Here is a 55,964-nt window from a genome sequence, read left to right as displayed (position 1 = left end):
GATTCCTGCCAACTCCAAGACGGCACGAACCGGGCCGCCAGCTGCAACTCCCGAACCGGCAAGAGCTGGTTTCATCAGGATGCGTCCGCCACTGAATTGTCCGATAACTTCATGAGGGATTGTTGTGCCAACCATTGGTACTTCAATGATGTTCTTTTTAGCATTTTCGATTGCTTTGCGAATTGCTTCAGGTACTTCTTGTGCTTTACCCGTTCCGAATCCAACGTGACCGTTCTTATCACCAACAACTACTACTGCTGCAAAGCGCAGACGGCGTCCGCCTTTTACAACTTTAGATACGCGGTTGATAGCAACAACACGATCTTCTAACTCGAAATGTTTTGCATCTAAATTAGCCATGAATGGTGTTCCTCCCTTTCCTAAAATTCTAGTCCATTTTCACGAGCTGCTTCTGCCAGAGCCGCAACGCGTCCATGGTAAAGGTATCCACCACGGTCAAAGACTACTTGTTTAATACCTTTTTCGACAGCTTTTACGGCAACTGCTGCACCAACAGCTGACGCTTGTTCTTCTTTTGTTCCACCTGAAATGTCTTTATCTAAGGTAGAGGCACTTGCTAGCGTCACACCCGCTACGTCATCAATGATTTGAGCGTAGATGTTTTTATTAGAACGGAAAACGTTCAAGCGTGGGCACTCAGCAGTACCAGAGATTTTGCTGCGTACGCGCTGATGTCTTTTCTTGCGTACTTTATTTTTATCTGGTTTTGAAATCACAATTGTCACCTCTTATTTTTTAATTACTTACCTGTTTTACCTTCTTTACGTCTGACGTATTCACCAACATAGCGAATACCTTTTCCTTTATATGGCTCAGGAGGACGTACGCCGCGGATATTAGCCGCAAATTCGCCGACAACTTCTTTGTTGCTGCCTTTGACAATGATTTGTGTGTTTGATGGCACTTCAACAGTGATTCCTTCTGGTGTAGCGAATTCCACTGGGTGAGAATAGCCGACGTTCAACACAAGTTTTGCGCCTTGCAATTGTGCACGGTAACCGACACCAATCAATTCCAATGCCTTTTCAAAGCCTTCACTGACTCCGACAACCATGTTGTTGAGATTGGCACGCATTGTTCCGTGTAATGCGCGGTTTTCTTTTTCATCATTCGGACGAGCTAATGTCACTTCTGATTCAGAAATGTTCAACGTGATATTTGGTGAAAAAGCACGCGTTAACTCTCCTTTAGGTCCTTTTACAGTTATGTCATTTCCGTTTTGCGACACAGTCACACCTGCCGGAATAACAACTGGTTTATTTCCAATACGACTCACTCTGAGACACCTCCTTGTTAATCTTTTTTCTTACCAAACGTAAGCCAATACTTCGCCGCCGATATTGCGTTCTCTTGCTTCTTTATCTGTGACGACACCTTCTGAAGTGGATAGGATAGCAATTCCCAATCCGTTCAACACTTTCGGTACTTCATCAGCCTTCACATAAGCACGCAAACCAGGCTTTGAGATACGTTTCAAGTTAGTAATAACGCGCTCGTCGTTTTTACCGTATTTCAAAAATACTCGAATGACGCCTTGCTTGTCATCCTCAATGTATTCTACATCGCGTACGAATCCTTCACGTTGCAGGATTTTTGCGATATCAAGTTTGATTTTCGATGCAGGTACTTCCAAAGATTCGTGCTTCACGATGTTCGCGTTACGAATACGAGTTAGGAAATCTGCAATAGGATCTGTCATGACCATTGAGCTGTTTACCTCCTTCTTGCGAGTTTACTTTTTACCAGCTTGCTTTCTTCACGCCGGGAATTTGTCCTTTATAGGCAAGTTCGCGGAAGCAAATACGGCAAAGTTTAAATTTACGATAAACTGAATGTGGACGTCCACAGCGTTCGCAACGTGTGTAAGCTTGAGTTGAAAACTTTGCGGGACGTTTGTTTTTAGCAATCATTGATTTTTTAGCCACGTAGTTCGCCTCCTTTTTTTATTTTTGGAATGGCATGCCAAGTTGCGCCAGCAACTCACGTGCTTCTTCGTCTGTATTAGCCGTAGTAACAATCACAATATCCATTCCACGTACTTTATCGACCAAGTCATAATCAACCTCAGGGAAGATTAATTGTTCTTTAATACCTAAAGTGTAATTTCCGCGTCCGTCGAATGACTTTTTGCTGACGCCATGGAAGTCACGTACACGAGGTAAAGAGACAGAAACTAGTTTGTCTAAAAATTCGTACATTCTTTCGCCACGTAAAGTTACTTTACAGCCAATCGGCATGCCTTCACGCAAACGGAAGCCAGCGATTGATTTTTTAGCTTTTGTAATGATTGGCTTTTGACCGGAAACCAGTGCCAGTTCCTCTACAGCCTTATCAAGATTTTTGCTATTTGCAACTGCGTCACCTACACCCATGTTAATGACAATCTTTTCAACTTTAGGTGTCTGCATCACAGAAGTATAGTTAAATTTTTCCATTAGTGATGGAGTCACTTCTTTAAGAAATTTTTCTTTCAAGCGGTTCATTTAAATGCGTCCTCCTTCCTGAGTATTACTTATCTAAAACTTCACCAGTTTTTTTAGAAACGCGTACTTTTTTACCGTCTACCTCTTTATATCCTACACGTGTTGGTTCGCCGCTGTTTGGATCAATAAGCATCACATTGGAAACATGAATAGATGCCTCCATGTCAATGATGCCTCCTTGAGGAGCTGTTGCGCTAGGCTTTTGGTGTTTTTTCACCATGTTAACACCTTCAACAATCACGCGATCTTTTTTAGGAAATGCCTGAAGCACGATTCCTTCTTGACCTTTATCTTTTCCTGAGATAACTTTTACTTTATCGCCTTTTTTAACGAACATATTTGTTTCGCACCTCCTTTAGAAATAATATCCATTATAAAACTTCTGGTGCTAGTGAAATTATCTTCATGAAGTTATTTTCACGCAATTCGCGGGCAACCGGCCCGAAGATACGCGTGCCTCGCGGACTCTTGTCATCACGAATAATTACACATGCATTCTCATCAAATTTAATATATGAACCATCGGTACGGCGTGCACCTGATTTTGTACGAACGATGACTGCTTTTACAACGTCGCCTTTTTTGACAACTCCACCTGGTGTTGCTTGTTTAACCGTACAAACAATGACATCACCGATATTGGCTGTTTTACGACCAGATCCACCTAAAACTTTAATAGTTAAAACTTCACGTGCACCTGAGTTGTCGGCAACTTTCAAACGACTTTCTGTTTGGATCACTTTGTGTATCCTCCTTTCAGATTTTCTTGCTTCAATCTATAGGAAAATTTCGTTTTAAATGACTACTGCTTCTTCAACTACTTCTACAAGACGGAAACGCTTAGTAGCTGATAATGGACGAGTTTCCATAATTTTAACGATGTCTCCTGTTTTTGCTACATTGTTCTCATCATGTACTTTATATTTTTTAGAATACTTTACTCGTTTACCATACATTTTATGTGTTTTTCTTGTTTCAACAACCACGACGATTGTTTTGTCCATCTTATCGGACACAACACGGCCTTGGTAAACTTTACGTTGGTTTCTTGCTTCTTGAGTCATCTGATTAATGGCCTCCTTCCAATATTAGTTTGCTGCCTCTTGTTCACGCAAAACTGTTTTGATGCGTGCAATCGATTTACGTACTTCACTAATTCTTGCTGTATTTTCAAGTTGACCTGTTGCTAATTGAAAACGCAAGTTAAACAGTTCTTCTTTGTATTCTTTTTCTTTAGCAAGCATTTCAGTAGTGGTTAATTCTCTGATTTCCTTAACCTTCATTCGATTCACCACCCATTTCTTCACGTTTAACTATTTTAGTCTTAACAGGCAATTTATGGGATGCAAGTCTTAACGCTTCGCGTGCCACTTCTTCTGGGACACCGGCAATCTCAAACATGATCTTACCGCGTTTCACAGGTGCCACCCAGCCTTCAGGAGCCCCTTTACCTGAACCCATCCGCACGCCAATCGCTTTGGATGTGTATGATTTATGAGGGAAAATTTTAATCCATACTTTCCCACCACGTTTCATATAACGAGTCATCGCAATACGGGCAGCTTCGATTTGGCGGTTGGTAATCCATTGGGATTCAACAGCTTGCAAGCCGTATTCACCAAAAGCTACTTCCTTGCCGCCTTTTGCTTCACCGCGCATTTTTCCTCTAAACTCACGACGGTATTTCACACGTTTAGGTACTAACATGATTATTTCCCTCCTTTCTCAGTGTTTTTCTTTTCTGGAAGAATCTCTCCACGATAAATCCACACTTTAACTCCTAGTTTTCCGTATGTTGTATCTGCTTCTTCCCAAGCATAGTCAATATCCGCACGCAATGTATGCAATGGAACTGTTCCTTCAGAATAACCTTCTGAACGAGCAATATCCGCACCATTTAAACGGCCTGATACTAATGTTTTGATTCCTTGAGCGCCTGCTCTCATTGTGCGTTGAATCGCTTGTTTCTGCGCACGACGGAACGCCACCCGGTTTTCAAGCTGACGTGCAATGCCTTCGCCAACCAGTTTTGCATCTAGATCCGGCTTTTTGATTTCAACAATGTTGATGTGTACTCTCTTGCCGGTAATTTTATTTAGTTCTTTTCTCAAGCTTTCAACTTCTGAACCGCCTTTACCGATAACCATACCGGGTTTAGCTGTATGAATTGAAATGTTCACGCGGTTTGCCGCACGTTCAATTTCAACAGTTGACACAGAAGCGTCAGCTAATTTAGTCGCAATGTACTTACGAATTTTCAAGTCTTCGTGCAGGTAGTCCGCATACTCTTTTTCAGCGTACCACTTTGCATCCCAGTCACGGATAATGCCTACACGCATTCCAATTGGATGTACTTTTTGACCCACTAGTTAGTCCCTCCTTATTTCTCTGATACAACTACTGTAATGTGGCTTGTACGTTTGTTGATTGGTGATGCAGAGCCTTTTGCACGCGGACGGAAACGTTTCATCGTTGGTCCTTCGTTGACAAAAGCTTCTGATACTACCAAATCTTCAACATCTAAGTCATAGTTGTTTTCTGCATTTGCAATAGCAGACATCAATACTTTTTCAATTAATCCAGCTGCTTTATTAGGAGAAAATTTCAAAATGGAAACAGCTTCTCCAACGCTTTTACCTCTGATTAGATCGATAACAAGACGTGCCTTACGAGGTGAAGTGCGAACAGTTTTAGCAGTTGCTTTTGCTGAAGTAATTCTTTCTGACATGTTCTATTCCTCCCCTCAAAATTAGCGTTTAGTTCTCTTATCATCGCCGGCATGACCGCGATAAGTTCTTGTAGGGACAAACTCACCTAGTTTATGTCCTACCATATCTTCTTGAATGTAAACCGGAACATGCTTTCTGCCATCATAAACGGCAATTGTATACCCTACGAAACTAGGAAAAATTGTCGAACGGCGAGACCAAGTTTTAATCACTTTTTTCTTTTCAAGATCTTTTTGTGCATCGACTTTCTTCATTAGATGATCGTCTGCGAAAGGTCCTTTCTTTAAACTACGACCCATGGTAAACCTCCTCTCAAAATGTGCGGCAACCAGTTAGTTGCCAACTGTTTACTTAGTTTTGCGACGACGAACGATAAATTTATCTGATTTTGCTCTCTTGCTACGAGTTTTATAACCAAGTGCAGGTTGTCCCCATGGACTAACTGGTGCTGGACGTCCGATTGGTGCTTTACCTTCACCACCACCATGCGGGTGATCGTTAGGGTTCATCACGCTACCGCGAACTGTCGGACGTTTGCCCAACCAGCGGTTACGACCGGCTTTACCAATATTGACCAGCTCATGCTGCTCGTTACCAACTGTACCAACTGTTGCACGACAAGTACCAAGAATCATTCTGACCTCGCCTGAGTTCAGACGAACCAGTACATACTTGCCTTCTTTACCAAGAACCTGCGCATTTGTTCCGGCAGAGCGGATCAGCTGACCGCCTTTGCCTGGTTTCAATTCGATATTATGAATGAACGTACCGACAGGAATGTTTTCCAGCGGTAATGCGTTACCGACTTTAATATCTGCATCCGGACCGGAAACAACTTGCGTACCTACCACTAGTCCTTTCGGAGCAATGATATAAGTTTTCACACCGTCTGCATAATGCAGCAAAGCGATGTTTGCAGATCTGTTTGGATCGTACTCGATAGTTTTAACTGTTGCAGCAATATTATCTTTATTACGCTTGAAATCAATCAAACGGTATTTGCGTTTATGTCCACCCGCTTGATGACGCACAGTAATTTTACCTTGGTTATTGCGTCCAGCGTTTTTCTTCTGTGACTGCAACAACGTTTTTTCAGGTGTAGATGTTGTGATTTCTGCAAAATCCAGACCTGTCATGTTACGGCGTCCGTTTGTGGTAGGTTTATACTTTTTAATCGCCACGTATTTTCCCTCCTACATTAATAGTTTACTGATTACTCAGCATCAAAAATTTCGATTTCTTTTGAGTCTTCTGTCAACGTCACAATTGCTTTACGACGTTTGTTTGTGTATCCTGCATGTTTGCCCATGCGTTTGAATTTAGGTTTCACGTTCATGATGTTGACTTGTTTCACTTTCACATCAAAAACAGCTTCCACGGCTTGCTTAACCAATGTTTTGTTTGCACGCAAGTCTACTTCAAACGTGTACTTTTTATCATCCATAGCAGAAACAGATTCTTCTGTTATGACCGGGCGCTTAATTACATCTAGTAATTCCATTATGCAAGCACCTCCTCTACCTTAGCCAGAGCAGCTTGAGTCATTAGTAATTTATCACAAGCAACCACATCAAGAACGCTCACGTTGTCTGCTTCAACAATAGACACATTTGGCAAGTTGCGTCCTGATAAAGCAGCAAAGTCATTGTCGCTTTCCAGTACAACCAGTACTTTTGTATCGATGTTCAAGTTGTTTAATACTTGTTTGAATTCTTTTGTTTTCGGTGCATCGAAAGCCAACGCATCCACTACAACCAAATTATTTTCAGCAACTTTCTCTGAAAAAACAGATTTGATTGCCAAACGACGAACTTTTTTAGGAAGTTTGTAGCTGTATGAACGTGGTGTAGGACCAAATACGATGCCTCCTCCACGCCATTGTGGTGAGCGGATAGATCCTTGACGCGCACGACCAGTACCTTTTTGGCGCCATGGTTTACGGCCGCCGCCGCGAACAGCGCTGCGGTTCTTAACAGCATGAGTGCCTTGGCGTAATGAGGCGCGCTGCATGATGATTGCATCATACACAACACTTTCATTTGGCTCAATGCCAAAAATTTCTTCATTTAATGTTACTTCACCAGTTTGAGTTCCATCTTGTTTAAATAATGCTACAGATGTCATTCCTTAGTTCCTCCTCTCCCACAATTATTTAGCAGCCTTAACAGCTGTTTTTATTTCCAGTAATGATTTTTTAGCGCCAGGCACATTGCCTTTAACTAAAATCACATTCTTTTCTGCATCAACTTTTACAATTTCCAGATTTTGGATTGTCACACGATCGCCGCCCATGCGTCCGGCTAATTTCTTGCCCTTCAGCACACGGTTTGGATCGACTGGTCCCATTGACCCTGGACGACGGTGGTAACGGGAACCATGAGTCATTGGTCCGCGGGATTGTCCGTGGCGCTTGATAACACCTTGGAATCCTTTACCCTTAGTTGTACCAGTTACATCAACGATGTCACCTGCTTGGAATACATCCACTTTAATTTCTTGTCCTACTTCGTAATCTCCCAGCTCAACATCCTTGAATTCTCTAATGAAGCGCTTAGGAGTCGTATTTGCTTTTGCAACATGACCTTTAGCAGGTTTGTTTGACAAGATTTCACGCATTTCCTGATACCCCAGCTGTACAGCTTCGTAGCCGTCTGTGTCCATTGCTTTCAACTGCAAGACAACGTTTGGCGTTGCTTCAATTACAGTCACAGGTATCAATTCGCCATTATCAGTAAAAATCTGAGTCATACCTACTTTTTTTCCTAAGATTCCTTTGGTCATGAGTACACCTCCATCATCTTTTTTTATAATTTAATTTCAATATTAACACCGCTTGGCAAGTCCAGCTTCATTAAAGCATCAACTGTCTTTGGTGTTGGGCTCACAATATCAATTAAACGCTTGTGAGTACGCATTTCGAATTGTTCGCGTGAATCTTTGTACTTGTGAGTTGCGCGGATAACAGTATAAACCGAACGGTCTGTTGGCAACGGAATAGGTCCGGATACACCTGCACCTGTTCTTTTTGCTGTTTCTACGATCTTTTCTGCCGACTGATCTAACACACGATGTTCATACGCCTTTAAACGGATACGAATTTTTTGTTTTGCCATTATTTTCCCTCCTTCGCCTATTTTAAAAGTAGACATAGCTCCACGAAAATTTTCGACGGCCAGCCATGGCAATGCTTCCTGGCGTGTCGTAACCTCTCGCTTCATCGCCGTTCATCTCCATGCCATAATGCTCCCACCTAGTGAGCAGCACCTTTAAAAGTATACTAAAAAAAAAGCTTGATAGCAAGCTTTTTTACCTATTTTTTGTGATTTTTTTCTACTCGTACTCTATTCCCATATTTGTCATCGCCTGCTCAACTAACGCAAGCTTGTCAAGAAGCCGCTCTTTATCGCTGCTTTCAGGTAGAGCTTTGATAGCATCTCTGGCCGCTAAATACTGTTCCATCGTAAAACCACTGATAACAGTACCATCCTCGACTATTTCATTGGTGCGTTCTTCTGCTTGTATCACAACATCTGAACTTTCTCCGACTGTCAAATCAGCAGCCGTAAAAGATGTGAACGACCGCTAAATAGCCTGTTTGTAGAACCAGCACTTACAGGCGACACGTTCACTGAAGATAATGAACTAAAATCAGGTGTGTGTGATAAACAGATTGTGGAGTTGGCGGCTCAGATTAACCGTGCTGCCGGTAAGGATAAGTTTCATACGCATATTTTGACCTATTTGTCATCTTTTACGGCTGCTGACCACTGCTCTATTTTAGATATGTTGACAAGCAGCTCTTCAACTATCGAAATTTTTTCTTGGCTGATGTCTTCTGATAGAAACTCCCTTTGAGTATTCAAATGAAGCGACGCAATTTTCCCTCGCGTTATTTAAGCATATATTAGTCTACAACAGGATTGACTTTTTAACAAATCAAAACCTTCCGCCGTAGCTTTTCTAAAAGACTGTTGCTCTCACGAATGGGAGTACCTTGCGAATAAAACCGTAATTGTATTTTTTTAAGAAAAAAACAACTTTATGTGTATTATGCAAAAAAGAGTCGGACCTAGAGAGTCCGGCTCTTTTCAAAAACATTATTAGCCAACGATTTCAGTAACAACGCCTGATCCAACAGTACGTCCACCTTCACGGATTGAGAAACGAGTTCCGTCTTCAATAGCGATTGGGTGAATCAATTCAACATCCATTGTTACGTTATCGCCAGGCATAACCATTTCAGTGCCTTCTGGCAACTGGATAACACCTGTTACGTCAGTTGTACGGAAGTAGAACTGTGGGCGGTAGTTAGAGAAGAATGGTGTATGGCGTCCGCCTTCTTCTTTAGACAATACGTAAACTTCTGCTTTAAATTTTGTATGAGGTGTGATACTGCCTGGCTTAGCCAAAACTTGTCCACGCTCGATATCGTCACGTGACACACCACGCAGCAATGCACCGATGTTGTCGCCAGCTTCAGCGTAGTCTAACAACTTACGGAACATTTCAACACCTGTAACAGTTGTTTTAGCAATGTCTTCTGCAATACCAACGATTTCAACTTCGTCACCAACACGAACTTGTCCACGTTCAACACGGCCAGTAGCAACCGTACCACGACCAGTGATAGAGAATACGTCCTCAACTGGCATCATGAATGGTTTGTCAGTATCACGTTCTGGTGTTGGGATATACTCGTCAACAGCAGCCATCAATTCAAGAATTTTTTCTTCATAAGCAGGGTCGCCTTCAAGAGCTTTCAAAGCTGAACCAGCGATTACAGGAGTGTCATCGCCTGGGAAGTCATATTCTGACAACAGGTCGCGAACTTCCATTTCAACCAATTCAAGTAACTCTTCGTCGTCTACCATATCCATTTTGTTCAAGAAAACAACGATGTATGGTACACCAACGTTACGTGACAACAGGATGTGCTCACGTGTTTGTGGCATTGGGCCATCAGCAGCAGATACTACCAAGATAGCTCCGTCCATTTGAGCCGCACCAGTGATCATGTTTTTAACGTAGTCCGCGTGTCCTGGGCAGTCAACGTGTGCATAGTGGCGAGTTTCTGTTTCATACTCGATATGAGATGTGTTGATTGTGATTCCACGCTCTTTTTCTTCAGGAGCGTTGTCAATCTCAGCATATCCGCGAGCTTCACCGCCGCCGTGTTTAGCTAATACAGTTGCAATAGCAGCTGTTAATGTTGTTTTACCATGGTCAACGTGTCCAATTGTACCAATGTTAACATGGGCTTTGGAACGATCAAATTTTTCTTTTGCCATTTTTAGTTATTCCTCCTAAAATAATGTCTTTATAGTTTATTGATTAGAGACGCTTCTTAAGCAACCCCACAATCCTACTATCATTTTACATGAAGTTCATTTAAAGTCAAAGCTTTATATTCACCAATTAATTAGCTGAACCGCCATGCTTTTTAATGATATCTTCTTGGATAGATTTCGGTACATCTTCATAATGGTCAAACGTCATAGTGAAGACACCGCGACCTTGAGTAGCAGAACGCAAAGTAGTAGCGTAACCAAACATTTCAGCCAGCGGAACCATTGCTTTCACAACTTGGGAATTTCCTCTTGCTTCCATACCTTCAACTCTACCGCGACGTGCTGTCACGTGTCCCATGATGTCGCCGAGGTATTCCTCAGGGACAACGACTTCGATTGCCATAACCGGCTCCAAGATAACAGGGTTTGCTTTCTTGGCTGCTGCACGCAATGCCATGGATGCAGCCACGCGGAACGCTGTTTCACTTGAGTCCACATCGTGGTATGAACCGTCGTAAAGTTTCGCTTTAATGTCAACCAGCGGATAGCCAGCAAGCACACCATTTTCCATTGAATCTTTCAAACCAGCTTCAACGGCCGGAATGTATTCACGAGGAACGACACCGCCGACAATGGCATTTTCAAATGCAAAACCTGCACCTTCTTCATTCGGTGTGAATTCAATCCAAACATGTCCGTATTGACCTTTACCACCGGACTGACGTACAAACTTACCTTCTGCTTGTGTCACAGGGGCTCTAAATGTTTCACGGTAAGAAACTTGAGGCGCACCGACGTTGGCTTCTACCTTAAATTCACGACGCATACGGTCAACCAAAACATCCAAGTGCAATTCGCCCATTCCGGCAATGATCGTCTCGCCAGTTTCCTGGTTGGAAGACGCACGGAAAGTAGGGTCCTCTTCAGATAGTTTTTGCAGGGCAATCCCCATCTTGTCTTGGTCAGCTTTAGACTTAGGTTCAATCGCAACTTCGATAACCGGCTCCGGAAACTCCATGGATTCAAGAATAACCATATTCTTTTCATCACACAATGTGTCACCAGTTGAGGTATCTTTCAAACCAACAGCCGCCGCGATGTCACCAGCGTATACTTCGCTGATTTCCTGACGGGAGTTAGCATGCATTTGAAGGATACGTCCTACACGTTCACGTTTGCCTTTAGAAGCATTTCTTACATAAGAACCAGATGACAGAACACCTGAATAAACACGGAAGAAAGTCAGACGACCAACAAACGGGTCAGTCATTACTTTAAATGCCAACGCAGAGAATGGCGCGTCATCGGAAGACTCGCGAACCACTTCTTCATCTGTATCAGGATCAATCCCTTTGATTGGCGGGATATCTGTTGGTGCCGGCAAGTAATCCAGAACACCGTCCAGCATCAGCTGAACACCTTTGTTTTTAAAGGCCGAACCGCAGAATACCGGGTAAAATTCAACAGCCAACGTTGCTTTACGAATACCTGCAATCAGTTCTTCCTCAGTGATTTCTTCACCTTCAAGATACTTCATTGTCAAGTCTTCATCTGTTTCAGCAACTGCTTCAATCAGCTTTTCACGCCATTCTTCAGCAAGCTCCTGATATTCCGCCGGGATATCTTCTTCGCGGATATCTGTACCAAGATCGTTTGTATAGATCTCAGCTTTCATTTTGATTAAGTCGATGATACCAGTAAAGTTGTCTTCTGCACCGATCGGCAATTGCACTGGATGTGCATTGGCTTGCAGACGGTCATGAAGTGTGCTTACTGAATATAGGAAGTCAGCACCGATTTTATCCATTTTATTGATGAATACAATACGAGGCACACCGTACGTTGTCGCCTGGCGCCAAACTGTTTCAGTCTGAGGCTCAACACCTGACTGTGCATCCAGAACTGTGACCGCACCATCCAAAACACGCAGCGACCGTTCAACTTCAACTGTGAAGTCCACGTGTCCCGGTGTGTCAATGATGTTTACGCGGTAACCTTTCCATTGGGCTGTTGTCGCAGCAGAAGTGATGGTAATACCACGCTCTTGCTCTTGCTCCATCCAGTCCATCTGAGAAGCACCATCATGAGTTTCGCCAATTTTATGGATTTTACCAGTATAGTACAAAATACGTTCAGTCGTAGTTGTCTTACCGGCATCAATATGGGCCATAATCCCGATATTTCGAGTTTTTTCCAAAGAAAATTCTCTTGCCATCTTTTGTGTTTCTCCTCTCTTTTCAATCTACAGCTATTTTTAAATAGAACACGTTTAAATTTTTCAAAAACAAAGAGGATTTTACCAACGATAATGAGCGAACGCTCTGTTAGCATCGGCCATTTTATGTGTGTCTTCGCGTTTTTTAACAGATGAACCAGTGTTGTTAGCTGCATCCATGATTTCTTTAGCCAGACGCTGTTCCATTGTATGTTCACCGCGTAAACGGGCATAATTAACAATCCAGCGCAGTCCTAATGTCGAACGGCGCTCAGGACGCACCTCAACTGGTACTTGGTAGTTAGAGCCACCCACACGGCGGGCTTTAACTTCAAGGACAGGCATAACGTTTTCCATTGCTTGTTCAAACACTTCCAACGGGTCATTGCCTGTGCTTTCTTTAATTATGTTAAATGCATCGTAAATGATGCTTGATGCGATACCGCGTTTTCCGTCAACCATCACACGGTTGATCAAACGAGTCACTAATTTAGAGTTATAAATTGGATCTGGTAAAACATCACGTTTTGCTACAGGGCCTTTTCGAGGCATACGTAACTCCTCCTTTCAAACATTGTCAGTTTATCTTCAAATCAGGTTATTTTTTAGGTTTCTTCGTACCGTATTTAGAACGGCTTTGTTTGCGGTCTGTGACACCCGCAGTATCCAGCGCGCCACGAACGATATGGTAGCGTACCCCCGGCAAGTCTTTGACACGACCCCCGCGAATCAGAACAACACTGTGCTCTTGCAGGTTATGTCCAATACCCGGGATATAGGCTGTTACCTCGATCAAGTTAGACAAACGAACACGGGCATATTTACGCAAAGCCGAGTTCGGCTTTTTCGGTGTCATAGTACCCACACGTGTACAAACACCACGTTTTTGCGGAGAATTTACATCCGTTTGTGATTTTTTGAAACTATTATACGTTTTTCCCAAAGCAGGAGAGTTCGATTTAGTTTCTTTTGATTTACGAGATTTACGCACCAATTGGTTAATTGTAGGCATTGATAGTTTCCTCCTTCCTGATTCACTGTCTAGTTCCACACATCCAGGTGGTTCTTTTCTTTTGACAAAAAATAATGCAAAGATATACATTGCATCTATCTATCTTAATATGCTCTTAGAACAGTCAGCACGTCTCAAAGAGACCTGTACGCAAGCACCGTTGAAATCATATCACAATCTGATTTCAGCTGTCAACTACTTTTACCTATCTTTTTGCAAGAAAATCATGGTTTTAACTATCTTTTTCCCATTTTTTTGCTTACAATTATTAGTGAACGAAACAATAGCAACGGAGGCGCAAAATGAACTTGAAACAAATGGTCGGCATTGAAGCGGCAAACTATGTAACTGACGGCATGATTGTCGGTTTGGGTACAGGATCTACAGCGTTTTATATGGTAGAAGAAATTGGACGAAGAGTGAACGAGGAGAAGTTGAGCATCACCGGTGTTACCACATCCAAACGGACCGAAGAACATGCCCAAGCGCTCGGTATCCCGTTAAAAAGTATCGATGACGTGACACATGTGGACCTCACGATCGACGGCGCGGATGAAATATCCCGAGACTTTCAAGGGATCAAAGGCGGCGGTGCGGCATTGCTGTTCGAAAAAGTCGTGGCTACCTATTCCCAAAAAAATATTTGGATAGTTGATGAAAGCAAACTGGTGACCAACCTCGGAAAATTTCCTCTGCCAGTTGAAGTTATTCCCTACGGCAGCCGCCAGCTGTTCCGCTTATTTGAAGAAAAAAATCTGCACCCGGCTTTCCGTAAGCTGGCTGACGGCAGCTTGCTCTTAACAGACAGCAGCAACTACATCATCGATTTGCATCTCGGCAACATCGAGCAGCCGAAAAAACTGGCTGCGTGGCTGGACAGCCTGACTGGTGTGGTAGAGCACGGACTGTTTTTAGACATCGCTGACAAAGTGATTGTCGGTACAGCTGAAGGTGTAAAAACAATGAATGTCACAAGATAACGCAAGAAAGGATGAAACCAAATGACAAAACTCGTATTTGTCCGTCACGGTCTTAGCGAATGGAATGCACTCAATCTGTTTACTGGATGGGTTGATGTAGACTTGAGCGAACAAGGTGTAAAAGAAGCAAAAGAAGCAGGAAGAAAAATCAAAGCAGCAGACATTCAATTCGACTTGGCATTCACCTCTGTTTTGAAGCGGGCCATCAAAACATGTCACTTTGTACTTGAAGAATCGGATCAGCTTTGGGTACCAGAAATCAAATCATGGCGATTGAATGAACGCCATTACGGTGCGCTTCAAGGACTGAACAAAAAAGAAACAGCCGATAAATACGGTGCAGATCAAGTACAGCTTTGGCGCAGGTCTTACGATACTCTGCCGCCTGCTTTACCGGCATCCGACCCGAACTCGGCTGTCCATGAAGCAAAATATGCCCACTTGGATAAACGCGTCATTCCCGAAGGCGAAAACTTAAAAGTAACTTTGGAGCGGGTTTTGCCGTTTTGGAATGATCAGATTGCCCCAGCTGTTCTTGATGGAAAAACAGTTCTTATCGCGGCACACGGTAATTCGCTGAGGTCATTGGCCAAACACTTGGAAAACATTTCTGACGATGACATCATGGGACTAGAAATTCCAACTGGCCAGCCGCTCGTTTACGAATTAAACGAAGATTTGACCGTTGCGCAAAAATACTATCTTTAAATTGAATAAAAACCGGCTTTCCCAGACATAGGTAAGCCGGTTTTTAGTTAAGCGTCATGAATAGTTTCAAAATTTAGCGCAGCGCCAAGCAAATTTGCATCATTTGCATATTCGCACGTTTTGATGTCCGGCAAAATGCTGCCGATTGTCTGCTCTTCCAGCAGATTGGCCAGTCGTTCTTTCAAAATATCAGCCAAATCCCGCCGTGCGGATATTCCGCCTCCGATAATGACCAGCTCAGGATCAATTGACACCTGAATGTTGAACAAACTATTTGCCAGCTGCTGGTACATGTTATCCAGCAGTTTTTGAGCCAGCTCGTCACCTGATTCTGCCAGCGCAAATAGCTGTTTCCCGTCAATTGTTGTGTCTTGTTCACGGGAGTAGGCTGCTGCTGCTTTGACTGCTGTTCCGGTCAAACTCAACGTTTGCGAACTGCTGCTTTTCAACAAACCGAATTCACCGGCAAACAAGTGCGCGCCTTTATACAGTTTTCTGTTGATAAAAACAGCTCCGCCGACACCTGTACCGATAACTAAAAACACGACATTGTCCGCATCTCTGCCCGCTCCCATCTCAACTTCGCAAATGCCGGCACAGTTGGCGTCATTTTCAATCGTCACCGGCACCCCAAGTGTCTGTTCCAAATCGTCAAAAATCGGAATGCCATGAATGTAAGGGACAGCACTGATGCCGTCGATTCTACGAGCCGCAACATTGACAGCACCAGGCGCGCTCAACGCGGCACCTTCAATGCCATCGCCAAATGAAGCTATCACTTGTGTCATGCGGTCCTTCATCTCATCGTATGTTTCCGGGGTCGTGAATTTATCCTGATGCGACAGCGTGCCATCTTCCCATAACCCATATTTGACAGCTGAACCGCCGATATCAAATACTGCTAATTTCATCCTTTTCTCTCCTATTTCAGTGTGCAACCCGCACTTATTCTGCAATCAATGTTTCCAGTCCGACAATCATCATCTCATCAAATGTTGTCTGGCGTTCTTCGGCAGTCGTTTCTTCGCCGGTGACAAGATGGTCGCTAACCGTCATCAGTGCCAGTGCCTGTACACCGTACTTGGCGCCTAAATAGTATAAAACAGCTGCTTCCATTTCAACTGCCAGCACGCCGTGTTCTCCTAAACGGAACGTGTCAGTCAAGTCATCTTTATAAAAGACATCATCAGAGAGGACATTGCCCACGTGGACCGTAAAGCCCTGTTCTTTGGCAATGTTAAATGCCTTATACAACAAATCAAAATCTGCTATTTGCGGAAAATCGTGTTTTGGAAAATCATGGCGGATGATCGCCGAATTGGTCGCTGCAGCTTGTGCCAGTACCAAGTCACGTACGTGCACATCTGATTTAATGCCCCCGCACGTTCCCACACGAATCAGTTTTTTTACGCCATACTCGCGAATCAATTCATTGGCGTAAATGGCAGCAGAAGGCATCCCCATACCTGTGCCCTGAACAGAAACGCGCTGTCCTTTATATGTCCCGGTAAATCCCAGCATGCCCCGGACTTCATTGTAACATTGCGGATTTTCCAGAAATGTTTCTGCTATATATTTCGCACGCAGCGGGTCGCCCGGCAGTAAAATTTTATCCGCGACTTCCCCAGACTTTGCACCAATATGCACACTCACAATACAACAGCTCCTTATAATTTTTCTAGTGTTTTCTTAATTAATTTCTTAAAATCTGCTTTAACCCGTTCCGTGGTTTCCACCACTTCAGCATGATTCAAGTTAGCCTGCATGCCCGCCGCCAAATTCGTCACACAAGTGATGCCCAGCACATTCATTCCCTGATGTTTTGCCACAATCACTTCCGGTACCGTCGACATTCCTACTGCATCAGCGCCCATCGCTCGGGCCATTCTGATTTCTGCCGGCGTTTCATACGTCGGTCCGGCAAATCCCATATAGACGCCCTCTTTTAAAACAATGCCCAGCTCTGCCGCCGTTTCTTTAGCCAGCGTGCCATATTCCCGACTATAAGCCTCTGACATATCAGGAAACCGAGGGCCTAGCAGGTCGTCGTTAGGACCAATCAGCGGGTTAGTGCCTGTAAAATTAATATGGTCGGTAATCAGCATCAAATCTCCCGGCAAGAAACTCTCATTGACACCGCCTGCCGCATTGGTCACAATGAGCGACATCGCCCCCAATGCTTTCATCACTCGAACAGGGAACGTCACGACACTCATGGCGTGCCCTTCATAAAAGTGAAATCTGCCTTGCATCGCAAGTACTTTTTTACCAGACAACTCACCGTAAACTAGCTGGCCGGCATGGCCAACCACTGTCGATACAGGAAAGTGAGGCAGCTGGTCATAAGGAATAATTAGCGGGTTGCGGATATCATCCGCCAGCTCACCCAGTCCTGACCCGAGAATCAGGCCGAAATCCACTTCGCCAACGCCGAGATTTTTCATGTACGTGACTGTTTCTTGAACATTTGTTTTCATATCGCTCATCTCATCATCTCCCTACTTCAAGTATTGCAAAAAGCTTTGTCCGTTACCGGTGCCGGATACATTGAAGTTCTCGGCAATCGTTGCGGCAATGTCAGAAAAATGACCTTGCGGCAGCTGACCGTGTCCTGTCATTTTTTTGCTGAATGCCATCAGCGGCACAAACTCGCGTGTATGGTCAGTTCCTTTAAATGTCGGGTCGTTGCCATGGTCGGCCGTGATCAGCAGCAAGTCATCATCACTCATCGCATCAATGATTTCCGGCAGACGCGCATCAAAGTCCGCCAATGCCTGTGCATAGCCTTCCGGATTACGGCGATGGCCGTACACCGCATCAAAATCGACTAGATTCGTAAAGCTGAGTCCGTGGAACTCTTGGCCGATTTCAGCAATCAGCTTATCAACGCCGTCCATATTTGATGTTGTACGAACAGATTTAGTGATGCCTTGACCATTAAAAATATCATTTATTTTGCCGACAGCCACAACCTCTTTTCCTGCCGCTTTCAAGGAATCCAGCACTGTTTCTCCAAATGGATTCAACGCGTAGTCATGACGGTTAGCAGTCCGGGTGAATGCTCCCGGCTCTCCTATATACGGTCTTGCGATAATCCGACCGATCATATAAGGATCATCTTTAGTGACCTCACGGGCATATTCACAAATCCGATACAGCTCAGCCAACGGAATAATTTCTTCATGGGCAGCAATTTGCAGTACAGGGTCGGCAGATGTGTAAATAATCAAATCACCAGTCTTCATTTGTTCTTCCCCGAAATCTTCGATTACTTGCGTGCCGCTATAAGGCTTATTGGCTCCCATGATAATGCCCCGGCCGGAAAAATCGCTGATTTTATCCAACAGCTCTTGAGGAAAGCCTTCCGGGAACACTCTAAACGGTGTCTGGATGTTCAATCCGGCAATTTCCCAGTGACCTGTCATCGTGTCTTTTCCGACAGAAACTTCCTGAAGTTTTGTAGCGTAACCCTGATGATCAGTCACAGCTTCAACACCTGTCAGCGGAGCGATGGTGCCTAATCCAAGATTTTCCATATGCGGCACCGTCAAACCGGCTGTTTCAGCGATATGGCCTAATGTATCACTGCCTTCATCACCGAATGCAGCCGCGTCAGGCGCTTCGCCGATACCTACTGAATCAAGGACAATTAAATGAATTCGTTTGAACATGTTCGTACCCTCTTTCATCTTAAATGCGAATGAACGTGCCAAAGCAAGCCGCTCTGGCACGTTTTTATTTATTTAGACTTCACGTATGTACGACCGTTGGCTTTCGGTCCCTTCGACTGTCCAATGAAAACCACCAGGACAATAATCGTCAGCACATAAGGCGCTGTTTGCAGGAAAACTGGCGGAAGCCCTTTGAGGAAATCAATTTGACCACTGATGATTGCCAAGCTTTGGGATAGCCCAAAGAAAACCGCAGCCCCCATCACACCGATTGGATTCCACTTTCCAAAAATCATTGCCGCCATCGAGATAAACCCTTGACCTGCAATCGTTGAAACTGAAAACTGGCCGGAAATCGCCTGAACAACAACCGCACCGCCCATTCCGCCAAGAAAACCGGAAGTCAGCACACCGGCATATTTCATCAAATAAACATTGATTCCCAATGTATCGGCTGCCTGGGGATTTTCGCCCACAGAGCGCAGCCGCAAGCCGAACTTGGTTTTAAATATGACGAAATAAGCAATGAGTGCAACAATAATAGCAACATAGGCCGGAGCAGATGTATTTGTAAAAAATATCTCGCCGATTACCGGTATGTCTTTCAGAATAGGAAAACTCGTTTTTCCGAACCGTTGACGAATAATTTCAGTCTGACCTTTGCCGTCAAACAGCTGTTTCGTTAAAAATACGGTTAAACCGGGAGCCATCAAATTAATGACCGTACCGCTGACGATATGGTCTGCACGCAGATTAATCGTTGCAACCGCATGGACAACGGAGAAAAGCAGACCGATTAAGCCGCCAAACAGCATCGCAACCCAAGGTGTCCATTGGCCGAACATCTCCACAGTATACAAGTTGAAAACCGCAGCACTGAAAGCTCCTATCGTCATGATGCCTTCCAAACCGACGTTTACCACACCGCTTCTTTCGGAAAAAGTACCGCCCAAAGCAGTGAAGATCAAAGGAGCAGAATAAACCAGGGCTGAGGATACAACAATCGCTAATGTTCCTATCATAGTTATGCTTCTCCTTTCTTCACACGCTTCATGACAGCTTTATCCATGATGAAACGAATGGCAAAGCTGATGCCGACGAAAAAGATGATGGAAGCAACAACTATTTCAACAATTTCATTTGGAATACCGACACTCGGCATTTTCAACCCGCCTACTTTTAACACTCCAAACAGCAGGGCAGATAGTAAAATGCCTATCGGGTTGCCGCCGCCCAGCAGCGACACTGCCATCCCGTCAAAACCGATAGCTGGCGCCGAGTCTAAAATAAACAAGTTTTCAAAAGTCCCCAGACCTTCCACCACGCCGCCTAAACCAGCGAGCGCACCAGAAATCAGCATTGCCAAAACAATATTCTTTTTCGCACTCATCCCTGCATATTCTGAAGCAAACGGGTTCAGCCCAACAGACCGCAACTCAAATCCGGTTGTTGTCTTCCTCATTAGTACCCAGACAAAAATAATCATAATGAGCGCCAAAAAAATACCGGCATTCAGTCTAGAACCGCCTGAGATATCTGTCAGAAAAGATAGTCGCAACGAGGCATTTTCACTAATTCTTGGCGTCGCATCATTTTTATCCGTAAAGACATTTCTGACCAAATAGTTGCTGATATGCAAAATGGTATAATTAAGCATAATCGTGACGATGACTTCACTGGTGCCGAACTGTGCTCTCAGAAAACCGGCAATGCCTGCCCATAACGCTCCGGCAGCAGCTCCGGCAATCACACATAACGGTACCAGCAAAAAGCGCGGCAAATCGGGAAAACTCATAGCAACAGCGATTGAGGCAATCCAGCCGCACAATGCCTGACCGGCTAAACCGATATTAAAAAAGCCGGCTGTATTAGCAATCGAAAACCCTAACCCTGTTAAAATCAGAGGGGTCGCCAGACGAACAACTTCTCCGACGTTATACGTGCGTCCAAATGCTCCTTGGAGCAGCGCCCGATAGCCTTCAACCGGACTATAACCCGAGATCAGCATAATCACTGCACCTAACAGCAAGCCGGCAACAACTGAAACCACAGGTACCGCCAAATTTTTAATCGTTGTATTCCGATTATTCATGTGCGCCAACTCCTTCCTGTTTTTCAGCATTGCTCAGCTCCGAGCGGGCATCTTCCAGCGACACACCAGCCATCAGCAGACCCAACTCCTGCTCATTCGTCTCTTTGGGGTCAACAATTCCGACGATTTTCCCGTGGAACATCACAGCAATCCGATCTGATACGTTAAAAATTTCATCCAATTCAAAGCTGACGCACAGAACACCTTTGCCATTGTCGCGCTGTTCAATCAAACGTTTGTGGATGTATTCGATGGCACCGACATCCAGTCCGCGCGTCGGCTGGGAAACAATCAGCAAATCCGGGTTACGGTCGATTTCGCGTGCAATAATTGCTTTTTGCTGATTCCCCCCTGATAAGGAACCAGCAGGAATCGTCTCGCTTGGTGTACGCACATCAAACTCTTCAATCAGCTGTCGCGCATGGCTGTTTATGACTGAATAGTTAAGAAATCCGTGTTTACTGATCGGTTCCTTGTAATATGTCTGAATCGCCATGTTTTCGGCCACAGTCAGCGGCAGCACCAGTCCATACTTATGCCGGTCTTCCGGCACATGGCCAGTACTATTTTCAGTAATGGTACGGGGGCGTTTGTTGGTCATATCCACCCCATTTATTTCGACTGTGCCGCTTTCGACTTTCCGCATACCGGTAATCGCCTGCAGCAATTCACTCTGGCCATTCCCGTCAATACCGGCGATCCCCAGTATTTCGCCTGCCCTCACCTCTAAACTCAAGCCTTTCACTGCTTCAAGTCCGCGGTTTTCTTTCACCACTAAATCTGTGACCTTCAGCACCGGCTTAGTCGGATGAGCCGGACCCTTCGGCGTCTTGAAAGACACCGAACGGCCAACCATCAAATCTGCCAGCTCCTGTGACGTTACCTCTGCCACATCGACTGTGGCGATACTTTTCCCTCTGCGGATAACGGTACAGCGGTCAGCAACAGATTTTATCTCATCCAATTTGTGTGTAATAATAATAATCGATTTTCCTTCAGCAACCAGCTCATGCATGATGTCAATCAACTCTTCAATCTCTTGTGGTGTCAAAACAGCAGTCGGTTCATCAAAAATCAGCAAATCTGCCCCTCTGTACAATGTTTTGATGATCTCCACACGCTGCTGCATACCGACAGAGATATCGCTGACCAGCGAATCTGGTTCAATTTTAAACCCATATCTATCCGAAACAGCTTTGATTTCTTCATAAGCCTTTTTATAATCAATGACGCCAGTGTTGGTAGGTTCACTGCCAAGGATAATATTTTCGGCGATGGTAAAATTGTCAATTAGCATAAAATGCTGATGGACCATTCCAATCCCCAACTGATTAGCAACGGTCGGGTTGGTAATAGTTACTTCTTTCCCGCGTATGCGGATGGTTCCGGATGTCGGCTCCAGTAATCCAGACAAAATATTCATCAAAGTGGATTTGCCTGCACCATTTTCTCCCAGCAGTGCGTGAATCTCACCTTTTTTAACGTTTAAATTAATATTGTCATTAGCTTTAAATGTGCCGAACGCCTTCGTGATATTCTCCATTTCAATCACATAATGCGAGTCACTCACGTCATTCACTCCTAACTATTCCGGCTAAATAAGTTGTGTTGACACCCTAACTTGAACTGTTTAAGGCTTGTCTGGAACCTCGATTTCGCCAGCGATAATCGCCTCTCTCGCTTCATCAATGGCTGGTTTGATGTCTTTGTTTACGTCATCAAGCTGTCCGTCCGTTAAATCAACACCGCCTTCTTTCAAACCGTAAACCATTAAATCGCCGCCAGGGAACTCGCCCTTTTCAGATTTTTCGGAAATGTCTTTGACAGCTGTACCGACGCCTTTCAGCGTTGATGTCAGTGTCACGTTACCGTTATTGTATACCCCTTCTTCTTCTTGGTCGCGGTCCACACCGATAACCCAAACTTTGTCTTCAGGATTAGTGTTCATGATGTCGATAGCCTCTGAGAAGACCCCTTGTCCTGTATCACCGGATGCGTGGAAAATCACATCGATACCGCTTTGATACATCGCTGCAGCGATTGCTTTTCCTTTTGCTGCATCACCAAAGGAGCCGGCATACTTCACATCCACTTCCATTTTTTCATCAACGGATTTGACACCGGCAACGAAGCCTGCTTCAAAACGTCCGATAACCTCGCCTTCCTGACCGCCGATAAATCCGACTTTCCCTGTTTTAGTCGCCTTAGCCGCTGCGATACCTGCTAAATAAGATGCTTCGTGGTCTTTAAAGAGGACAGAAGCCACATTTTTTTGATCTTTCACTTCACTGTCAATAATAACAAATTCAACGTCTTCATTAGCTTTGGCCACTTCTTCAATAGCCGGCTGCAGCTTAAATCCGATACCGAAGACAATATTAAAACCGTCATCGATGGCACTGTTCAAGTTTGGCAGGAAATCAGCATCAGAGTCGGATTGATAATATTTGAATCCGCCCACACCTTCTTCGCGGCCGGTAGCTTCGCCCCATTCTTTCAGTCCTTCCCATGCCGACTGGTTAAACGACTTGTCATCTACACCGCCTAAGTCAGTGACCAGCGCTGCTGAAAAATCCGAAGTTTCCTTTCCAGATTTATCACCAGACTCCTTTGTGTCGCCGCCACCGCCGCCACATGCTGTTAAAACTAAACCTAGTGCTAACACTAATCCTGTCTTTAAAAACGTACGCTTCTTCATTGTTTGTTCCCCCTAATTTTTTTAAAATCAGTCTTGTTTCTACATTTGCCGATCATCAAAATGATACGGCAGCAGCGACCCGACTGTCATTTCCTTCTGTTCGCCTTTAGTATTGCATAATGTCACAGGCATATCCGGACTGCAAAACTCGACCATAACTTGACGGCAAGCACCACATGGAGAGATCGGCTCGTCCGTATCCCCGATAACTACCAGATGCTGAAACTCATGCTCACCCTCTGAGATGGCCTTAAAAAAAGCGGTCCGTTCGGCGCAATTCGTCAAGCCGAATGAGGCATTTTCAATATTGCAGCCCTGAAATACTTTACCGCTTTTGGTAACGAGTGCCGCTCCGACAGCAAATTTCGAATAAGGCACATATGCTTGCTTTTGGGCATCCACAGCTGCCTCAAGCCATTCTTTTTTTACCATTTTTTCCTCCTGTAACGCATCTCTGAAACCTATCTGAGCAAATCATATCGAAAAAAAATAACAACAATGACCGATTGTCAGATAAGCAGATTAAAAATTTTAGACAACTGCCCGCCGCAGATGTCCATCTGTTTGCTGATTCTCATCACCTCTCTTTCCATATACCGCATCGGGCGACTATATATCGCCGTCGCATAAAATATGCTGTTAGAGACAATTGCTGCTACAATAATTATGTATATAAGAACCTAACATTCCGTTAGACTCTCCTAAGAATTACAATACTATTTTTACTCATTTTTATCAACTAAGTATACGGCTTCTCATAAGAATATCAGATTGTTTTTAAACAGCAGGCACCTTCTATTGAAAACGCTTAAACTATTAACGTCATCAATGCAAATACAGAACTACTATTGTCTGTATTTGCCGATGAATGCTATTAACATTATTCAGTCACGCTATCGTAAATCAATGTCGGTTTTTCAGCATTGTCGGAAATAGTAATGCTTTGATACAATTTCGCCATGACCTCTTCAACATCTTCGCTGGACGAATGAATGGTCAACAGCGAATCCCCCTGCATCACCTTATCACCAACTTTTTTATGCAGAACAAGACCGACAGACAAATCAATTTTGTCTTCTTTGGATGCGCGCCCGGCACCTAACAACATGGCTGCCACACCGATTTCATTCGCAATGATTTCAGATACAACGCCGTTTTTTTTCGCCGGCAACTGGATTTTGAACGGTGCCTCAGGCAATTTTTCTGGACGGTCAACAACTGACGGATCACCGCCTTGATTTTTTAAAAACTGCCGGAATTTTTCAAGCGCTTGGCCATTGGCGATTACTTCTTGCAAATTTTCGCGCGCCTCTGTCAATGAAGCTGCTTTTCCGCCAAGCACGACCATCTGACTGCCAAGAGTCAGAACCAACTCTGTTAAATCAGCTGGACCATGACCTTTCAATGTGTCAATGGCTTCTTTTACTTCAAGAGCATTCCCGACAGCATATCCCAGCGGCTGGGACATATCGGAAATAACCGCCATCGTTTGCCGCCCGACCCTGTTGCCTATTTTGACCATGGCATGTGCCAATTCCTTTGCCTCTTCCTGAGTTTTCATAAATGCCCCGGCACCTGTTTTGACATCAAGTACAATCGCATCAGCGCCGGCCGCGATTTTCTTACTCATGATGGAGCTGGCAATCAGTGAAATAGAATCGACTGTACCGGTCACATCACGCAAAGCGTACAATTTTTTATCAGCAGGTGTCAGGTTGCCGCTTTGACCAATGACTGCAACTTTATCCCGATTGACCAGTTTCACAAACTCATCATTAGATATCTCTACATGAAAACCGGCAACTGATTCCAGTTTGTCAATAGTGCCGCCTGTGTGTCCCAAGCCCCGGCCGCTCATCTTTGCAACAGGAACTCCTACTGAAGCCACGAGCGGTGCCAGCACCAGCGTCGTCGTATCGCCAACTCCCCCCGTAGAATGTTTATCAACCTTCACTCCTTCAATGGCAGACAAATCAATTGTATCACCGGAATGGACCATCGCCATCGTCAAATCCGCTCTCTCCTGATCCGTCATGTCTTGAAAATAAATAGCCATAGCCATCGCACTTGCCTGATAATCGGGAATTTCGCCTTTAGTATAGCCCTCAATAAAAAATTGGATTTCTTCTTCCGACAATGCCCTGCCATCGCGTTTTTTCATGATTAAATCGACCATCCGCATCATAAACACCTATCCTTTTATTCTGATAACAATGCTGTTTGACTCTCTGTCACACCGCAACGAACTTATGCTTAGTATGCCGCCGTATCAGACTCCTTCTGTTCACCGCTCACAATTACTACACCCGCACTTGCCCCAATCCGTGCAGCACCTGCCGCCACCATGCGCATCACATCTTCTTTTGAGTGAATCCCGCCGGAAGCTTTGACTTGTGCGGCATCGCCAACTGTCTTTTTCATTAATTTCACATCAGCAACTGTTGCACCGCCTGTTGAAAAACCAGTAGAGGTTTTCACAAAATCGGCTCCCGCCTCTACTGCCAGTTGACAGGCTGTAACTTTTTCAGCATCTGACAGCAGACTGGTTTCGATAATTACCTTGGTCAACGCTTTGCCTTTCGCCGCACGGACGACGGCTTCTATATCAGCCCGCACTATATCTAACAACCCGCTCTTCAGCGCACCTATGTTGATAACCATGTCCACTTCATCAGCGCCGTCGGCAATTGCTTGGGCTGTTTCAAAAGACTTCACCGCTGTGCTTGCAGCTCCCAAAGGAAATCCGATGACCGTACAGACTTTGACTCCGGTCCCCGATAATTCGCGTGCTGCCAGCGGAACCCAGCAAGGATTGATACAAACAGACCAGAAACCATACTCTTTTGCTTCTTTAATAAGTTTCTGAATGTCCTCTTCGGTTGAATCCGCTTTTAAATTCGTATGGTCAATGAGTGTTGCAATCTCCATGATGATTCCTCCTTGTTTACTATTCTAATTATACAATCGCTCTGAACATTTGTAAAATTAAAAGTGAAATTATGTTCACTTCTCTGCTTTAAAAAAAGCCGCTGCAAGTTCTTGTCCAAGCCTTATTGAAGATTGACAAGCCGGTCAGCTGTTTCATGGTCGGTAATCAATATATTGGCGTTCTTGCCGCGAAGTGCAGCATCAATCGCCGCCGTTTTGTGTGTCCCCCCAGCAACCAACACAGCTTTATCTTTGCGTCTCAATTCTTCCAAATCAATCCCGATTGTCCGACTGTCCAGTGTTTTATCGGCAATATTGCCTGATTGATCATAATACCGGGAGCAAATATCTCCTACTGCCCGTTGTTTCAACCGTTTCTTCTCCGTATCATTTAAATAACCTAAGCGGAACACTAGCGCATCATCTCTGACCGTACCGACAGTAAACACTGCCACATTGGCTTGCCTGCCGAGCGTTATGATCCGTTGTATGTGGCGGTCCTGTTCAACCATCCGTTTGACCTCCGGATTATCGAAAATAACCGGCAGCGGCAAAGGCCTGCCCACAGTCTGAAACGCTCTTGCAAATAAATGCAAAATTTCATCCGCATGAGTGTTGACATTGGAGTAGCTGATACCGCCTTTCAATTGAACAACTTCTACTCCCTTGACCTGTTTGGGTTTTAATCTTTGGGCAATTTTGTGCATCGTAGTTCCCCAGCTGATACCGACGATGTCGCCGTCGACAATGATTTCCCCCAAATAATCAGCAGCCGCCTGACCGATGTAATCACCAATCACCTGATAACTGGTGTCCGGCACGTAGACGACCCGGACATCCCGCAAATCATATTTTTCTTTTAACAGTGACGACAACTTCGTGACATCTGAAAACGGGTCAGCCACTTTAATCTGCACATAACCTTTGTCTTTCGCATGTTTTAACAAACGGGAGACCGTGGGCCTGGAGATGTTCAACTCATCAGCAATTTTCTGTTGGCTGATTTCCAGTTGGTAATACATGTGGGCAACTTGCAGACTCAGCTTGTCCTTTTCAGTATTCATTCTCATCACCACCTACTTTCATGTCTATTTCACTGCAACAATTATCTCAAAAATACATATGAGTTACAAATATTAATATCAGGTTTGACAGTTGTGTCAAAACAACATATACTATTAAGTAATATGAAAGGTCAGAAGAATAGTAGTCGTCATTGCTTTTCCAGAGAGTCAGTGTGTGGTGCAAACTGATATTGCAAGATGGTGAATCCACTTCTTTAATCCTTATAGCGAAAACGCTGATTAAGCTATACGGTTGCAGCCGTTACTTGCAAAATGAAGTGTGGTACTGTGCATCTGAACACTGTATCAAACTTGGGTGGTACCGCGAAGACAACCTTTTCGTCCCAATGATATATGTTGGGATGGAAAGGTTTTTTTATTATCTAAAGGAGGTTTTTTAAGATGTTGGATGTAAAAATGATTCGTCAGCATTTTGATGAAGTAAAGAAAAAATTATTGACACGCGGCGTGAAAGAAGAAATCATGGACAATTTTTTATTGCTCGACAAACAGCGGCGGGAAACACTGGTCCAAGTCGAAACATTAAAAAAACAAAGAAATGATGTCTCACAGGAAATAGCTGCTGCTAAACGCCAGCAGCAAAATGCAGACGACAAAATCAAAGAAATGCAAAAAGTCGGCGAAGATATTAAAGGACTGGATGAGCAGATTGCAGCAATCGACAGCGAACTGCAAAACATCGCATTCACTCTGCCGAATCTGCCTCATGAATCCGTCCCTGTCGGTGAAAGCGAAGACGATAATGTGGAAGTACGCAGATGGAAGGAGCAGACGCAGTTCACATTTACGCCTAAACCTCATTGGGAAGTAGCAGAAAATCTGGGCATTTTGGATTTTGAAAGAGGCTCGAAAGTTTCCGGCAGCCGGTTCCTATTTTATAAAGGACTAGGCGCCAGATTGGAACGGGCAATTTATAATTTCATGTTGGATACTCATACAGCCGAGCACGGATACACAGAGATGATCCCGCCTTATCTGGTCAACGAGCAGTCCATGTTCGGTACAGGACAGTTTCCAAAATTCAAGGAAGATGTCTTTCAGATAGAAGATTCTCACCTGACGCTTATTCCGACTGCTGAGGTACCTCTGACCAATTATTATCGGGATGAAATTTTAAACGGGGACGATTTGCCAATCTATTTCACAGCGCTCAGCCCGTCTTTCCGTTCAGAAGCAGGCAGTGCCGGCCGGGACACACGCGGACTGATTCGGCTGCATCAATTCAACAAGGTTGAGATGGTCAAATTCAGCGACAAAGACAACTCTTACGATGAATTGGAAAAAATGGTCGTCAACGCTGAAACTATTTTGCAGAAACTTGACTTGCCATATCGTGTCATCACGTTATCAACTGGCGACATGGGCTTCTCAGCTGCCAAAACATATGATTTGGAAGTTTGGATACCAGCACAAGACACTTACCGGGAAATCAGTTCCTGCTCGAACTGTGTCGACTTCCAAGCAAGACGGGCCATGATCCGCTACCGGGATGAAAACGGCAAAATACACTATGCCCACACATTGAACGGTTCCGGTTTAGCCGTCGGCCGGACAGTCGCCGCCATTTTAGAAAATTACCAGAATGAAGATGGCAGTGTTACTATCCCAGATGTTTTAGTTCCGTACATGAACGGCGTCACAAAAATCACAAAACCGTAATCACAAAACCGGATGGAAGAGCGCAGTCTCTCCCATCCGGTTTTAAATTATGTCACGGTTAAAAATGTCCGGCGAATTTTTTCTGCCGAAAGCTCATATTCATTTATTTCATCTTGTGTCAGCGTCAACGGCAATGCCTCTATCACGCCTTGCCTTCCAATAATATGCGGATAACCAGCATAAATCTGTTTTGACTCATCATACGCCGACACTGGAAAAATTCTTCGTTCGTCTTTTAAAATCGTCTGAATGAGACGGCTGGCCACAGAAGCTATACCATAGCTTGTCCAAGTTTTGCGGGTAAATATTTCCCATCCGCCCAACCGGACCTGCTCCTTGAGCACTGGCAAATCCTGTGCGGCAAAGGCCGGCAGCTCAGACAACTGTTCGCCGGCAATCCTGACCGTTGACCATGCAACAAATTGACTTTCACCGTGTTCTCCCAGCACAAAACCCTCAACTGACTGGCTGGATACACCGGCAATTTTGCCGACAATCCGTTTTAAGCGATTGGTATCCAGCGTTGTGCCCGTTCCCATGACTTTATGCTTGGGAAAGCCGCTGTATTGCTGAACAAGCATCGTCATCACGTCACAAGGATTTGAAATAACGAGAAAAATGCCCGAAAAACCCGAAGCAACTGCTTTAGGAACAACCTCTTTGGCCGACTGTGCATTCTGCGTCAATTCAGATATCCGGTCTTCTTTTTCCAAATCCGTGCTGCCCACAGCCAGAACAATCAGTGCCGCATCGCTCAAAGCCTGATAGTCCTGCTGGATAATCGCGACTTGCGAAGACGTGCTTGCCATGGCATCTTCCAGTTCCAACGTTTCCGCATATACTTTGTCGTCGTCTTTATCAATCAACACCAGTGTGTCAACCGTATTCTCACGACATAACGTATAGGCTAAATCAGAACCGACATGCCCCATACCAATAATCCCGATTTTATTCATTCACAACACCCCAAGTTTATAAGTTAAAAATACCTTTGCCGAAACAGCAAAGGTATTTTTTTTACGACTCAAACGAGTAGTTTGGCGCCTCTTTGGTAATTTGAACATCGTGAGGATGTGATTCCCTCAAACCTGCTCCGGACATTTGAATAAACTGTGCGTCTTCGCGCAGTCCTTTCAAATCTCTGGCACCGACATAACCCATGCCTGAGCGCAGCCCGCCAATCAATTGGAACACGATATCGGAAATAGCACCTTTGTACGCTACACGACCTTCAATGCCTTCTGGCACCAACTTATTCGCCTCATTGACGCCGCCTTGGAAATAACGGTCGCTTGAGCCCTTCTCCATTGCTCCCAGCGACCCCATCCCGCGATATGTTTTAAAGCGGCGGCCCTGATAAATTTCAAATTCACCCGGTGACTCATCTGTCCCCGCCAGCATAGAACCAAGCATCACCGCATGTCCGCCGGCTGCTAACGCTTTGACAATGTCGCCGGAATATTTGATACCGCCATCTGCAATAATCGTTTTGCCGTATTCCCGCGCCACAGATGCCGCGTCATAAATGGCTGTCAGCTGAGGCACACCAACCCCCGCAACAACACGCGTTGTACAAATCGAACCCGGGCCAATACCGACTTTCACCACGTCGACACCGACATCATAAAGAGCTTTTGTCGCTTCGCCGGTCGCTACGTTTCCAGCAATCAATGTAGCATCCGGGAAAGTTTCGCGAATCTCTTTGATCTTCCGCAAGACGCCGGCACTGTGTCCATGCGCTGTGTCAATGACGATAGCATCTGCACCAGCTTCTAAAAGCGCTTCTGCCCGTTCAAATGTATCACTTGTTACACCCACAGCTGCCGCTACCAACAGACGGCCATGTTCATCTTTCGCTGCGTTGGGAAACTCGATAACTTTTTCAATATCTTTAATCGTGATTAGTCCACTCAACTTGCCATGCTCATCAACAATCGGCAATTTTTCAATCTTGTGCTGCTGCAGGATTTTTTCTGCATCTTTTAAAGATGTGCCAACTGGTGCAGTAATCAAATTTTCTTTGGTCATGACATCATCAATTTTCAAATGATAATCTGTCACAAATCTTAAATCGCGGTTTGTCAAAATGCCTACCAGTTTACGGTTTTCCATCGTATCAACGATTGGAACACCGCTGATTCGATATTTTGACATCAGCTGTTCCGCATCTGAAACGATGTGGCCGGGCGTCAGGAAGAAAGGATCAATAATAACGCCGCTTTCCGAGCGTTTTACTTTACGCACTTCATCAGCCTGCTGGTCAATGCTCATGTTTTTATGAACAACACCCAACCCGCCTTGTCTTGCCATTGCAATCGCCATTTTACTGTCAGTTACAGTATCCATGCTTGCGCTCATCAGAGGAATATTCAGTTTCAAATTCGGCGCGAGCGTTACCTTCAAATCAACGTCATTAGGTAGTACATGACTTTCCGCGGGTATTAGTAAAACATCATCAAACGTAAATCCTTTTTTGGCAAATTTGGTTTCCCAGTTGGACATTACAAAGATACACTCCTTTAATTAATTTTTTAATTATCAAAATATCAAAAAAACGACCATAAGTCAATTTTTTGGGTTAAAAAATACGAAATCTAAGTATAAAACTTAGATTTCGACGATTTAATAGCTTCTTAAAATGGTGCCTTGCAAACCAATTTTCTTTTTCAAAACGTAACGAAGGCCAAACGCCAGCGCGCCGAGCACTAGAGTCAAGACAGGGTCAAACATCGGATTGATAGCCGGCGGCAACATTGCGGACAACGAAAAAATAAGCACCCACGGGATAAAACAAAGGGCCATCAGTCCGCCTGATTTCAATGCGCCGGGACGATTCGTCTGGTCAGCACCTGGTGTGTCATAAATAAAGACATACTTGTAAATCAAATAAAATGAAAATGCACCTGAAACAGCGCCTAATACTAAACTGGTCAATCCTTGCGAAGCTGCTTTACTGTTTGAAAGCAGCGGCATCAGTCCTGCTAAAGCCGAAAGAAACGTAAACATCAGCAGCGAATTATCCAGCATTATTTTGCCGAAAGTCATTTCCGGAAGTGGTTCCGGTGCATTGATAATATTATCCGCGGCTTCTGTCGGCGTACCGTACAGCTGCTTGGCAGTGTGCCCCTTTTTCTGTCCCTCAACAAGCTCTGTCAGCATGTGATTGAGCGCCACTACTTTTTTCTCGCCATCTATTTCTGATTCATCTAAAATTTTATTCAAGTCAAACAGAAACTGGTCGTTCTTTTTGGTCAATTTCTTTTCCATTTCTCTGTTTTGACTAACTAATTTCTGCAATTCACTCTGTTCCACCTGTCATCACCTGGCTTTCCTTTCTATACATTAAAGCGGAACAACATGACATCGCCATCCTGCACCACATATTCTTTGCCTTCAAGACGGACTTTTCCAGCTTCCTTCGCAGCCTGCATACTGCCGTAATGTTTCAAATCTTCATAAGAGACTGTTTCTGCACGGATAAACCCGCGCTCAAAATCGGTATGAATAATACCAGCTGCTTCCGGAGCCTTCATACCTTGCTTAAAGGTCCAGGCTCTGACTTCCTGCTCGCCGGCAGTGAAATAAGTGGCCAGCCCCAGCAAATGGTATGCTGCACGAATCAATTTATCAAGACCGGATTCGTCAATGCCCAATGCTTCAAGAAATTCTTCGCGGTCCTCATCGTCCAGCTCTGCGATTTCTTCTTCCGCACGGGCACTGATAGCAATCACTTCTGCGTTCTCAGATGCCGCAAACTCTTTTACTTGCTGCACGTAATGATTGTTATCGCTGTCGGCGATTTCATCCTCTGACACATTCGCCACGTAGAGAATCGGTTTTGTGGTCAAAAGGAACAGCCCCTTGACGATTTTCTGCTCATCATCCGTAAAGGAAATTGTGCGCGCAGACTTGCCGGCTTCAAGCACCGGTTTGATTTTTTCGAGTACAGCCAATTCCGCCACGGCATCTTTGTCTTTCGTCTTGGCAACTTTAGCGACCCGGGTATAACGCTTGTCGACAGACTCCAAGTCAGCAAGGACCAGCTCCAAATTGATTGTGTCTATATCAGCAAGCGGATCCACGCGTCCTTCCACGTGTGTGATGTTGTCATCATCAAAACAGCGGACAACATGACAAATCGCATCCACCTGACGAATATGACTTAAAAATTTATTTCCCAGTCCCTCGCCTTTGCTTGCACCTTTCACGATGCCGGCAATATCTGTAAACTCAAATGTCGCCGGTACGGTCTTCTTTGGTTTGACAAGCTTGGTCAATTCCCCCAAACGCGCATCCGGCACTTCCACCATGCCGACATTTGGGTCAATCGTTGCAAAGGGATAATTCGCAGCCTCTGCGCCTGCCTTGGTAATAGCATTGAATAACGTTGATTTGCCCACGTTGGGCAGCCCAACAATACCCGCTGTTAACGCCATATATCATTCACTCTTTCTTTCCGATTATCAGCTTTTAAAATACTAATTTTCGTTGTCTTTTTTCTCTAACACTTTTTTAAGTTTTTTTTCAAATTCCCGACGCGGCATCATCACGATATGCTGACAGTTTAAGCACCGTATTTTGATATCCATGCCCATCCGAATAATCTCCCAGCGATTCGTCTGGCAGGCATGCGGTTTTTTCATCTCAACAATATCTCCCAAGTCATACATGAGACACACATCCTTTTTTGTCAATCCATTCTTAATCTTACCACAAACAAACCAAAAACTGCGAAAACTAGAAATGAATATCTAATATGTCCAGAATACGTGTCAAATCATCCTGAGACAAATATTCGATTTCAATTTTGCCTTTGCCTTCTTTTTCTTTAATCGCAACTGTCGTGCCGAATTTATCCATCAGCCGATCTTCACTCTCGCGAATGTAGTATGGTTTAGGCTGGCTTTTTTTCTTTGCCTCTTTTGAAGGTGCCAAACCGCTCTGATGATTTATGTCATTGACAATCTGCTCCAGCTGCCGAACAGTCAAGCCTTCTTTCAAAATACGGTTCGCCAGCGGCACGATTTGGCTACTGTCCTTTAACCCTAACAGTGTGCGTGCCTGCCCCATGGATATTGATTCGTTTTGAACCAAATCTTTCACAACATTCGGCAATGTCAGCAAACGCAAATAATTGGCAATATACGGCCGGCTTTTGCCCAACCGTTCGGACAGCTCGGCCTGAGTCAATTTCAAATTTTTCATCAGCATGTCGTAAGCTTCCGCTTCTTCCATCGGGCTTAAATCTTCCCGCTGCAAGTTCTCCAGCACTGCAATCTGCATCATTTCTGATTCATTGAATTCCCTGACGATTGCCGGAATCGTCTTTTTGCCAGCTAGTTTTGATGCTCTGAAACGCCGCTCCCCGGCGATGATTTCGTAGTCTTTGACACTCGACTTCCGCACAATAATCGGCTGGAAGACGCCTGACTGTTCAATCGAGCGGGCAAGCTCCGCCAATGCACTCTCATCAAATGTTTTACGGGGCTGATACGGGTTGGGACGCAATTCCGAAAGAGCAATATCAATGATTTCCTCTTTTTGAATATCCACCTCTTCAAGGCTGGAGAAATCTTGGAATAACGCATCAATCCCCCGTCCCAGTCCTTTGTTCGATTTACTCATGGGCAATCACTTCCTTTGCTAAAGCCTGATAAACTTCTGCCCCTTTAGAACGCGGGTCATAATCAATAATAGACAAACCATGACTAGGCGCTTCGGACAAACGCACGTTTCGCGGGATGATTGTATCATAAACCCGTTCCCTGAAATATTTCCGGACCTCTTCCACCACTTCCGATCCCAAGTTGGTCCGTGCATCGTACATGGTCAACAAGACACCTTCAATGCGCAGCTCCGGATTGAAATGTTTCTGGACCAGACGTATCGTATTTAAAAGCTGACTGAGACCTTCCAGTGCATAGTACTCGCATTGAACAGGGATTAGAATTGAATCGCTGGCAGTAAACGAATTAATCGTCAAATGACCCAGTGAAGGCGGGCAATCAATCAATATATAATCGTAGTCATCTTTGATATCCGTGATTGCCTGTTTTAACCGGGACTCTCTCGCCATCATGGATGTCAGCTCTATCTCTGCTCCTGACAACTGAATGGTTGCGGGCACAATATCCAGATTTTCACGGGACGTATGATGAATGACGTCTCTAATTGGCACCTCGTCGACCAAAACTTCATAAATATTCTGTTCCACATCTGCTTTACGGATACCAATACCGCTGGTCGCATTTCCCTGAGCATCCATATCGATCAACAGCACTTTTCTGCCAAAGAAAGCCAGACAAGCCCCTAAATTAACAGTCGTAGTGGTTTTGCCGACACCGCCTTTTTGATTTGCAACTGATACTACCCGTGCCATTCTCTTTCCTCCAATTTTATCGTAAAGTTTCTTCATTCAATGAATAATCAACCGTTATTGTAACATAAAACGGTCTGCTTGTTGATAGTTAGACAAGTGGTTTTTTATTGGGGAGACCCGGCTTCCTCGGATATTTTTTAGGCGTGCCGGCTGCTTTTTGAATGCTGATGATAAACCGCTGGTCGCCGCTTATCGGCAACGTGACATCAGTTTCCCCGATCAATTTCCCCCCCAGCAAATGAATCGCTTTTTTAGCTTCGTACAGCTCCTCTTCGCTCTTGGCGGCTTTCATTGCTAAGAACAAGCCGTCCTTTTTGACAAGCGGCAAACAAAGCTCTGTCAGCACATTCAGACGCGCCACCGCTCGGGCAGTCACAAAGTCGAACTGCTCGCGAAAATCCGGCTGCTGGCCAAAATCCTCCGCTCGGCTATGGTAAACAGAGACATCTGTCAAACCTAACGCATCAATCAACAACGTTAAAAAATTGATTCGTTTGTTCAGCGAATCGACGATTGCGACGCGTAACTTCGGAAAAACGATTTTTAGCGGAATACTCGGAAAGCCTGCTCCGGAACCAACATCGCATAAAGTATGCGGCTGTTCATGAAAATCATTGGAAAATGCCAACGTCAGCGAATCATAAAAATGTTTCAGATAGACTTCATGCGGCTCGGTAATAGCAGTCAGATTTATCTTCTCGTTCCATTCAACCAGCATTGCTAAATATGTGGCAAACTGGGCCATCTGATCATCCGTTAAATGAATCCCCTGTTTTGCCAAATGCTCTTTAAATTCTTCAGGTGTCATGTCATGTCTCCTTTTTGTGAAACACCCCATTGTTTCACGACTCTCTATTACTTTATACTATCTTGGCCAAATGTGCAATTCTCTCATAAAAAAAGACAATGATTTACTTCTCATTGTCCTTTCCAAACAGTGTTAATCCACCAGCACCCGTTTATTGTCAATACGTTTCGTGACATTGTTTTTGTCAAGGTACTCCAAAATCAGCATAGATGTCTTGCGGCTTGACTGCGTCATATCGCGAAAATCTGCCAAAGTCATTTCCTGATGCTCCCCGATATACTCCCTTACCAAAGACACAGCTTTATCGTAATATTCTTTCGAGATGACGTATTCGTGAGTCAGAAGAATGACCTGCTCACCAGTCATCGCCTCCAGCACATCCGGTGCATTTTTATCCAGAGACAGTAAATCTTCCGCTTTTACAGGTGTAAATCCGGATTTCGCCAGCTCCTTTTCAATCAGCTGCCAGGCGGCCAGCTGATACTTGTTAAAGACTACTTTAAAGTCAGGCAGCGACAACCGGTGCTGCTCACTGACAAGTGCACGCCGGACGACCAGTTCATCCAACAGATAATCGATTTCCCGGTTGCTAAATAAGTGTCTCAGCTTAGATCTGACCTCTTCAATCGGCATGCCTTTGCGCAGACGATATTTTTTATGGTACTCATCTAAATAACCGCCGACCAGCTGGTTCAATTTATCCAGCTGCTGAGGATGCAGCCATAACTGGTCATCAATCCGAATCACTTCGCCGGAAGCTTGCAGCTGCTCCAGCATGTGCTGCAGTTCTGCCGTGTCTTTATTAAGGAACTCTGACAGGTCATTGACTTCCGTAAACGGATTTTTCTTATTCATCAGGAAATCCAAAACCAATTGGTCCAAACTTCCCTCTTCCTTAATCTTCAAGCTGTCGAGGACCTCTTTCCGGAAACGGCGGTGTTTTTTAGGGCTCGCGTCAATGATTTGACCGCCGCCAATCGTCATCATCGGAGAATAGGAGCGCAAAATAAACCGGTCATTTTGTTTTGCAACAATCTGCTCTTCAAGACGCAGCTGTAAAAAGCCTTCTTCTCCCGGTGCAATATCATCAACACCAATAGGCACCGTCCGGGCAAGAACTTCCTTTGTCCCGATCAATAATCGCACTCGCTCCCACAGACCGATACCGGACTGCGCTTCAGGCAGACAGGTAACTTTCACATCCACCATCCACGTGACAGGAATCTGGTCTGAACGTGACAAGACATCTCCGCGCTTCAACTCCTGTTTGCTGACATTGGACAAGTTTAGTGCTGTACGTTGCCCCGGTCTGGCCTGCTGACAGTTTTGCTCATGTACCTGAATGTTGCGAACCGTCACCTTGTTACCAGTCGCATACGAATACAGCGTATCGCCGACGGATATCGGACCGTCAAGCAACGTGCCAGTCACAACAGTCCCGAAACCTTTCACGCTAAACACACGGTCGATATTCAGGCGTGCATTGCCGCTGGCTGAAACAGGGTGTTCTTCTTCTGTAAACTGTTCTATTTTAGCAATCAGATTATCCAGGCCATATCCGGTGACCGCATCCGTTTCAACAATATCTGCCCCTTCAAGCACTGTTCCCTGTACCTGCTCCTGAATATCTTCGATGACGAGTTCCCTCATTTCCTCATCAACCGAATCAACTTTCGTCAGCACAATCAGGAAGTTCGTTTTGCCTAATAAGGACAAAATGGCAATATGCTCTTTCGTTTGCGGCATGATGCCCTCAGAAGCGTCCACTACCAGCAAAATCAGACCAATCCCCGGCAATCCCGCAACCATATTTTTAATAAATCGCTCATGCCCCGGCACGTCCACAATCCCGACCCGTTTATTATTAGGCAGATCCAAATAGGCAAAGCCAAGATTGATGGATAAGCCGCGTTTTTTCTCTTCTTTAGTTGTATCTGTTTCAATACCGGTCAGCGCTTTTATCAGTGTTGTCTTCCCGTGGTCCACATGGCCCGCTGTACCGATAACGATATCTGTAATTTCCACTGTTATGTTTCATCCTTTCCCCTTCATTCAATAAAATGATGCTCCATTTTTCACATCTCAGATAAAATAATCTCTACACTACTATCTTATCTCAAAATAAAAAATATGTTAACATAATTCTCTATTCAAACATAGCAGCTCCGTCAAATGATGCTGTATCATTTGACGGAGCTGTACATACTTATTCAGCGCTGCTTCGTTTTAAACTGTTTCAGGCTCATCTTTCTTTAGACCTTTTCTAATGTAAATGATACCTGACCAGATGACAACTGCAATAATGATCCATACCAAGATGTCCATATTTAAGTTCGTCACAAAGTATGCAGCGATGATTACCCCGATAATCCCACCAAAAATTATACCAATCGTATTGATGCGTGAGTAATTATCAGATTTAATAAACTCTGCACTTGCTACCGGCATCAACCCTGCACACGATGCCATCATGATTGGGAACGCAACCAGCGGGCTCATTCCGAGCATGTAAACCATCGCCATACACGGCGCGTACAAACCGACACCGATTGTCATCAAAGCACCAAAAATAAAGTTACCAACGATACCGATAACTAATTTGCCGCCTTCCAAGCCTAGCGCTTCGTTACCTGCTCCCAGAGCATCAAGCATTCCTTGCTGTCTCAAGCCCATTAAGACCGCTGTAACAATCAGTGCAATTCCCATGTAAAACTGGATTTTCTTCTCAGGCATTTTCGATACCGTTCTGGAACCAACCCAAGAACCAACAATTGCAGCTACTATCAGTGAAAACAACGTCATAGGCTCAACTTTTACAACTGCGATAAAAATAAATGCTTCCAGCATAACTGGGATAGTATGAGCAACGTTAAGCGTCCCTGGCAGCTGTCGGTCATGCTCCATGTTTTTAGTCATATCCAACAGCATCGCTGTCGGTGCAAAACTTCCGACACCTAGAGTATCTAAGAAGTCTGTAAAAATTCCTATAAAGAAGGCAATGACCAGTTTGACTTTGTTCTCAGCCAACTTAAGGCTGTCACGATGTGCGATCAAGTCACGCACTAGGTAAAATACAAAATAAAGCAGCAGGAGGCCAAGACCGCCTAAAATTATTGTCGAAATCATCTACTTTTCTCCTTTGTCGTTATTAACCCAACACAAATCCATCCTTCAATGGGTCTTTTGGATCAATTAAAAATGTATTGAAGCCATTGATGTATGCAGACCCTGTTACTTTAGGGATGATTGCTTTATAGTCGCCCAATGTTGTTTCACGAGCAACTTCACCAATAAACTTCGTATTCAGGATACTTTCATAAACAAACGTATCCCCAACCTTCATTTCACCCTTGGCAAACAATGTTGCTAACTTGGCACTTGTACCTGTCCCGCAAGGCGAACGGTCAACTTGTCCGTCTCCAAATACAACCACGTTCTGCAACGTTGCATCAGGGCTTGATGGCGGTCCGTAAAATTCAACCAAATCCACCGTGGTAATATGAGCCAGTGTCGGATGCTGAATCTCAACCTGTTCATTCACTGCATCGCGAATCTTGATACCAATATCAGAAAATTTCGACGCATTTTCCGGTTTGATTTCCAGATTTACTTCCGTTGCCGGCAAAATTGCAAAGAAGCTGCCGCCAAAGGAAATATCAACTGTTACTTCACCAATTTCCGGCACATTTACCTTGACATCTTGTTTGTACAAGAATGCTTCTACGTTTTCAAAAGATACTGACTCTGCATAACAGCCGTCTGTCACTTTGACTTCACCATGAATTAAACCAGCAGGTGTATCTTGTACAATTTTCACAGTTTCTGCACCCGGCTCAACATCAACCCAGCCAGCTTCAACAGCTGCTGTCATTGCAGCAATTGTGTTATGACCGCACATGTTCAAGTACCCGCCTGCGTCCATGAAAATAATACCGTAGTCCGCCTCTTTATTCACCGGTTCACAAATGAATGCGCCAAACATTTCATTGTGTCCTCTCGGTTCATGCATCAGCGCTGTACGCAAATCATCTTTATTGTCAGCCAAATAAGCCATCTTCTCAGCCATTGTATCTCCCGGGAACTTAGGAATACCACCGATAATTAAACGAGCCGCTTCTCCAGCTGTATGCGTATCAATCGCTGTCAGCATTTTTGATAATCTCATGAATATACCCTCCTGATATTATTTGTTTTGACGATCTTTTCTCATCTTAAGCTTAATAAACGCTAGCGCTTTGTTGGCATCCTGCCTGTTTACGGCATTTTCACCAACTACCTCGGTCTCAACTCCCTCGGTCGATTTATTAATATCCAGCACAAAATCCGTGTAATCATTTTCCACAACAAATTTTGCTTGCTTTCCGATGAACTTCAGACCAACCACGCTAATATCTCTCTGTCCGACTTCCTGCATCGTATTGGCAAAATCAACATCTGAATTTCCCCAGCCATCTGCAGAAATCACAGCGCCTTGGCACTGCATCGCCTTCAGCCATGTGGCCGTTCGATTGCCCACGAAATGCTTCATGGCATTACTTTGAGGCGTTCCTACAACTACGACACCAAGAAAATTAATATCCGGATCTGTCGAAAACACATCCACCAACGGATCTCTAAAATGATGCAAGGATGTCTCTTTTGTTGATGGGCCTACTCCCATATTTATCCCTACTTTTCCTCTAATCCGTAAATACAGCCACTATTACACCATTGCACGAATCGCGCCGTCACGGTACTCGTTAGCACTCAATATGACTGGCATATTATTCATGTCAATGATGGACACGCCCCCGGCAAACCCGCTCGGTTCATTAGGGAACAACAACGTGTCATACATGGCCCCTTGCCCTGCCACTTGTTTGATCAGCGCCACATTCGGCTTTCCTTCATTGCTTTTTTCAACAAATTCATGCACTTCTGTCGCTTCATTGCCGACCAGCATTTTTAGCTGATCTCGGATAGCCTGTAAATAGTCATCAACCACTTCAAACATCTTCATGCACAATTGACGGTTAAACACCGCGTCCTCATGTGCCAGCAGATCAATATGAATGATGATGTCATTTTCATCAGGTGTGCCGATTTGATTCAATTTCAGATGTTCTGAAAGAATCCCGTCTGATGCACCGAACGAATGCATTTGTTCGCCGTTTTCAATGGCGCCGGTCATTACTACAGTGACACCGGTCAACGTATGCGTCACGCCATCACCAAGGCGACCCAATACCTTAGTGGATATCGGGATAACATCCATTATGGTATTGGTCACCACGTCATGATGATGTGGACGTAAAAGCTGAATAGAGACTTCTTTAATGTCATCATATTTAATCTCTGCATGACCCGCAATCTGTAACTTGTCCGGCGCAAGTACAGTCGACTCGCCGATAGTCACATCCTGCATGTGAAATGCTTTGATTTTCAACACTTTTTCGCCCATAGTTTAAACCTTCTCTTTCCGTTATGAGTGTCAGCAGCGATTAAACGTGTGCAATATACTCATACGGTAAGCTGACGATTTTACCTGGCGTTTCAATGCTTACTAAAGCTTCCAGCGTATCTGTCAGAATACCTGTCTGCATTTCAATATTGTGCGGCTCGCCGGCATTCGCACCCATTGGTACTAAAGGTGCTACCGCTCTTGGTGAACCATTCTGACGTACAACAGGTGGTAAAGCTGCGATTAAAATAGTAGGAATACCTGCTTCCTCAATTGCTCTCTGCACGATCACGGCAGTTCTATGGCAGGTCCCTCAGCCAGCTGTTAAAACAACAGCGTCGACTTCTTCTTCCAATAATTTTTGTGCGATTTCCGGACCAGTCTTATCATGGAACGCTTCCTGGTCACCGCCTCCTCCCATGAAACCGAAGTGCATCGGCGCAACTTCTTTAAATACGCCTTTTTTAGCCAGTTCATTCAAGCGGTCGATTGGGAACATCGCATTGATGTCACGGTTAACATCGGCATTGTCGTATCCACCGTGAGAAACCATCAACTCGCTGCTTGGCGTTGTGTTTGGAATTTCTCTGTAAGTAGTATCCCCTGCTAAATTAAATCGTTTATCAGATTTCAAGTGAACACCTGCAGCAGTTGCAAGTGCAATACGCATATCTTTTAACTCTTTGGTTACAGGCGTAAATATCGATTTAGGTGTAATAGGTACATAAATCTCAGACTGTAAACCTTCAAATACAGTTAAAGTCATTTTTTATTTCTCTCCTTTGTTCTGTGTCATTTTCAACTTTCTTCTCTCATGTTCTTCAATGGCATTGACATAATGCTCATTGGGTTCCTCGTTTAATACTTCCGGATAGGACATCATAAAACCAACTTCCTGACCGATTTTCAAGTCATACTCGGAAATCAGCATTCTTCTCGGGATTTTAAATTGCCCCAGACGTCCTTTAATGTCGATTGTGACACTTGCATCCGTGATTTCGACAAGTACCCCTTCGAACATGCGCTCCGTTGAAATGTATTTGAGCTTATCCATATTGTCCATAACTTCACCTTTGTCGAAAGAAATTATTCTTCTTTCTCATAAATTTCCAAACGTTTTTTACTCTTAGGCAGAACTTGTTCATTGTCAACCAGGTCGATCTTCTCACCTGTTACTTTTTCAATGATTTCGATGTTGTTCTGTTTCACGTTTGGATTCCATTTACGTTCTGCAGCCTTGATTGTTCCGCCGCCCATCAATGTCTTCAGCATAGCAAGATGACGAATGGCATCCTCTGGACATAGCGTATTGTTAGCAAGAATTTCGTTTTCGATACCTTGCTTAGATTTATTGTTGTCGACCATTGCAACCATTTGTTTGTTACCAACTACTAGCGCTCCTTGTACAGCACAGTAGGAAGCACCAACCACATGGATTCCACGTTTACCAACTTCTTCTATGTGAGAAGCAAAGTCGATATGGTTGTTACCGAATCCTTCAGTTGTTACGATTGCTCCGTCGATTCCCATTGCTTCAACAGTCATACCCAGACGTTTAGAAACATAGAACTTCTCTGAGTTAGCTTGTGGTGAACCCACAAACATCACACCAACTAAGTCGATTTCTTCGTCTGCCATAGCTGCTGCAACTAATGGCTCTCTCCAGTAATGGCGAGATGTTTCTTTAGATGCTGGTCCAATACATGTTAGGGCATGGATACCACCATCCATTACTTCTGTCGGTGCCAGCATGACAGGAAGGTTACCCAAATCAACGTTTGGTTTAGCTCCCAGTGTCCCTACTGGTTCAACCGGCATGATTAAGTTGTCGTGCATCGCACCTTGTCCCATGATTTCTTTTACAATCAGGACTCTCTTCTTACCGGGTCGGCGGTATTGTGCGATTTCGTCCTTTTTGACAACTAATGACTCGTCTGCTTCTTTCAATGCCAAACGAATTTCTTGTGTAATATAATCAGATGCTTTGTGAGCTGCCAATGGTCCTGGACGTTCCATGTTAGCTCCAGCTTCGATAGTTACCTGAGTTTTAATGAAAATTTCACCTTTATCAGGCGCTCCTGGACGTCCCCACATAATGTTTCTATCCAATTCACCTTCAGATGAGCCAAATTCACCAATCTGGACACCATTTTCATCAGTTCCTGTGACAATCATTACAACACCGTCAAGAACGCGAGTAACACCTTCACCTAATTCGCCTTCTGTCTTAGTTGCTATTGGTTGTACATCCATGATTGTTTCACTGTATTCACCGTAGTCTTCTGGTGTGATAATTTCTAGTTTAACTTCTTTAACTAATTTTTCCAGTTCAGCTGCTTCTTTACAGATGTCGTCAGCCTTACGTAGAATAAGTGTTGTACCGTCGATTTTTGTTTCATCGCCAAATTCTACTTTATCAATTTGGAAATGCTCTCTTTGTACAGCTCTTACCTTGATCGGCTCTTGCTCTTCATCTGCTGCAATCGTCGGAGCTGCTTCTGCAACAGCTTGTCCGTTTGCTGCAACTTCTGCTGCAATTGGTGCGGCAGCGGCAGGTGCTGATGCAGCTGAAATAGATAACGGTATTTCTAAGTCAATACCTTTACCTTCAGCAATATGAATTTTAACTGTTTGACCTGGTGTGCTGTATACAGGTGCCGATTCACTAACTAAAGGAGCTGCTTCTGCAACTTCAACAACTTCCTCAACAGCTTCAGCACTTTCTTCAGCTGGCTCTTCTTCCGGCTCATTGATGCCTTCTAGCAAATCAGCTGTCAGCGGCACTAAAGCATCTGTAGTTTTCAATAATTTTGCACCTAAAACTTGCTCGATTGTCAAGCTGTTTTCAGGTATTTCAAGTAATCCTGAATCCTCAAGATCTGGAAAAATAGCTGGATCTTCCAAATCTCCTGGTTTGATAATAGTGTTTGCTTCTGCACGGCAACATAATACCGCTGGATCTTTTGCGTGCTCTTTCGCAGTTTCCACAGTAATAGACATTTATTGGTTCCTCCTTAAATAAATTGGTAATTCTATTCGGTAGGCAGTCTTCGATATAGCTTGTGGCCTACTGAGCGGAGCACATGATCCGTATGATGATAAACTGGAACTCCTAACCTAGGAGCTACACCTAAAACGGTGTTTGTTCAATCAGAACACGAGCCGACGATGACGACTTCGGCTCCCGCCTTTTTCATCTTCATCACGGTTTCTGCCTGTCCAGGGCAAATACCAGGAAGCTCACATCTATATCTTCCATTGACTTCTACCATTCGCTTGCATCTTTCAGCAGCGACTACTTCAGCACCCATGTTGGTTGCGATTTCTGTTAGACGTTCATTTGATCCGCCGCATTCGCAAATCAAAAGACCAACTTTACGATGTTCCTGAGGGTACGGCATTGCTACCAGTACACCACCAGTGGTTTTTATGATCGGAGAATTTTCTGATCGGCTCATGCCTGTCATCGGCCCGCCAAAAACAATTTCCCCATGAGGATGAACATAGCCACCCGCCTGGTCAATTAGTTCTTTTGCTGGAGTTCCGATTGGCACATCCTTAAGAATAAGCGATTCGGCCTGAACACGACCTGCAACTGTAACATCTTTGTCAATAAACGGTTTTCTCAATTCAATTGCTTCAACTATATGTTTGATTGTTTCAACGTTTGACACGACAGCACCGACTTCAATCGGCAACTGCCCAGGGTTTAACACAATATCCAACACTTCACGAATGATCATCCGCTCGTCCCCTGCAGGATAAATATCCGGCAATCTGAAGACGTCAATTTCTGGTATGTCTTTGGTTGCTTTTAACAATTCAATGACAGCCTGACGATTTTTGTCTTTAACTGCAATGATACCCCGCGGCGCATTTGTGATTTCCATCAAGTACTGTACACCGCGTACTAGTTGTGCAGACGTTTCCACAATTTGTTTGACGTTATGTTGCAATAACGCTTCACACTCTGCTCCGTTTGCAATCACTGTGCCGTCAGGTATATCAGCCTTTAATTTAATATGCGCAGGAAAACCTGCACCACCTGCACCCACAATACCAGCTGCTTCAATAGCTTCAAGTTTAGATTCTGTTTCAGGAATAGGGACAAAATCAGTCGATTGTGAGTCATCCAATTGAATGACGATTTCCGTGTCATTAATTTCTGCAATCACACCTGACATACTCGCGTGAATATTAGCACCCAATCCACTCGGTTCCGCAATTAACTGACCTCTTTTGACAGCTTCATCAACTTTGACAACTGGAACACATGGTCCACCAACATGCTGCTTCAATGGAATATGAAGTTTTTTCAATATGTTTCACCTCCTTCTATTTAATGGTCGAAAAAAAGTAAAAGTTGTGATTTTTTGAGCATTTTTATCGCCCATCACCTACCCCGATTCTATCACAAAAAGGTTATTTTTGATACATTTTTTCAGAAATACGCCTTTTAATTAAAAATATTCTAATTTTCTTATCACCTATTCCTTTTTTTATTGCATTTTTCTAATGTAACTGCTTCCTTTGCACAAAATACTGGTTTTGGTAAAAATGTTTTTATTCACAAATTGTTATCTAAAGGAGTTGTGATATTATTGATTTCGTTAAAATCTTTGGTCAACCAGCAATTAGCAAATTGTTTCTGTTCATTGCAACAATTATCCAATATTCAAACGTTAGTGAAATATTTGTGTCATTTTAAATGATAATTTTTTCACATTTTTCATTGATTTCCAATCAGTGTAGTCTAACAAGCAAAAAAACCGACGGAGAATCCGTTTAAATTCTCTGTCGGTTTATTCTTTACTATTAATATGCTTTGGCCCAGTGCATCAAGTATTTAGCATCTTGACCATTCCACAAATCTTTCACACCAGTTAAATCAGCATCCACGTTCTCAAAGCTCAGGCAGCGGGATGTTGCACCCGTTTCTTCTTTAATTTGCTCTTCTACGGCTAAATCGCCTGACCAAGGAGCAATAACAAAGCCGCCTTCTTCAATCATTTTTGCAAATTCTTCTTTAGTTGTTGCTGTTCTTGTACGCTTGTCCTGACGTTCTTTCGCTACATTAAACATATTGTTATGAATATCATCCAACAAGGCTTTGATATTTTCGTTTAATTGATCGTCCCATTTAATCGTTGTTTTTTCCAATGTATCACGGCGAACAACAACCAGTGTTTGTTCAGCGATATCTCTTGGACCGATTTCGATTCGAATTGGGAATCCGCGCATTTCTGATTCGCTGAATTTCCAGCCTGGTTTTTTATCACTGGCATCCACTTGGACAGTAACGTCTTGGCTCAGCTGTTCTTTCAATTCATATGCTTTATCAAGAACGCCTTCCTGATGCTGCGAAATTGGCACAATATTAACTTGAACTGGTGCAATTCTAGGAGGCAGAACCAATCCGCGGTCATCACTGTGAACCATGATCATGCCGCCGATTGCTCTTGTCGTAATTGCCCATGAGGTTGTGTTGACAAATTTGCTATCGCCGTTTTTGTCCAGATAGTTGATATTGAATGCTTTACCGAAATTATCGCCAAGGTGGTGAGACGTTGTGATTTGCAACGCTTTTCCATCGTACATCAATGTTTCATTCGTATAAGTTTTCACTGCACCGGCAAATTTTTCGCTTTCAGATTTGACACCTGATACAACTGGAATAGCCAAAATATTCTCACACACATCCACATACATATCTAGAATTTCGAGCGCTTCTCTGTCTGCATCCTCGTAATCAACGTGACAAGTATGACCCTCTTGCCAGAAAAACTCTGTCGTTCTTAAAAATGGACGCGTCGTTTTTTCCCAGCGCATCACGCTAACCCACTGATTATACAATACTGGCAGGTCGCGATACGAATGAATAATTTTCTGGAAATGCTCACAGAAAAGTACTTCTGAAGTAGGGCGAATAGCCAGTCTTTCTGATAATTCTGTGTCGCCGCCGGCAGTCACCCATGCAACTTCCGGTGCAAATCCTTCAACGTGCTCTGCCTCTTTTAACAGTAGACGCTCAGGGATTAACAACGGCATCATGACATTTTGGTGTCCGGTAGCTTTCAGCCGGTCATCCACCACTTTCGTAATATTTTCCCACAATGCTGTTCCGAGCGGACGAACCACCATACAGCCTTTTACACTTGAATAATCAGACAATTCTGCTTTCAAGCAAATATCTGTGTACCATTGAGAGAAGTCTTCATCTCTACTTGTTATCTGTTCTACGAAATTTTCTTTCTTTTCCATGTAGTATCCTCCTTTAAAAAAATAAAAAAATCTACTTTGTGCAAGGACCTGTTACGGCGGTACCACCTTGCTTCAAAGTAGATTTACTTTACGACTTAAGTATCCATGATAAAGGTATAAAGACCTGTTGCAATAAACTGGCAGGTTCGAGGGCTATGAAATAAAATCTCTCAGCAAAATGATTTTTTCTCTGTTAATTTCCTAGTAGGCCTCTACTATTCCAATGCATTTCTTATTCAATTTCGATGATACGAGTGTGCACGTGTATCTAAGTATAAGTGAATCAAATTCTATCATTATATTTTAATAAAGTCAAATACTTAATTTAACATTTTGCTGTTACCGATAGGACACCGCTTACATTTAGATGGCTTTTCAAATAGCTAAGACATCTTTTATCGTATAGAAGCCTGGTTTTTTTCCCGTTAAATAAGCCGCACAGTCACACGCACCTTTAGCAAAGCACTCCCAATTGTACGAATGATGAGTGATTTCCAGACGCTCGCCAAGACCGCCAAAAAAGACAGTATGGCTGCTGGGAATATCCCCGGCACGCAGCGAATGATAGCCTATTGTCCCAGCTTGGCGTGACCCGCTTCCTTCGCGGCCATAGACTGCAACATCTTTTAATTGGCTGCCAAGTTGAGCTGCAATGGCTTCCCCCAATTCTTTTGATGTACCGCTCGGCGCGTCAGTTTTCCATCTGTCATGCATCTCCAGAATTTCTATGTCCGTTTCGTTACCGATAGCTGTAGTTGCTAGTTCTAGTAATTTCACCATGACATTGACTAGTTTTGATGTATTGGCTGCATAAAGTACCGGAATAACTTCAGCTGCTTTTTTGAAAGAAGCCATTTCTTCTTCCGTAAATCCTGTTGTGCCGCAAACCACTGCTTTTCGATAAGCCACAGCAGTGTCAAGAACTTCCAAACTCATCTCTTTTGTTGAAAAATCAATGATTACGTCACAATCACTGATGACTGCTTGTAACTCATCAAGAACGGGGGCCCCAATGTCTTCTCCTAATTTTGCGACTTGGCCTAAATCTTTCCCGATGTAAGGGCGCCCCTTTGGTCCAATTCCGGCAACTAGATGCATATCCGCCCGTTCATTTGCCTCTTGAGCAATTAATCGCCCCATTTTGCCTCTTGGTCCTATGACTACGACATTCATTTTCATCACACCTTTCAATCAATGTCAGTCGTATGGTCCTAGTTGTTAGACCGCTTATATAAAACATCGCCATATTTATCAGGGTGATCGATAAACTGCTGATTGGCAAAACCGCAAGTTGGAATTATTTTTAATTTGTTGTCCCGTGCTTCTTTGACTGCCTCTTCAAATAATTTTTCGCCAATGCCTTGCTTGCGATAATCTTTATCGACATGTGTCTGTTTGATTATCATCACATCTTCAAATCCTAATTCCCATTGAATCTCTCCTATCGGTTTTTGTTCCCCGTCATTAAAAACCATTAAACGGTCACTCATTTTTTTAAATTCCATTGTCCATTCTCCTTTTCTAAAATTAATAACCTACACGTTCATTTTTACATAGTTTCGCAAAAACATAAAGACATTTAAAAACAATTAGTAAATTAATCAATTAAATAGGTAGTCTAGTATTATAAAACAGTCACAAAAACACATTTAAATTTACAAAAATAATCAATATATGTTTTATATCAATGAAATGTTTTATTATCTATTGATATTGCTTTAAGTGTCTTCTTAATTTAATATATGAGAAAAGGGAACGAGGTGTTAGTTATTAAACCACAAAAAGAGATTGTTACCATTTCGCATTGTATCTTAAACCAAAATGCTGTCATTAATGAGTGGGAACGGGCAAAAGGAGCTTTCCCGGTCGCTCAGTATCTTTTAAACAAAGGTGTTGCTTTTATTCAACTACCATGTCCGGAATTTTTGTTTTTAGGTATTAATCGGCCACCTATGACCTACGAAGACTATCATGCGATTGACGGGTATAGAGAAAAATGCCGTGACCTTCTGCTCCCCATTGTTCAGCAGCTGAAGATGTATGTCGCAAATGATTACCGTTACATCGGAATTATCGGCATTAATGAAAGCCCCAACTGCTCAATAACCGGTCAAAGAGGAGTCTTGATGGAAGAATTTTTTAGCCTATGCCGCATAGAAACATTAACCACCAATTATATGGAAATTCCAACTTGGTACAGTGAAGAAAACGAAGGAAATATCATGACTCTTGTTGAATCGTTCATAAAAAAGGAGGAATCTAATAATGACTCGTAATAATACTAAAATATTGATGTTTTGTGCGATGGCGGTAGTAATAAATGTTGTATTGGGATCTGCTGTTTCAGCAATGAAAATTCCGCTGCTGTTTTTAGACACGATGGGAACTATTTTCATTGCTGCTAACTATGGCATGCTATACGGCATCATGACGGGTGTTGCGACAAATTTACTGATGGGGTTAATCAGCGGGCCGCTCTCAGTCCCGTTTGCATTAGTCAGTGTTGCAGTAGCCATCGTTGTGGCTCTTGTTGCACAAAAAAATCTGACCTACAAAAAGGCCATTGTCGCAGGTATTCTGTTAGCTTTTATTGCACCTGCCATCGGCGCGCCAATTCGCTTAGCATTATTTGGAGGGTTTACTGGTTCAGGAACGGATATCGTTATTATGGCATTGAGAGCTTCAGGAAAAGAAATGATTTCAGCGACTTATTGGGGCGCTGTTTCAGGGAATCTAGTAGATAAAATTGTGTCATGTTTATTGGTTGCCTGGTTGATTAGAGTGCCTAGAATTAAAAATGTTCTAGGTTTTAACTGACATTATCAAGCAGTCCATACAGAGTTCTGTATAAAAAAGCAATACCTGATAAGATACAATTTAAAAAATACTAGAGAGTTTCCCTTTTCTCTCTAGTATTTTTCATTTTATATCATCAATCATTTATTTTTCACTGACTCTGGCTATCTTCCCCTGTTCCAGATAGTCAAAAATCCTTATTCATAGACTTGTAAAAGGTGTCATTTCTTTACAAAATCAACGATAGTTCTATTTAAAGCTTCAATCCGTTTCAATGGATATAATTCAAATGGCATTCAATATGGCATTCAAAAAGTAAACCAATTGCGTGGGGCGCAATATTTTATAGAAAAGAAGTAGTATTAATCAGCAGGGCATCATTACAGTGGTCCTATTAAATTCCATTTTTATCTTTCTCAAATACTAACAATTGTCGATTAAATTTCATCCCATAATGATTCTGCTTTTTTTTCACTAATCATTTTATTAAGTTTTATATTATCATCTATTATTTTCGATATTTTGGTAAAGATATCACCAAACTCTCGAAGAGGTACAGAATCAATTACTCTATTTTTGTCTTTAAATAAATAAACAAATTCGTCATTAGAATATTGGGTTTCAAAGTTAGCTGTGTATCCTTTATTAGACCACTCATGACCTACTTTATACTCAAAATCAGCCAGCAATTTACCAACTTTACCAATTTCTTGCTTCATAAAATCTTCAAGTTCTGTATAAATCGTATATCCAGACAAAAATTTAGTCTCACTACCATACCTTGGATCGTAATCAGACGGCTGCTTTCTAAGCTCTTTATCTCTTTCAATTAATATTTCTGCCTTATATCCTCTTAAAAAATTTTGAATATTATTAGGAACTTCTTGAATAATACTATTTAAGCTACTTTTCATCTCTTTTAATTTCTCTATACCCAAATCATTCGTGTGATTGCTTTGTTTTTTCACTTCCTCTGTAACAATTATTGGCATATTCCGTTCAATTACTTCTTGCATAAAATCTTTTATCGTGGGTAATTGATTATTTATTTCTTCCATTAGTTTTTTTATCTCTTTATTATTATTTGTTACTTTTAATTCTAATTCTTCCATTGGTAAAACTCCTTTCGAGTGAACGAACATATATTCCTATCAATTATATATCAAATACAGAGAAATGTTAAGGTTTAGTGTAAAAACACACTCCGTTAAGAGTGTGCCAATACTTTCTTATCGTTTACAAACGTAATCATTATTTTTTTAACCTAGCAACTATCACAGCGTATTCTTTATCAGTTGCGTCCGGCATAGAACGAACAATGTCATAAGATTGTCCCTTGTATAAAATTGCCATCGTATGGTCTATTGCAAAACTTTGGTGAGAACGAATCACAAAATTTACGGTATCTTCAAGTACAGTACCTACCATCGCTTGGTATTCTTTCAATAATTGGCTTTTAATCTTACACCAACATTCACCAATGACCACCAACTCTTTGACAATTTCTCCATCTTCATTTTGATAGGACTTATATTTTTGAAATTTTATACGTTGATCTAATTCATTGATATTTTTAATGAGTGGCATAATACGCACCTCGCATTTGTTGGATCAAAGATTGTACTGTGATCGGTATACGCTCGCTACTAGCTTCTTGGCGATTCATGTACCAATGTTGGACTAACAATGACACCGCCCAATCTAACTGCTTATAGCCCTCTATCACGCCATCCTCTGCTTGGCCATCGATTGCACTTATCACATAATAACTGGCCGTATCAATCAACTCTTGAATCATTTTATCATCCATCGAATGATCTATTCTTAAACTATTTTTTATATCATCAACTTGTACCATTTTTTCACCTCTTTAAGAAAAGGACGGACTTGTTAGCCCGCCCTTCATTTTTAAGCGCCTGTTACTGGCGTAAACTCAACATAAACCGAAGCTGCTTCATCGATCTTTTTATAATCGTTTCTCACAATGACTGCTAGCCCTTGTGAATAATAATCGAATTTCTCCCATTGAGTAGTGACTTGATTACGTCTGGCCACAAAGATAGACTGTGCAATATCTCCCATAATCATTGGGAACGTACCAGCTTTAGGATTAGCAAACAATGAATCTGCAATCAGTACGACCGGCATACCAAACAGCGACTTGCCACTTGGGGCGGTCACATCGGGTTGCAACAAGTAACGCCCATCAGCGTCTTTCAATGTGTCTAGATAGTTATACCCCGATTGATTAAGAATTACCATCTTATTCAACGCCGGGTCTAGTACCACGTTGTGAATCTGTTTCAATTCATCTAGTGTAGCAACTGTTTTCTTAGTGAACGTCTTTAATAAATCCACAATGTGTTTGTTGTCGGTATTTTCTACCAATTTCGCTAACTGATCTTTCACTTCCTGGACAATATTTACTTCTGAATCTTCCACCACTTCATTAGACAAAGCAATTTTACCTGCTCGAGTTTCTACCTTGTATTCTACCTGTGTAAACATATCTGCGTCCACATCGGCAATCTCGGCTAGTTCGGCTTTGGTGGCAAGGATGGCTTGTTGATTGGTGGCTACCGGGTACTTGCCTTGTCCGTTTGATACTGTCTTAACCGTTGCATATTGGGCTAAATTATAATTAGAACGTTTCAAGTCAAAGACTTCTCCAATCACTTCACTTGGGACAACTGCAGCTGCATTGACCGTAGTTACACCTTCACGTTCTTCACCTTGAGAACGAATATAATTTTCGTACGCTCTCATTTCTGTTTGTTCACGATCGATTAGTGTTTTTTCCATATTATCATCTTCTTTCTTGGTTTTTTTGGTTGTTTCTAAAAAGCTTTCGTATGATCGTTTGTCTACCTGTACGTTGGTACTGTCATAAGCTGGGATAGTGACAACAGATATTTCGTTTAAATTCTTAATAGCTTCAATGGAGCGGATCACTTCGCCATTTTCTTTTTTATCAAAGGAATCAACACCCATTGTAAAACCAAAACTCATGCTATCCACTAAACCTTTATCCACGTTCTCATACACATCTTTGGCATAACTCGTATCATTGAGCGTTGCTTCAAAGTGTAACCCCACTTCATCCACCTTCAATTTTAAAGTCCCAGCTTTGGTGCTTGCTAGGGGTTTGCTATAATCGTGATTTTGCAATAAAAACACATTGGATAAATCTACTTCTTTCAAGGCTTCCGGAGTGATTACTTCCACAAAGCCCCCTAAATCTTTGGACGTTTCCCCAAACTTTAACGCATAACCCGATATGATTTTACCTTCCTTTTCTTTGGACTCATCACCGTCAATTTCAGTCGTCTGTGTCGGTTTCGTTTCCAGTTTTGCTTGTTCAGTCACTCTTTTTTCTTGTTCCATTCTGTCCCTCCTGTTCTCTAAATTGATAACTCTCCAGTGAATCTAAATACGTGTAATTCAAACTTGCAAGCAGTCGGTCGCCACCTTCTTGTGGTGGTAGCCCTAGTTTCGCCCGGCCTTCGTTGATGGTTAACAACGACCCTCTTACTTGCTCCAAGGTGTTTTTCATGATTGTTTCGGGGTCTGTTTCCATCAAACGATCTGTATTAAAACGAAAATCTTTCCCTAGTTTTTTGCTGATCTCACTAATAAAACAACTAAAATAATGAACCAGTGTATTTTGTAAATACATCAAGTTACTTTGAATCGTGCTGGAATGGACACTTTCAACGCCTAAACGCTCGGATGATATACCAAAGGCCTTGGCAATCTGCTTAGTTGTCCAATCACTGGAATTGATAAGCTTCAAAACGTCTGTATTAACTTCTAGTGTTTTATAATCCATCGTTTCATCTAAAATAATAGTTCTCAAAGCGTTGTTACCGTCACTTGATCCGTTAGCTTCTTCAAATTTTTCTCGAATGGCTCTTTTAGCGGTTGTGTCCAGATCAGACTTGTTCACTTTTAAAATGCCACTGCCGTTGATACCCCTAGAAAAGAAATTGAAAATCGTTTTATTTCCAGCTGACTGAACTTTCATTTCATCACGCAACGCATAAAGTGGCGGAACCCCGGTCAAACCATCCTGGGTGAAATATTTAAAGTGAAGGATATTTTCAGCTTTCACTTTTCTTTTTTTCTCGCCTATCACATAGTAGACAACCCCGTTATCATTCTGTTTGACTGTTACTAGCGAGTTAGGCAGCAACTCAATACTAATGACTTCTTGACCCTTACGCTTAATCTCGGCAAAGCTATTACCGTTTAAAAGCATATTGACCGCCAAGGCAAACTTGAAATGCCAACCATCCATTTCACTATTGGGCGCTTCATTTAATAGTTTAGTGATAGAATTATCCGCTTGTGGCATATTGTCTTTGGACAGGCTACACTGGACTAGACAATAAAAATAAGGTGTGTAAACTATAATAAAACACACTGGAGGAATCAACATGTCAGAACGTAGACCGAGACGGACATTTACCAAGGAATTTAAACAGCAAATGGTGGACCTGTATCGTTCAGGTAAGCCACGATCGGAAATCATCCGAGAGTATGATCTTACCGGTTCTTCATTTGATCGTTGGGTCAGACAAGCCAATACTAGCGGCTCATTTAGCGAAAAAGATAATCGTTCGCCCAAAGAGGAAGAGCTGATCAAACTAAGAAAAGAAAATATGAAACTGAAAATGGAAAATGATATTTTAAAGCAAGCGGCGCTGATATT

At 43.3% G+C, this 55,964-nt stretch carries 67 protein-coding genes, 1 pseudogene and 1 other annotated feature (1 of these 69 running past the window's edge); of the genes and pseudogenes, 7 read left to right on the top strand and 61 right to left on the bottom strand.

What is annotated here, in order from left to right:
• The 24 genes from rpsE to rpsL form a co-directional block, all read right to left on the bottom strand.
• Positions 1 to 360: the 5' portion of a 30S ribosomal protein S5 gene (rpsE, locus tag CBF27_RS00335; RefSeq protein WP_126811181.1), read on the bottom strand. It extends 141 nt beyond the left edge of the window; 360 of the gene's 501 nt are visible here — the first part of the coding sequence; the start codon lies at positions 358 to 360; its stop codon lies off the left edge, out of view.
• 20 nt (positions 361 to 380) lie between these two features.
• Positions 381 to 737, bottom strand: coding sequence for a 50S ribosomal protein L18 (gene rplR / locus CBF27_RS00330; RefSeq protein WP_126811178.1), 357 nt, complete (start codon positions 735 to 737; stop codon positions 381 to 383).
• Between the two features lie 23 nt (positions 738 to 760).
• Positions 761 to 1,297: a 50S ribosomal protein L6 gene (rplF, locus tag CBF27_RS00325; RefSeq protein ID WP_126811175.1), complete on the bottom strand. Its 537-nt coding sequence runs from the start codon at positions 1,295 to 1,297 to the stop codon at positions 761 to 763.
• Positions 1,298 to 1,327: 30 nt separating this feature from the next.
• Positions 1,328 to 1,726 carry a 30S ribosomal protein S8 gene (gene rpsH / locus CBF27_RS00320; protein ID WP_126811172.1) on the bottom strand — a complete coding sequence of 133 codons (399 nt, stop codon included), beginning with the start codon at positions 1,724 to 1,726 and terminating at the stop codon, positions 1,328 to 1,330.
• Between the two features lie 34 nt (positions 1,727 to 1,760).
• Positions 1,761 to 1,946 (bottom strand): type Z 30S ribosomal protein S14, encoded by a 186-nt coding sequence (locus CBF27_RS00315; protein ID WP_010052071.1) that lies wholly within the window; start codon positions 1,944 to 1,946, stop codon positions 1,761 to 1,763.
• An 18-nt stretch (positions 1,947 to 1,964) separates the two neighbouring features.
• Positions 1,965 to 2,504, bottom strand: coding sequence for a 50S ribosomal protein L5 (rplE, locus tag CBF27_RS00310; protein ID WP_126811169.1), 540 nt, complete (start codon positions 2,502 to 2,504; stop codon positions 1,965 to 1,967).
• A 25-nt stretch (positions 2,505 to 2,529) separates the two neighbouring features.
• Positions 2,530 to 2,841, bottom strand: coding sequence for a 50S ribosomal protein L24 (rplX, locus tag CBF27_RS00305; RefSeq protein ID WP_126811166.1), 312 nt, complete (start codon positions 2,839 to 2,841; stop codon positions 2,530 to 2,532).
• A gap of 34 nt (positions 2,842 to 2,875) precedes the next feature.
• On the bottom strand, positions 2,876 to 3,244 hold the full coding sequence (rplN, locus tag CBF27_RS00300; RefSeq protein ID WP_126811163.1) for a 50S ribosomal protein L14: 369 nt from the start codon (positions 3,242 to 3,244) through the stop codon (positions 2,876 to 2,878).
• Positions 3,245 to 3,298: 54 nt separating this feature from the next.
• A complete protein-coding gene (rpsQ, locus tag CBF27_RS00295) occupies positions 3,299 to 3,568 on the bottom strand; it encodes a 30S ribosomal protein S17 (RefSeq protein WP_126811160.1) in 270 nt (89 codons plus the stop codon).
• A 24-nt stretch (positions 3,569 to 3,592) separates the two neighbouring features.
• On the bottom strand, positions 3,593 to 3,787 hold the full coding sequence (gene rpmC / locus CBF27_RS00290) for a 50S ribosomal protein L29 (protein ID WP_126811158.1): 195 nt from the start codon (positions 3,785 to 3,787) through the stop codon (positions 3,593 to 3,595).
• Entirely contained in the window at positions 3,777 to 4,211 is a 435-nt protein-coding gene (gene rplP / locus CBF27_RS00285; RefSeq protein ID WP_126811155.1) for a 50S ribosomal protein L16, read from the bottom strand. The genes rpmC and rplP overlap by 11 nt, the downstream gene beginning before the upstream one ends.
• Before the next feature lie 2 nt (positions 4,212 to 4,213).
• Positions 4,214 to 4,870, bottom strand: coding sequence for a 30S ribosomal protein S3 (rpsC, locus tag CBF27_RS00280; protein ID WP_126811152.1), 657 nt, complete (start codon positions 4,868 to 4,870; stop codon positions 4,214 to 4,216).
• A 14-nt stretch (positions 4,871 to 4,884) separates the two neighbouring features.
• The gene (gene rplV / locus CBF27_RS00275; protein WP_126811149.1) at positions 4,885 to 5,232 is read right to left on the bottom strand and encodes a 50S ribosomal protein L22; all 348 of its coding nucleotides are present in this window, start codon (positions 5,230 to 5,232) and stop codon (positions 4,885 to 4,887) included.
• Positions 5,233 to 5,253: 21 nt separating this feature from the next.
• Positions 5,254 to 5,532 carry a 30S ribosomal protein S19 gene (gene rpsS, locus CBF27_RS00270; protein ID WP_126811146.1) on the bottom strand — a complete coding sequence of 93 codons (279 nt, stop codon included), beginning with the start codon at positions 5,530 to 5,532 and terminating at the stop codon, positions 5,254 to 5,256.
• Positions 5,533 to 5,580: 48 nt separating this feature from the next.
• A complete protein-coding gene (gene rplB, locus CBF27_RS00265; protein ID WP_126811143.1) occupies positions 5,581 to 6,414 on the bottom strand; it encodes a 50S ribosomal protein L2 in 834 nt (277 codons plus the stop codon).
• A 32-nt stretch (positions 6,415 to 6,446) separates the two neighbouring features.
• On the bottom strand, positions 6,447 to 6,734 hold the full coding sequence (gene rplW, locus CBF27_RS00260) for a 50S ribosomal protein L23 (protein WP_126811140.1): 288 nt from the start codon (positions 6,732 to 6,734) through the stop codon (positions 6,447 to 6,449).
• Entirely contained in the window at positions 6,734 to 7,357 is a 624-nt protein-coding gene (rplD, locus tag CBF27_RS00255; protein ID WP_126811137.1) for a 50S ribosomal protein L4, read from the bottom strand. The genes rplW and rplD overlap by 1 nt, the downstream gene beginning before the upstream one ends.
• Positions 7,358 to 7,381: 24 nt before the next feature.
• Positions 7,382 to 8,014: a 50S ribosomal protein L3 gene (gene rplC / locus CBF27_RS00250; RefSeq protein ID WP_126811134.1), complete on the bottom strand. Its 633-nt coding sequence runs from the start codon at positions 8,012 to 8,014 to the stop codon at positions 7,382 to 7,384.
• A 23-nt stretch (positions 8,015 to 8,037) separates the two neighbouring features.
• A complete protein-coding gene (gene rpsJ, locus CBF27_RS00245) occupies positions 8,038 to 8,346 on the bottom strand; it encodes a 30S ribosomal protein S10 (RefSeq protein ID WP_126811916.1) in 309 nt (102 codons plus the stop codon).
• A 217-nt stretch (positions 8,347 to 8,563) separates the two neighbouring features.
• Entirely contained in the window at positions 8,564 to 8,785 is a 222-nt protein-coding gene (locus CBF27_RS00240) for a hypothetical protein (protein WP_126811131.1), read from the bottom strand.
• 548 nt (positions 8,786 to 9,333) lie between these two features.
• Positions 9,334 to 10,521, bottom strand: coding sequence for an elongation factor Tu (gene tuf, locus CBF27_RS00235; protein WP_126811128.1), 1,188 nt, complete (start codon positions 10,519 to 10,521; stop codon positions 9,334 to 9,336).
• A 127-nt stretch (positions 10,522 to 10,648) separates the two neighbouring features.
• Positions 10,649 to 12,736 carry an elongation factor G gene (gene fusA, locus CBF27_RS00230; RefSeq protein WP_126811125.1) on the bottom strand — a complete coding sequence of 696 codons (2,088 nt, stop codon included), beginning with the start codon at positions 12,734 to 12,736 and terminating at the stop codon, positions 10,649 to 10,651.
• Positions 12,737 to 12,817: 81 nt separating this feature from the next.
• Positions 12,818 to 13,288, bottom strand: a complete 471-nt coding sequence (gene rpsG, locus CBF27_RS00225) for a 30S ribosomal protein S7 (protein ID WP_126811121.1) — start codon at positions 13,286 to 13,288, stop codon at positions 12,818 to 12,820.
• A 46-nt stretch (positions 13,289 to 13,334) separates the two neighbouring features.
• Positions 13,335 to 13,748, bottom strand: coding sequence for a 30S ribosomal protein S12 (gene rpsL, locus CBF27_RS00220; protein ID WP_126811117.1), 414 nt, complete (start codon positions 13,746 to 13,748; stop codon positions 13,335 to 13,337).
• Here rpsL and CBF27_RS14065 point away from each other — a divergent pair.
• The 3 genes from CBF27_RS14065 to gpmA are packed head-to-tail and all read left to right on the top strand — an operon-like array spanning position 13,654 to position 15,436.
• Positions 13,654 to 14,079 (top strand): hypothetical protein, encoded by a 426-nt coding sequence (locus CBF27_RS14065; RefSeq protein WP_170174949.1) that lies wholly within the window; start codon positions 13,654 to 13,656, stop codon positions 14,077 to 14,079. The genes rpsL and CBF27_RS14065 overlap by 95 nt on opposite strands.
• Positions 14,051 to 14,728, top strand: coding sequence for a ribose-5-phosphate isomerase RpiA (gene rpiA / locus CBF27_RS00215; protein WP_126811112.1), 678 nt, complete (start codon positions 14,051 to 14,053; stop codon positions 14,726 to 14,728). The genes CBF27_RS14065 and rpiA overlap by 29 nt, the downstream gene beginning before the upstream one ends.
• 21 nt (positions 14,729 to 14,749) lie before the next feature.
• Positions 14,750 to 15,436 carry a 2,3-diphosphoglycerate-dependent phosphoglycerate mutase gene (gpmA, locus tag CBF27_RS00210; RefSeq protein WP_126811108.1) on the top strand — a complete coding sequence of 229 codons (687 nt, stop codon included), beginning with the start codon at positions 14,750 to 14,752 and terminating at the stop codon, positions 15,434 to 15,436.
• A gap of 47 nt (positions 15,437 to 15,483) precedes the next feature.
• Here gpmA and CBF27_RS00205 read toward each other — a convergent pair whose 3' ends face one another.
• From CBF27_RS00205 to CBF27_RS00150, 12 genes are all read right to left on the bottom strand, one after another.
• Positions 15,484 to 16,347, bottom strand: a complete 864-nt coding sequence (locus tag CBF27_RS00205) for an ROK family protein (protein ID WP_126811105.1) — start codon at positions 16,345 to 16,347, stop codon at positions 15,484 to 15,486.
• Between the two features lie 34 nt (positions 16,348 to 16,381).
• Positions 16,382 to 17,089 carry a purine-nucleoside phosphorylase gene (gene deoD, locus CBF27_RS00200; protein ID WP_126811102.1) on the bottom strand — a complete coding sequence of 236 codons (708 nt, stop codon included), beginning with the start codon at positions 17,087 to 17,089 and terminating at the stop codon, positions 16,382 to 16,384.
• Between the two features lie 14 nt (positions 17,090 to 17,103).
• Positions 17,104 to 17,922 (bottom strand): purine-nucleoside phosphorylase, encoded by an 819-nt coding sequence (locus CBF27_RS00195; RefSeq protein ID WP_126811098.1) that lies wholly within the window; start codon positions 17,920 to 17,922, stop codon positions 17,104 to 17,106.
• A gap of 12 nt (positions 17,923 to 17,934) precedes the next feature.
• Positions 17,935 to 19,107 (bottom strand): phosphopentomutase, encoded by a 1,173-nt coding sequence (gene deoB, locus CBF27_RS00190; protein WP_126811095.1) that lies wholly within the window; start codon positions 19,105 to 19,107, stop codon positions 17,935 to 17,937.
• Between the two features lie 68 nt (positions 19,108 to 19,175).
• Positions 19,176 to 20,129, bottom strand: a complete 954-nt coding sequence (locus CBF27_RS00185; protein ID WP_126811092.1) for an ABC transporter permease — start codon at positions 20,127 to 20,129, stop codon at positions 19,176 to 19,178.
• Positions 20,130 to 20,131: 2 nt separating this feature from the next.
• On the bottom strand, positions 20,132 to 21,199 hold the full coding sequence (locus CBF27_RS00180) for an ABC transporter permease (RefSeq protein WP_126811089.1): 1,068 nt from the start codon (positions 21,197 to 21,199) through the stop codon (positions 20,132 to 20,134).
• On the bottom strand, positions 21,192 to 22,769 hold the full coding sequence (locus CBF27_RS00175) for an ABC transporter ATP-binding protein (protein ID WP_425469909.1): 1,578 nt from the start codon (positions 22,767 to 22,769) through the stop codon (positions 21,192 to 21,194). The genes CBF27_RS00180 and CBF27_RS00175 overlap by 8 nt, the downstream gene beginning before the upstream one ends.
• Positions 22,770 to 22,829: 60 nt before the next feature.
• Complete coding sequence (locus CBF27_RS00170) at positions 22,830 to 23,897, bottom strand: BMP family lipoprotein (RefSeq protein ID WP_126811085.1); 1,068 nt, start codon at positions 23,895 to 23,897, stop codon at positions 22,830 to 22,832.
• A 39-nt stretch (positions 23,898 to 23,936) separates the two neighbouring features.
• Positions 23,937 to 24,329: a cytidine deaminase gene (locus tag CBF27_RS00165; RefSeq protein ID WP_126811082.1), complete on the bottom strand. Its 393-nt coding sequence runs from the start codon at positions 24,327 to 24,329 to the stop codon at positions 23,937 to 23,939.
• A gap of 448 nt (positions 24,330 to 24,777) precedes the next feature.
• Positions 24,778 to 26,079, bottom strand: coding sequence for a pyrimidine-nucleoside phosphorylase (locus tag CBF27_RS00160; RefSeq protein WP_126811912.1), 1,302 nt, complete (start codon positions 26,077 to 26,079; stop codon positions 24,778 to 24,780).
• Between the two features lie 71 nt (positions 26,080 to 26,150).
• Positions 26,151 to 26,825, bottom strand: coding sequence for a deoxyribose-phosphate aldolase (gene deoC, locus CBF27_RS00155; RefSeq protein ID WP_126811078.1), 675 nt, complete (start codon positions 26,823 to 26,825; stop codon positions 26,151 to 26,153).
• Between the two features lie 122 nt (positions 26,826 to 26,947).
• Positions 26,948 to 27,889, bottom strand: coding sequence for a DNA-binding transcriptional repressor DeoR (locus CBF27_RS00150; protein WP_126811076.1), 942 nt, complete (start codon positions 27,887 to 27,889; stop codon positions 26,948 to 26,950).
• A 121-nt stretch (positions 27,890 to 28,010) separates the two neighbouring features.
• Positions 28,011 to 28,239: a binding site (T-box leader), on the top strand.
• A 52-nt stretch (positions 28,240 to 28,291) separates the two neighbouring features.
• On the opposite strand from CBF27_RS00150, the gene serS reads away from it, so the two are divergent.
• Positions 28,292 to 29,569: a serine--tRNA ligase gene (gene serS / locus CBF27_RS00145; RefSeq protein WP_126811073.1), complete on the top strand. Its 1,278-nt coding sequence runs from the start codon at positions 28,292 to 28,294 to the stop codon at positions 29,567 to 29,569.
• A gap of 47 nt (positions 29,570 to 29,616) precedes the next feature.
• On the opposite strand, the gene CBF27_RS00140 is transcribed toward serS, so the two are convergent.
• The 20 genes and pseudogenes from CBF27_RS00140 to CBF27_RS00045 form a co-directional block, all read right to left on the bottom strand.
• Entirely contained in the window at positions 29,617 to 30,525 is a 909-nt protein-coding gene (locus CBF27_RS00140; protein WP_126811070.1) for a lactate/malate family dehydrogenase, read from the bottom strand.
• Positions 30,526 to 30,586: 61 nt separating this feature from the next.
• Positions 30,587 to 32,071, bottom strand: a complete 1,485-nt coding sequence (gene guaB, locus CBF27_RS00135; RefSeq protein ID WP_126811066.1) for an IMP dehydrogenase — start codon at positions 32,069 to 32,071, stop codon at positions 30,587 to 30,589.
• A gap of 120 nt (positions 32,072 to 32,191) precedes the next feature.
• Positions 32,192 to 32,881, bottom strand: coding sequence for a DUF1129 domain-containing protein (locus CBF27_RS00130; RefSeq protein WP_126811063.1), 690 nt, complete (start codon positions 32,879 to 32,881; stop codon positions 32,192 to 32,194).
• A 23-nt stretch (positions 32,882 to 32,904) separates the two neighbouring features.
• A complete protein-coding gene (gene ychF, locus CBF27_RS00125; protein ID WP_126811060.1) occupies positions 32,905 to 34,005 on the bottom strand; it encodes a redox-regulated ATPase YchF in 1,101 nt (366 codons plus the stop codon).
• 42 nt (positions 34,006 to 34,047) lie between these two features.
• Complete coding sequence (locus tag CBF27_RS00120; RefSeq protein WP_126811056.1) at positions 34,048 to 34,239, bottom strand: DUF951 domain-containing protein; 192 nt, start codon at positions 34,237 to 34,239, stop codon at positions 34,048 to 34,050.
• 67 nt (positions 34,240 to 34,306) lie between these two features.
• Positions 34,307 to 35,194, bottom strand: coding sequence for a ParB/RepB/Spo0J family partition protein (locus CBF27_RS00115; protein WP_126811053.1), 888 nt, complete (start codon positions 35,192 to 35,194; stop codon positions 34,307 to 34,309).
• Positions 35,187 to 35,948, bottom strand: coding sequence for a ParA family protein (locus CBF27_RS00110; RefSeq protein WP_126811050.1), 762 nt, complete (start codon positions 35,946 to 35,948; stop codon positions 35,187 to 35,189). Before CBF27_RS00110 ends, CBF27_RS00115 begins: the two co-directional genes overlap by 8 nt.
• A gap of 88 nt (positions 35,949 to 36,036) precedes the next feature.
• The gene (gene rsmG, locus CBF27_RS00105) at positions 36,037 to 36,756 is read right to left on the bottom strand and encodes a 16S rRNA (guanine(527)-N(7))-methyltransferase RsmG (protein WP_126811047.1); all 720 of its coding nucleotides are present in this window, start codon (positions 36,754 to 36,756) and stop codon (positions 36,037 to 36,039) included.
• A 132-nt stretch (positions 36,757 to 36,888) separates the two neighbouring features.
• On the bottom strand, positions 36,889 to 38,781 hold the full coding sequence (gene selB, locus CBF27_RS00100) for a selenocysteine-specific translation elongation factor (protein ID WP_342774781.1): 1,893 nt from the start codon (positions 38,779 to 38,781) through the stop codon (positions 36,889 to 36,891).
• Between the two features lie 201 nt (positions 38,782 to 38,982).
• Entirely contained in the window at positions 38,983 to 39,882 is a 900-nt protein-coding gene (locus CBF27_RS00095) for a sulfite exporter TauE/SafE family protein (RefSeq protein WP_126811044.1), read from the bottom strand.
• Between the two features lie 22 nt (positions 39,883 to 39,904).
• Positions 39,905 to 40,921, bottom strand: coding sequence for a proline racemase family protein (locus tag CBF27_RS00090; RefSeq protein ID WP_126811041.1), 1,017 nt, complete (start codon positions 40,919 to 40,921; stop codon positions 39,905 to 39,907).
• Positions 40,922 to 40,939: 18 nt separating this feature from the next.
• Positions 40,940 to 42,196: pseudogene (gene prdD / locus CBF27_RS14310) on the bottom strand (proline reductase cluster protein PrdD).
• A gap of 40 nt (positions 42,197 to 42,236) precedes the next feature.
• On the bottom strand, positions 42,237 to 42,482 hold the full coding sequence (locus CBF27_RS14660; RefSeq protein WP_211334574.1) for a hypothetical protein: 246 nt from the start codon (positions 42,480 to 42,482) through the stop codon (positions 42,237 to 42,239).
• Positions 42,483 to 42,509: 27 nt separating this feature from the next.
• Positions 42,510 to 42,962 carry a glycine/sarcosine/betaine reductase selenoprotein B family protein gene (locus CBF27_RS14655; protein WP_211334573.1) on the bottom strand — a complete coding sequence of 151 codons (453 nt, stop codon included), beginning with the start codon at positions 42,960 to 42,962 and terminating at the stop codon, positions 42,510 to 42,512.
• Positions 42,963 to 42,965: 3 nt separating this feature from the next.
• Positions 42,966 to 43,259, bottom strand: a complete 294-nt coding sequence (locus CBF27_RS00070) for a CBO2463/CBO2479 domain-containing protein (RefSeq protein ID WP_126811030.1) — start codon at positions 43,257 to 43,259, stop codon at positions 42,966 to 42,968.
• Between the two features lie 23 nt (positions 43,260 to 43,282).
• On the bottom strand, positions 43,283 to 45,196 hold the full coding sequence (prdA, locus tag CBF27_RS00065; RefSeq protein WP_126811026.1) for a D-proline reductase (dithiol) proprotein PrdA: 1,914 nt from the start codon (positions 45,194 to 45,196) through the stop codon (positions 43,283 to 43,285).
• Positions 45,197 to 45,228: 32 nt separating this feature from the next.
• Positions 45,229 to 46,515, bottom strand: coding sequence for a proline reductase-associated electron transfer protein PrdC (gene prdC / locus CBF27_RS00060; RefSeq protein ID WP_281273635.1), 1,287 nt, complete (start codon positions 46,513 to 46,515; stop codon positions 45,229 to 45,231).
• 496 nt (positions 46,516 to 47,011) lie between these two features.
• The gene (proS, locus tag CBF27_RS00055) at positions 47,012 to 48,457 is read right to left on the bottom strand and encodes a proline--tRNA ligase (RefSeq protein WP_126811019.1); all 1,446 of its coding nucleotides are present in this window, start codon (positions 48,455 to 48,457) and stop codon (positions 47,012 to 47,014) included.
• Between the two features lie 375 nt (positions 48,458 to 48,832).
• Positions 48,833 to 49,630, bottom strand: a complete 798-nt coding sequence (gene dapB, locus CBF27_RS00050; RefSeq protein ID WP_126811016.1) for a 4-hydroxy-tetrahydrodipicolinate reductase — start codon at positions 49,628 to 49,630, stop codon at positions 48,833 to 48,835.
• A gap of 38 nt (positions 49,631 to 49,668) precedes the next feature.
• The gene (locus CBF27_RS00045) at positions 49,669 to 49,962 is read right to left on the bottom strand and encodes a GNAT family N-acetyltransferase (RefSeq protein WP_126811013.1); all 294 of its coding nucleotides are present in this window, start codon (positions 49,960 to 49,962) and stop codon (positions 49,669 to 49,671) included.
• Between the two features lie 255 nt (positions 49,963 to 50,217).
• On the opposite strand from CBF27_RS00045, the gene CBF27_RS00040 reads away from it, so the two are divergent.
• Entirely contained in the window at positions 50,218 to 50,733 is a 516-nt protein-coding gene (locus tag CBF27_RS00040; RefSeq protein WP_245985885.1) for a CD3072 family TudS-related putative desulfidase, read from the top strand.
• Positions 50,723 to 51,274 carry a CD3073 family putative ECF transporter S component gene (locus CBF27_RS00035; protein ID WP_126811010.1) on the top strand — a complete coding sequence of 184 codons (552 nt, stop codon included), beginning with the start codon at positions 50,723 to 50,725 and terminating at the stop codon, positions 51,272 to 51,274. The genes CBF27_RS00040 and CBF27_RS00035 overlap by 11 nt, the downstream gene beginning before the upstream one ends.
• A gap of 416 nt (positions 51,275 to 51,690) precedes the next feature.
• Here CBF27_RS00035 and CBF27_RS00030 read toward each other — a convergent pair whose 3' ends face one another.
• The 5 genes from CBF27_RS00030 to CBF27_RS00010 all read right to left on the bottom strand — a co-directional run bounded on the left by CBF27_RS00030 (position 51,691) and on the right by CBF27_RS00010 (position 55,607).
• Positions 51,691 to 52,365 (bottom strand): hypothetical protein, encoded by a 675-nt coding sequence (locus tag CBF27_RS00030; protein WP_126811007.1) that lies wholly within the window; start codon positions 52,363 to 52,365, stop codon positions 51,691 to 51,693.
• Positions 52,366 to 52,504: 139 nt separating this feature from the next.
• On the bottom strand, positions 52,505 to 52,840 hold the full coding sequence (locus CBF27_RS00025) for a phage head closure protein (protein ID WP_126811004.1): 336 nt from the start codon (positions 52,838 to 52,840) through the stop codon (positions 52,505 to 52,507).
• Positions 52,827 to 53,111: a head-tail connector protein gene (locus CBF27_RS00020; protein WP_126811001.1), complete on the bottom strand. Its 285-nt coding sequence runs from the start codon at positions 53,109 to 53,111 to the stop codon at positions 52,827 to 52,829. The genes CBF27_RS00025 and CBF27_RS00020 overlap by 14 nt, the downstream gene beginning before the upstream one ends.
• A gap of 50 nt (positions 53,112 to 53,161) precedes the next feature.
• Complete coding sequence (locus tag CBF27_RS00015) at positions 53,162 to 54,637, bottom strand: phage major capsid protein (RefSeq protein ID WP_126810999.1); 1,476 nt, start codon at positions 54,635 to 54,637, stop codon at positions 53,162 to 53,164.
• Complete coding sequence (locus CBF27_RS00010; RefSeq protein ID WP_245985884.1) at positions 54,612 to 55,607, bottom strand: phage portal protein; 996 nt, start codon at positions 55,605 to 55,607, stop codon at positions 54,612 to 54,614. The genes CBF27_RS00015 and CBF27_RS00010 overlap by 26 nt, the downstream gene beginning before the upstream one ends.
• 82 nt (positions 55,608 to 55,689) lie before the next feature.
• Between CBF27_RS00010 and CBF27_RS00005 the strand changes: the two genes are divergently transcribed.
• Positions 55,690 to 55,964: transposase (locus CBF27_RS00005; RefSeq protein ID WP_148112268.1), on the top strand; the 275-nt coding region annotated here is incomplete at its 3' end.

Origin of the sequence: Vagococcus acidifermentans (genome assembly GCF_003987655.1) — a bacterium.
GTDB classification, from domain to species: domain Bacteria; phylum Bacillota; class Bacilli; order Lactobacillales; family Vagococcaceae; genus Vagococcus_B; species Vagococcus_B acidifermentans.
This window is presented reverse-complemented; position numbering and strand designations above follow the sequence as displayed.

What these genes read in the sequence shown, in the direction of transcription:
- rpsH (WP_126811172.1), bottom strand. Translation starts at nt 1,726, where the DNA reads ATGGTCATGACAGATCCTATTGCAGATTTCCTAACTCGTATTCGTAAC.
- rplE (WP_126811169.1), bottom strand. Translation starts at nt 2,504, where the DNA reads ATGAACCGCTTGAAAGAAAAATTTCTTAAAGAAGTGACTCCATCACTA.
- rplX (WP_126811166.1), bottom strand. Translation starts at nt 2,841, where the DNA reads ATGTTCGTTAAAAAAGGCGATAAAGTAAAAGTTATCTCAGGAAAAGAT.
- rpsQ (WP_126811160.1), bottom strand. Translation starts at nt 3,568, where the DNA reads ATGACTCAAGAAGCAAGAAACCAACGTAAAGTTTACCAAGGCCGTGTT.
- rpmC (WP_126811158.1), bottom strand. Translation starts at nt 3,787, where the DNA reads ATGAAGGTTAAGGAAATCAGAGAATTAACCACTACTGAAATGCTTGCT.
- rplP (WP_126811155.1), bottom strand. Translation starts at nt 4,211, where the DNA reads ATGTTAGTACCTAAACGTGTGAAATACCGTCGTGAGTTTAGAGGAAAA.
- rplV (WP_126811149.1), bottom strand. Translation starts at nt 5,232, where the DNA reads ATGTCAGAAAGAATTACTTCAGCAAAAGCAACTGCTAAAACTGTTCGC.
- rpsS (WP_126811146.1), bottom strand. Translation starts at nt 5,532, where the DNA reads ATGGGTCGTAGTTTAAAGAAAGGACCTTTCGCAGACGATCATCTAATG.
- rplW (WP_126811140.1), bottom strand. Translation starts at nt 6,734, where the DNA reads ATGGAATTACTAGATGTAATTAAGCGCCCGGTCATAACAGAAGAATCT.
- rplD (WP_126811137.1), bottom strand. Translation starts at nt 7,357, where the DNA reads ATGACATCTGTAGCATTATTTAAACAAGATGGAACTCAAACTGGTGAA.
- rplC (WP_126811134.1), bottom strand. Translation starts at nt 8,014, where the DNA reads ATGACCAAAGGAATCTTAGGAAAAAAAGTAGGTATGACTCAGATTTTT.
- rpsJ (WP_126811916.1), bottom strand. Translation starts at nt 8,346, where the DNA reads ATGGCAAAACAAAAAATTCGTATCCGTTTAAAGGCGTATGAACATCGT.
- tuf (WP_126811128.1), bottom strand. Translation starts at nt 10,521, where the DNA reads ATGGCAAAAGAAAAATTTGATCGTTCCAAAGCCCATGTTAACATTGGT.
- fusA (WP_126811125.1), bottom strand. Translation starts at nt 12,736, where the DNA reads ATGGCAAGAGAATTTTCTTTGGAAAAAACTCGAAATATCGGGATTATG.
- rpsG (WP_126811121.1), bottom strand. Translation starts at nt 13,288, where the DNA reads ATGCCTCGAAAAGGCCCTGTAGCAAAACGTGATGTTTTACCAGATCCA.
- rpsL (WP_126811117.1), bottom strand. Translation starts at nt 13,748, where the DNA reads ATGCCTACAATTAACCAATTGGTGCGTAAATCTCGTAAATCAAAAGAA.
- rpiA (WP_126811112.1), top strand. Translation starts at nt 14,051, where the DNA reads ATGAACTTGAAACAAATGGTCGGCATTGAAGCGGCAAACTATGTAACT.
- gpmA (WP_126811108.1), top strand. Translation starts at nt 14,750, where the DNA reads ATGACAAAACTCGTATTTGTCCGTCACGGTCTTAGCGAATGGAATGCA.
- CBF27_RS00205 (WP_126811105.1), bottom strand. Translation starts at nt 16,347, where the DNA reads ATGAAATTAGCAGTATTTGATATCGGCGGTTCAGCTGTCAAATATGGG.
- CBF27_RS00195 (WP_126811098.1), bottom strand. Translation starts at nt 17,922, where the DNA reads ATGAGCGATATGAAAACAAATGTTCAAGAAACAGTCACGTACATGAAA.
- deoB (WP_126811095.1), bottom strand. Translation starts at nt 19,107, where the DNA reads ATGTTCAAACGAATTCATTTAATTGTCCTTGATTCAGTAGGTATCGGC.
- CBF27_RS00185 (WP_126811092.1), bottom strand. Translation starts at nt 20,129, where the DNA reads ATGATAGGAACATTAGCGATTGTTGTATCCTCAGCCCTGGTTTATTCT.
- CBF27_RS00180 (WP_126811089.1), bottom strand. Translation starts at nt 21,199, where the DNA reads ATGAATAATCGGAATACAACGATTAAAAATTTGGCGGTACCTGTGGTT.
- CBF27_RS00170 (WP_126811085.1), bottom strand. Translation starts at nt 23,897, where the DNA reads ATGAAGAAGCGTACGTTTTTAAAGACAGGATTAGTGTTAGCACTAGGT.
- CBF27_RS00165 (WP_126811082.1), bottom strand. Translation starts at nt 24,329, where the DNA reads ATGGTAAAAAAAGAATGGCTTGAGGCAGCTGTGGATGCCCAAAAGCAA.
- CBF27_RS00160 (WP_126811912.1), bottom strand. Translation starts at nt 26,079, where the DNA reads ATGCGGATGGTCGATTTAATCATGAAAAAACGCGATGGCAGGGCATTG.
- deoC (WP_126811078.1), bottom strand. Translation starts at nt 26,825, where the DNA reads ATGGAGATTGCAACACTCATTGACCATACGAATTTAAAAGCGGATTCA.
- CBF27_RS00150 (WP_126811076.1), bottom strand. Translation starts at nt 27,889, where the DNA reads ATGAATACTGAAAAGGACAAGCTGAGTCTGCAAGTTGCCCACATGTAT.
- serS (WP_126811073.1), top strand. Translation starts at nt 28,292, where the DNA reads ATGTTGGATGTAAAAATGATTCGTCAGCATTTTGATGAAGTAAAGAAA.
- CBF27_RS00140 (WP_126811070.1), bottom strand. Translation starts at nt 30,525, where the DNA reads ATGAATAAAATCGGGATTATTGGTATGGGGCATGTCGGTTCTGATTTA.
- guaB (WP_126811066.1), bottom strand. Translation starts at nt 32,071, where the DNA reads ATGTCCAACTGGGAAACCAAATTTGCCAAAAAAGGATTTACGTTTGAT.
- ychF (WP_126811060.1), bottom strand. Translation starts at nt 34,005, where the DNA reads ATGGCGTTAACAGCGGGTATTGTTGGGCTGCCCAACGTGGGCAAATCA.
- CBF27_RS00120 (WP_126811056.1), bottom strand. Translation starts at nt 34,239, where the DNA reads ATGTATGACTTGGGAGATATTGTTGAGATGAAAAAACCGCATGCCTGC.
- CBF27_RS00115 (WP_126811053.1), bottom strand. Translation starts at nt 35,194, where the DNA reads ATGAGTAAATCGAACAAAGGACTGGGACGGGGGATTGATGCGTTATTC.
- CBF27_RS00110 (WP_126811050.1), bottom strand. Translation starts at nt 35,948, where the DNA reads ATGGCACGGGTAGTATCAGTTGCAAATCAAAAAGGCGGTGTCGGCAAA.
- rsmG (WP_126811047.1), bottom strand. Translation starts at nt 36,756, where the DNA reads ATGACACCTGAAGAATTTAAAGAGCATTTGGCAAAACAGGGGATTCAT.
- CBF27_RS00095 (WP_126811044.1), bottom strand. Translation starts at nt 39,882, where the DNA reads ATGATTTCGACAATAATTTTAGGCGGTCTTGGCCTCCTGCTGCTTTAT.
- CBF27_RS00090 (WP_126811041.1), bottom strand. Translation starts at nt 40,921, where the DNA reads ATGAGATTATCAAAAATGCTGACAGCGATTGATACGCATACAGCTGGA.
- CBF27_RS14655 (WP_211334573.1), bottom strand. Translation starts at nt 42,962, where the DNA reads ATGACTTTAACTGTATTTGAAGGTTTACAGTCTGAGATTTATGTACCT.
- CBF27_RS00070 (WP_126811030.1), bottom strand. Translation starts at nt 43,259, where the DNA reads ATGGACAATATGGATAAGCTCAAATACATTTCAACGGAGCGCATGTTC.
- prdA (WP_126811026.1), bottom strand. Translation starts at nt 45,196, where the DNA reads ATGTCTATTACTGTGGAAACTGCGAAAGAGCACGCAAAAGATCCAGCG.
- proS (WP_126811019.1), bottom strand. Translation starts at nt 48,457, where the DNA reads ATGGAAAAGAAAGAAAATTTCGTAGAACAGATAACAAGTAGAGATGAA.
- dapB (WP_126811016.1), bottom strand. Translation starts at nt 49,630, where the DNA reads ATGAATGTCGTAGTCATAGGACCAAGAGGCAAAATGGGGCGATTAATT.
- CBF27_RS00045 (WP_126811013.1), bottom strand. Translation starts at nt 49,962, where the DNA reads ATGGAATTTAAAAAAATGAGTGACCGTTTAATGGTTTTTAATGACGGG.
- CBF27_RS00035 (WP_126811010.1), top strand. Translation starts at nt 50,723, where the DNA reads ATGACTCGTAATAATACTAAAATATTGATGTTTTGTGCGATGGCGGTA.
- CBF27_RS00030 (WP_126811007.1), bottom strand. Translation starts at nt 52,365, where the DNA reads ATGGAAGAATTAGAATTAAAAGTAACAAATAATAATAAAGAGATAAAA.
- CBF27_RS00025 (WP_126811004.1), bottom strand. Translation starts at nt 52,840, where the DNA reads ATGCCACTCATTAAAAATATCAATGAATTAGATCAACGTATAAAATTT.
- CBF27_RS00020 (WP_126811001.1), bottom strand. Translation starts at nt 53,111, where the DNA reads ATGGTACAAGTTGATGATATAAAAAATAGTTTAAGAATAGATCATTCG.
- CBF27_RS00015 (WP_126810999.1), bottom strand. Translation starts at nt 54,637, where the DNA reads ATGGAACAAGAAAAAAGAGTGACTGAACAAGCAAAACTGGAAACGAAA.
- CBF27_RS00010 (WP_245985884.1), bottom strand. Translation starts at nt 55,607, where the DNA reads ATGCCACAAGCGGATAATTCTATCACTAAACTATTAAATGAAGCGCCC.